Raw genomic sequence first — 45,867 nt, forward strand, 5'->3', positions numbered from 1 at the left:
CGCCGCCGAAGGCTTCGCCGCTGCCGCCGCCGCCGGAAGCACCGGTGGTCGACGTGCCGGAACCGCGCCCGAACGACGTGGTGACGCCGCCGACGCCGCCATCCCCGCCGGCCGCTGTCACCGACATCCAGGCCAGCGTGGACATCTCGTCCAAGAACATGAACCCGCCGCGTTATCCGCCGGCCGCTTTCCGCGCCGGTATCCAGGGCGAGGTCATCCTGATCATTGATGTCGACGCCAGCGGCAACGTCACCAATGTCTCCGTCGAGAAGTCCAGCCGTAACCGCGACCTCGACCGTGCCGCCATGGATGCTGCACGCAAGTGGAAGTTCAATGCTTCCGTCGTCAATGGACAGAAGGCGGCTGGTCGCGTCCGCGTCCCGGTCAACTTTGCGCTGAGCTGATCCCCGGCGGCCGCAGGGCCGCCACCAGGGAACCGTTCGACTTTAGCTACACCCTTTAACACCACACACAACAAAGGTAAGCGTCATGCTGCAGGAAATCTTCATCGCCGCTGCTGCCGGGGGCAACGCAAACAACGCGCTCTCGCAGATGGGCTTCGAGCATCTGATTCACGAAATGACCTCCAAGCCGGGTGACTTCGCGGTTTCCTGGGTCGTGCTGCTGACCCTGGTCGTGATGTCGGCGATGTCGTGGTACTGGACCGTCATCAACATCTTCCGCACCGCCCGCCTGAAGTCGGCTTCCGACCGCGTGCCGGGCATGTTCTGGGATGCCGCCAATGCCCAGGACGCCATCCGCGCCATGGAAGAGCAGCCGGCTTCCGAGCCTTTCTCGAAGATCGCACTGGACGCTGCCCAGGCCGCTGCCCACCACCAGCAGGCTGGTGCCGCCGAGACCCTGAGCCGTTCGGAGTTCGTCGACCGCGCCCTGCGTCAGGCCGTCACCCGCGAATCCAACAGGCTGCAGGGCGGCATGATCCTGCTGGCCACCGTCGGCGCGACCGCTCCGTTCGTGGGTCTGCTGGGTACCGTGTGGGGCATCTACGGCGCGCTGATCAAGATCGGTGCCACCGGTTCGGCCTCGATCGACGCCGTTGCCGGCCCGGTGGGTGAAGCGCTGATCATGACCGCCATCGGTCTGTTCGTCGCGATCCCGGCCGTGTTCGCCTTCAACTTCTTCAGCAAGATCAACAGCGCCACCGTCAGCAAGTTCGACACCTTCGCGCACGATCTGCACGACTTCTTCGCCACCGGCTCGCGCGTCCGCTGAGCCGTCGGCAGAGCAGTCCTCGCAACGATATAGACGGAGCCCGTTATGGCTTTCAGTAGTGGTAACAGCAGCGGCCCCATGGCCGACATCAACGTCACGCCCCTCGTGGACGTGATGCTGGTGCTGCTGATCATCTTCATCATCACGGCTCCCCTGATGTCCCACAAGGTCAAGGTAGAGCTGCCCGAGGCCAACCTGAACATCAATCCGGACGACGCTGAAAAACGTCCGAATCCGATCACGGTTGCTGTCAAGGAAGACGGTTCGCTCTACTGGAACGATGAGCTGGTGACGAAGGAGACCCTGGAGTCGCGTTTCGCCACTGCTGCCCAGCAGACGCCCCAGCCCCCGCTCAACCTGCGTGGTGACAAGACCACCAAGATGAGCGTGATCAATGAAGTGACCAAGATCGCGCAGGGCCAGGGCATGCTGGACGTCGGCTTCGTTGCCACCAAAGAAAAGGGGCAATAAGCGATGGCATTCAGTAGTGGTGGAAACAGGGGCCCCATGGCCGACATCAACGTCACGCCCCTCGTGGACGTGATGTTGGTGCTGCTGATCATCTTCATCGTGACCGCGCCGATCATGACGTATCCGATCGCCGTGGACCTGCCGCAGCGGGTCATCAATCCGCCGCCGCAGCTGCGCGAGCCGCCGCCGCCGATCGATCTGCGGGTGGATGCGAGCAATCAGGTTTACTGGAACAACAGCCCGGTGAACGTGAACGAGCTGCAGCAGAAGATGGAAGAAGAAGTACAGAAGGATCCGACCAACCAGCCGGAACTTCGCATCGATGCCAATCCGGATTCCGAGTACGAGGTCATGGCCAAGATCCTGGCCCAGGCCAAGAACGCACAGATGAAGAAGATCGGTTTCGTGCAGTAACGCAATACCCAAGTCATGACGCGACTGGAGAACGCCCCCGCTTGCCGGGGGCGTTCTTTTTCCGTAAGACCGCGGCGAAACGCGGCTGTCTCCGGACAGCAGAGCCATGGGGAAATCCGCATGTCGAAATCAGGCAGGATCGTGTTGGCGGTGGCTGTATCGGCAGGAGCGCTCGGCTCGCTGTGCATCGCTCTTCTGCTGATTGCGCCTGTCATGAGGTATCCGGTCGCAGTGGATCTGCCGCAGCGGGTCATCAATCCCTCGCTGCCGCTGCGCCAACCATCGCCGCCGATCGATCTGCGCGTGGATGCCGGCAACCAGATTTACTGGAACGAAAACCCGCTGGATCTGGACGAACTTAGGCGGAAGATGGAAGAGGAAGTAAGAAAGGATTCGGCAAACCCGCCGGCACTGCGGATCGATGCCGCCCCGGATTCCGGATACGAGGTGATGGCCAGAATCCTGGGCCAGGCCAAGGAAGCCGGAATAAAGAAGATCGATTCCATGCGGTAGCGGGGAATCCGGCCCATGGCTGGAAGATGCCCCATCAGCAGGAAACCCCCGCGGTTCCCTGCCGCTTTCATGCCCCAGCTCAGCCCGTATGGCCGATCACCGCCAGATAGGCTTTCACCGTGGCATCGAGTCCGCCATACAGCGCCTCGCCTATCAGTGCGTGGCCGATGGAGACTTCCAGCACCTGCGGCACTTCCTCCAGGAAGCGGCCCAGGTTGGCCTGCGACAGGTCGTGGCCGGCATTGACGCCCAGGCCCGCGGCCTGCGCTCGCCGTGCAGCATCCGCGAACAGCGCCAGGGCGGCGTCCGGGGAGCCGGCGGCGAAGGCCTCCGCATAGGGACCGGTATAGAGCTCGATGCGATCCGCGCCGAGCGTGGCGGCGGCGGTGATGTCGGGGTTGCCAGCGTCGACGAACAGACTGACCCGGCAGCCGAAGCCTTTCAACGCGGCGACCAGGGGACGCAGGCGCTCGCCATCGCGGGCGAAATCAAAGCCGTGGTCGGAGGTGAGCTGGCCATCGCCATCCGGCACCAGGGTGGCTTGCGCCGGCCGGGTCTGTTCGCACAACGGGAGCAAGCCTGGATAGCCGGCGCGCGGCGGTGCGAAGGGGTTGCCTTCGATGTTGAACTCGACGTCCCGTGCACGGGTGAGCGCGGAAAGCGCATGGACATCGTCGGCGCGGATATGCCGCTGGTCGGGGCGGGGATGCACGGTGATGCCGTGCGCGCCCGCATCCAGGCAGGCCGTTGCCGCGCGCAGCACGTCCGGGTCGTTGCCGCCACGGGAGTTGCGCAGTACGGCGATCTTGTTGACGTTGACGCTGAGGCGGGTCATGACGGCGGATGGTCTTCAGATGCGGAGGGGGACGGGGAAGCGGCCGGCCGCAGCTGGTCGCGAAGGGCCTGCAGCTCGGCCGGGTGCAGGGAGCGCGCAGGCTGGCTGGCCGCGCCGCCGAAGCGTGCCGCATGCAGCCCCTTGATCCACAGCAGGAAGAAGAGCAGCGCGGCCAGCAACGCCAGGAGCAGCAGGCCCGCATGCGTGGTGGTGATGGCAAGGGTGAAGGCGCCCAGCGCGAGCAGCAGGAACAGCCAGTACATGACGATCTCCCGTGGAGGCGAGCAGTGTAGCGGTCCGCCCGGGGACGCTTCCATGCGCCGGACGCTACAGCAGGGGAGAAGCGAGCCGGGCGAACGCTTCGGGCAGGCGCTGCCGCCACAACGGGCGATCGCGGTCGGGCCGCACCGGCGTGGCGCAGGCGAACTCCTGGGCCAGGATCGCTTCCAGTTCCGCGGTCAGTCCCCGGTCGTGGTAGAGCATCGACAGCTCGAAGTTCAGGCGGAAGCTGCGGTGGTCGAAGTTGGCGCTGCCGACGATGCAGGTATCGTCGTCGGCGATGAAGGCCTTGGTATGCAGCATGCGCGGGCCGTATTCGTAGATCTTGACCCCGGCCTGCAGCAGTTCGTCGTAGTAGGAGCGGCCGGCCAGGGTGACGAACAGCGAGTCGCTGCGACGCGGCACCAGCAGGCGCGTGTCCAGCCCACCCAGCGCGGCCGAGGTCAGCGCCATGCGCGCGGCTTCGCCGGGGACGAAATACGGCGTTACCAGCCAGACGCGACGGGCGGCTTCATGGATCGCCGCCACGTGCATGCGATGGATCGCCTCCCATGAGGAATCCGGGCCGGACACCAGTACCTGTGCCTGCACCCGGCCATCCTCCCGTGCCGGGCCATCGGAGGGAAAGAGGTCTTCCCGGTCGAAGTGGGCCATGCGCTGCCCGCTGGCGTAGATCCAGTCCTCCAGGAACACCAGCTGCAGGCTGCGCACGACGTGTCCGGTCAGGCGCGTGTGCAGGTCGCGGTAAGCGTCGGGATTGCGGCTGTCGTCCTCCTCGTCGGTGATGTTGATGCCGCCGGTGAAGGCGAGCGAGCCGTCGATGACCACCAGCTTGCGGTGCGTGCGCAGGTTCAGCCACGGGCGCTTGAACGGCTTGAGCAGCTGGCGCGGATGGAACCAGACCACCTCGGCGCCGGCGTCGAGCAGCGGCCGCAGGAAACTGCGCTTGACCCCCGAGGAACCGACCGCATCCAGCAGCAGGCGCACCTTCACCCCTGCCCTCGCCCGCTCGGCCAATGCGTCGCGCAGGGCCGTGCCGGCATGGTCGGGCTCGAAGATGTAGTACTCCAGGTTCACGTGGCGCGTTGCGCCGGCGACCGCCGCCAGGATCGCCGCATAGGTCGCCGCGCCGTCGACCAGCCAGTCCACGGCAGTGGCGGTGCTGGGCGGCAGGCCGGTGGTGGCCTGGCCGATGCGCGCCAGCTCGGTGCAGTGCGCATCGGCCGGGCAGACCGTGTTGTAGGCCTCCATGCCCTCGCGCGAACGCCCGCGCCGCAGGCGCTGGCGCACGATCTTCTGCGGGCCGAGCACATAGAACACGAACAGGCCGATGTAGGGCAGCGCCGCCAGCGACAGGATCCAGCTCAGCGTCGCCACCGGCTCGCGCTTCTGCAGCACGATGTAGCCGGCCAGCAGCACCAGGTACAGCACATAGGCGGTCGCCAGGATCTGCGCCGCGTGCGGGATGGAGGACACGCTGGTCCAGAGACTGTGGAGGGCTTCGCGCATGCGGCGATTCTAGCCATGGCCCGTGCATGGCGCGCGAGGCCGGCCATGGCGGTGCACCTGCATGAACGCCGCGTCGCTGCATCTGCGACGCGGCCGCGCTAGCGTAGGCCGATGCCGACTCCGATCAAGGGCCGCGGTGCCGCCAGCCACCTGCCCGGCCGCTTCGAGACCACCATCACCGATACCGTCGACGACGGCTGGCTGGCCGACGATGGCGAGGAATTCGCCACGCCGCGCCTGCGGACCGACGTGCGCGTCGAAGTCGCGCGCAGCATCATCAGCCGCAACACGTCTCCGGACGTGGGCTTCGACCAGTCGGTCAACCCGTACCGCGGCTGCGAGCACGGGTGTTCGTACTGTTTCGCGCGGCCCACCCACGCCTACCTGAACCTGTCGCCGGGGCTGGACTTCGAGACCAAGATCTTCGCCAAGACCAATGCCGCCGAACTGCTGCGCAGGGAGCTGGCCCGGCCCGGCTATGTGGTCAAACCCATTGCGCTGGGCATCAACACCGACGCCTACCAGCCGGTCGAACGCAGACTGGGCATCACCCGCCAGCTGATCGAGGTGATGCTGGAAACCCGCCATCCGTTCTCGCTGATCACCAAGAACGCGCTGGTCGAACGCGACATCGACCTGCTGGCGCCGCTGGCCGCGCAGCGCCTGGTCAGCGTGCATTTCTCGGTGACTTCGCTGGACCCGCACCTGTCGGCGAAGCTGGAACCGCGTGCCTCCGCGCCGCATGCGCGGCTGCGGGCGATGCGGCGCCTGCACGAGGCCGGGATTCCGGTCGGCGTGATGGTGGCGCCGGTGATCCCGTGGATCAACGATGCCGAACTGGAAGCAGTGCTGGAAGCCGCCCGCGATGCAGGCGCGCGCAGTGCCGGCTACGTGCTGCTGCGCCTGCCCTACGAGGTGGCGCCGCTGTTCCGCGAATGGCTGCAGGCGCACCATCCGCAGCGGGCCGAACACGTGATGAGCACCCTCAACCAGCTGCGCGGCGGCAAGGACTACGACAGCCAGTTCGGCAAGCGCATGCGCGGCGAAGGCGTCTATGCGCAGCTGCTGTCGCGCCGCTTCGCGCTGGCCAGCAAGCGCCTGGGTTTCAACGCCTCGCGCGAACAATGGCCGTGGCTGGACTGCAGCCGCTTCGTGCCGCCGGTACCGCCGAAGAAAGCCTCGCCGCAGGGCGAGCTGTTCTGATCCGCCACCGGTGTCCTGCGGTCGTCGCCGTCAGGGCCGGGGCCCGCACAACCGCGAGGAGTGCGAGGCCAGCCTCTGCCAGTGGCCATCGCGCAGCGCCCACACGCAGGTGAAGCGCAGGCGCCCTTCCCAGGACTGGCCGTTGCGGGTCGCGGCCTGCGCGCGGGTGCCGGTGATCACCGCGGTATCGCCATAGCGGCGTACCTGTACATCCGCGTTGTCGATGCGCGTGTTGCGGCGCGTGCGCGTGGCCAGTTCCTGTCCCTGCAGATAGCCGGCTCTGTGCTGCACCCGGCCATCGGAACGGGGGAGCTGCCAGTCCTCGGCCAACAGCGCGGCCAGCGCCGATGCATCGCCCTGCAGGCGCAGGCGGCTCCAGTCGGAGTCAGCCTGTTCGAGCGTCGGCGTCCGTGCCCAGGCCAAGGCAGAAGCCAGCAGCAGGGGTACGGCGATCGATGCGCGCATCGGCATGGCCTCAGGGAAAACGCCGACGGTGGCCCGAACCGGCGGGCCTGTGTAGTGCCGGACAACGCCCGGCAGGGGCTTTCCCGACGCTGCCACAGCGGGGCATTGCCCCGCTCTGCCCGCAGGCCGCGTGGACTCAGCCCCGCGCGTCGTGCTCGTGGTGGTAACGGGTGGCTTCGGCTACCTCGTTGCGCGAGCCGAGGAACACCGGCACGCGCTGGTGCAGCTGGTCGGGCTGGATGTCGAGGATGCGCTGGCGGCCGTTGGTAGCGGCGCCACCGGCCTGTTCGATCAGCATCGACATCGGGTTGGCCTCGTACATCAGCCGCAGCTTGCCGGCCTTGGACGGATCCTTCCTGTCCCACGGATAGATGAAGATGCCGCCGCGGGTGAGGATGCGATGCACATCGGCCACCATCGAGGCGATCCAGCGCATGTTGAAGTCCTTGCCGCGCACGCCCTCGCGGCCGGCCAGCAGGTCGGCCACGTAGCCCTGCATCGGCGCTTCCCAGTGGCGCTGGTTGGACATGTTGATGGCGAATTCCTTCGTGTCGGCCGGCACCTGCATGCCGCGCTGGGTCAGCACGAACTCGCCGGTCTCGCGGTCCAGGGTGAAGGCGTGGGTACCGTGGCCGACGCTGAGCACCAGCATCGTGCTCGGCCCATAGATGCAGTAGCCGGCCGCGACCTGCTGCACGCCCGGCTGCAGAAAGTGCTCGTCGCCGGGCTTGTCCACGCCGGCCGGTGCGCGCAGCACCGAGAAGATGGTGCCCACCGACACGTTCACGTCGATATTGGAGCTGCCGTCCAGCGGATCGAACAGCAGCAGGAAGTCGCCGTGCGGATATTCGGACGGCACCGGCTGGCTGTGGTCCATCTCCTCCGACGCGCAGGCGGCCAGGTGGCCGCCCCAGGCATTGGCCTCGAGCAGGATCTCGTTGGAGATCACGTCCAGTTTCTTCTGCGCCTCGCCCTGCACGTTGCCGGTGCCTGCGTCGCCGAGCACGCCGCCCAGCGCGCCCTTGCTCACCGCGATCGAGATGCTGGTGCAGGCGCGGGCCACGACCGCCACCAGCTGGCGCAGGTCGGCGTTGATGCGCCGGGCATGCTGTTCTTCGATCAGGAAGCGGGTCAACGACGTGCGGGACATGGACGATGGCTACCTTCAGCGGAAAGGAACGCTATTGTCGCGGGTTGTCCCTGCATTTACGAGTCGAGGGCCGGGGGAGGCCAGGTCCTGTCCCGCCTGTGGGTGGAACTGGACAGGGTTTGTCGGTACGGGAAGCCGGTAGATGCCATCGACGCCGGCTACAGGCGGCATACCATGGACGCCCCGGAGGGAGAGGACATGGACTGGGACCAGGCAACGCATGGCCTGCCGGCGGCACTGGGCATCGGCCTGCTGATCGGCGCGGTGCGGGAGCGCCAGCATGGAAACGCCGCATCGGCGCAGGCGGGCGTGCGTACACACGCATTGCTGGCATTGATGGGGGCCGTGGCCCTCGCGCTGGGACAGGCCGCATTCCTGGTGGCGCTGCTGGCGGCCGCCCTGCTGGCGTGGAGCAGCTACCGGGTGACCGCCCGCGACGATCCGGGCCTGACCGGCGAGGTCGCCCTGCTGGTCACGGTGCTGCTGGGTGGCCTGGCGCTTGAAGAGCAGGAACTGGCGGCGGCGCTCGGCGTGGTGGTGGCGATCCTGCTGTGGGCCAAGGCGCCGCTGGCGCGGTTGAGCCGCGAGGTGATCAGCGACCAGGAGATGCGCGATGCGCTGCTGTTGGCCGCCTGCGCGCTGGTGGTGCTGCCGCTGTTGCCGGAGACCGCGATCGATCCCTGGGGAGTGCTGGTGCCGGCCAGGCTGTGGCGGATCGTGGTGCTGGTGATGGGCGTGGGCATGCTCGGCCACATCGCGCTGCGGGCCGTAGGCGCCCGTCGGGGCCTGCCGGTGGCGGGTTTCTTCTCCGGTTTCGCCTCGTCCACGGCGGCAGTGGCCGGGTTCGGCCGTGGCAGCAGGGTCTCGGCCGCGCTGGTGGGGCCCTCGGCGTCGGCCGCCTTGCTGGCTAATCTGGCCTCCCTGCTGCTGTTCGCGGCGGTGATCGGCACCACCTCGCCCGCGTTGTTGCGTGCGAGCGCATGGCCGCTGCTGGCCGCGTCGCTGCTGTTGTTGGCGTTCTCGCTGCTGGGCCTGCGCCAGGTGAAGGAAGAAACGCTGCCGCCGACCTCCGCCGCCAACGCCTTCCGGCTGGGGCATGCGTTGATGATCGCGCTGGTGATCGCCGTTGTGCTGCTGGTGTCCGAAGGGTTGCGCCAGTTGTTCGGCCAGGCGGGGGCATTGGCCGGGGCCACCATCGCCGCGCTGGGCGAACTGCACGCGGCGGCGGCCAGCATCGCCAGTCTCGCCGCTTCCGGCGGCCTGGAACTGGCGACGGCGCGCTGGGGCGTGGTTACCCTGCTGGCATCCGCTTCGCTGGCCAAGTCGATACTGGCCTTCGCCAGCGGTGGCCCACGCTATGGAGCCGCCGTCAGTGCGGGGTTGGCGGCGATGGTGGTGGGCGCGGCGGCAACGACCTGGCTGGTACCGGGCTGAACCTGCCGGCGCCGGCCGTGCCCATGGATGAAAAAAAGCCCGGATTCGGCCGGGCTTTTTTTCGATCATGGCAAGGGCGCCGGATCAGCCGCGGCTGACTTCGTAGACGGCTTTGGCCACGTAGTCCAGGTTCTTCTGGCTGAGCGCGGCCACGCAGATGCGGCCGGTACCGACGGCGTAGATGCCGTACTCGTCGCGCAGCCGGTCCACCTGCGCCTTGCTCAGGCCAGAGTAGGAGAACATGCCGGCCTGCTGCTGGATGAAGCCGAATTCCGGCGCGCCCAAGGCGGCCAGCTTCTGCACCATGCCGGCGCGCAGGGCGTGGATGCGCTCGCGCATCTCGGTCAGCTCGGCGCCCCACATGCCGCGCAGCTCGGCGCTGCCCAGCACGCCGGCGACCAGCGCGGCGCCATGGGTGGACGGGCTGGAGTAGATGGTGCGGATGATGCGCTTGACCTGCGACTGCACGGCCTTGGTCGAGGTCGCGTCCGGGCCCACCACCGACAGCGCGCCGACGCGTTCGCCGTACAGCGAGAACGACTTGGAGTACGAGTTGGCGACGATGAAGCTGTCGATGCCGGCCTCGGCGATGATGCGCACGGCCTGGCCGTCCTGCTCGATGCCCTTGTCGAAGCCCTGGTAGGCCATGTCGATGAAGGGGAACAGCTGGCGGTCCTTCAGCAGCGCGGCGACCTGCTTCCACTGCTCCGTGCTCAGGTCAGCGCCGGTCGGGTTGTGGCAGCAGGCGTGCAGCAGCACCACGGTGCCCGGCTGCAGCTTCTGCAGGTCGGCGACCATGCCGGCGAAATCCAGGCCGTGGCTGGCGTTGTCGAAGTAGGTGTAGTCGACAATGTCGAAGCCGGCGGCGCCGAACACGGCGCGGTGGTTTTCCCAGCTCGGGTTGCTGATGGCGACGGTGGCGTGCGGCAGCAGCTTGTGCAGCAGGTCCGCGCCCACGCGCAGCGCGCCGCTGCCGCCGATGGTCTGCGAGGTGGCGACGCGGCCGGCGGCGATCAGCTCCGAACCCTCGCCGAACACCAGCTTCTGGGTGGCCTGGGTGTAGGCAGGCAGGCCGTCGATCGGCAGGTAGCCGCGCGGCTTGGCCTCGGCGGCGAGCTGCTGCTCGATCAGGTGCACGGCGCGCAGCAGCGGGATGCGGCCGTCTTCGTCGTAATAGATGCCGACGCCAAGGTTGACCTTGGTCGGGCGCGGGTCGGCGTTGTAAGCCTCGGTCAGACCCAGGATCGGGTCGCCAGGAACCTGTTCCACGTTTGCAAAGAAGGACACGGCGGTACTCGTCACGGTGGCGGGAGGAGAGAAGTTCGGGACGACCGCGCAGCGCGGTCAAACCGTCCCATCCTAACAGGGCCGGGCGCCATTGGCCGCAGGGTTTCAGGCGGAACCGTCGCGGCGCGACGCAGCGCTCGCCGGCGATCGGCGATGATGCCGGCATGAAGCGATGTAGACGGTTGTTTCCGGCGATCGGCCTGGCAGTGGCGCTGCCGGCGACGGTATCGGCCGGCACGGCGCCCGCCACGCTGGATGCCGTGCAGGTGCAGGCCGCGCGCGTGCATGCGGTCGACGATTTCGACCTGCCCGCGTCGATGACCAGCGTCGGCGTGGACGAGGACGGCGCTGGCCGTGGCGCATTGGTGTCCGAAGCCCTGGGCGGCGTTCCCGGCCTGCTGGCGCGCGAGCGGCAGAACCTGGCGCAGGACACGCAGCTGTCGATCCGCGGTTTCGGCGCGCGCTCCACCTTCGGCGTGCGCGGCGTACGGCTGCTGGTCGACGGCGTGCCGGCGACGATGCCCGACGGGCAGGGCCAGTTGTCGCATTTCAACCTGCTCGGCGCCGAACGCATCGACGTGCTGCGCGGGCCGTTTTCGGCGTTGTACGGCAACTCGTCCGGCGGCGTGGTGCAGCTGTGGAGCGCCGATGGCCAGGCGGGCGACCCGTGGCGGCTGCGCGCGACTTTCGGCAGCGACAACAGCCGCAGCCTGGGCCTGCAGCTCAGGGGCCAGGCCAAAGCCATGCATTACAACGTCGCCGCCAGCGATTACCGCACCGATGGCTGGCGCAAACACAGCGCGGCGCGGCGCGGATCGCTCAACGCGCGGCTCGGGTTCGAGCCTGCGCCGGGCCAGCGCCTGGACCTGCTGTTCAACGTGCTCGATGCCCCGCACGCGCAGGATCCGTTGGGCCTGACCGCCGAACAGGCGCGCACCGATCCGCGCCGGGCCACCGCCGCCGCCACCCAGTACGACACCCGCAAATCGGTGCGGCAGGCACAGGCCGGCGCGGTGTACACGCTGGATCGCGAGCGCCGGACCTGGCGGCTGATGGCCTATGCCGGACAGCGCACGGTCGAGCAGTTCCTGGCGATTCCGCCTGCGGCACAGGCCAATCCCCTGCACTCGGGCGGGGTGATCGACCTGGACGGCGGTTACGGCGGCGTGGATGCGCGCTGGGCCTGGCACGGCGCCCTGGCGGGCCGGCCGCTGGAACTGGTGGTCGGCGCCAACGCCGACGGCCAGCGGCAGCATCGCACCGGCTATGAGAACTTCGTCGGCGACGCGCTGGGCGTCAAAGGCCGGCTGCGCCGCGACCAGCGCGACCGGGTCGGCAACGTGGACCAGTTCGCGCAGGCCTGGTGGCAGCTCGGCCCACGCTGGTCGCTGCTGGCCGGGGCGCGCCACAGCCGGGTGCGCTTCCGTTCCGATGACCATTACATCGTCGCCGGCAATCCCGACGACAGCGGCCGCCGCGACTACGCGGCCACCACGCCGGTGGCCGGGCTGGTGTTCCGCGCCGGCGAGGATCTGCGCCTGTATGCCTCGGCCGGGCGTGGCTTCGAGACGCCTACCTTCAACGAGCTGGGCTATCGCGCCGACGGCGGCGCCGGGCTGGCGCTGGACCTGTCCCCGGCCACCAGCCGCAATGTCGAGCTCGGCGCCAAATGGCGCAACCAGGCCGGCGCGCGGCTGGAGCTGGCGTGGTTCCGCGCCGACACCGACGACGAACTGGCCGTGGCCGGCAACATCGGCGGCCGCAGCAGCTACCGCAACATCGGCGCCACCCGCCGCCAGGGCGTGGAGCTGGGCTGGCTGCAGCCCATCGGCGAGAGCCAGCAGCTGCAGCTGGCCTGGACCCGGCTGCAGGCCAGCGTGCGCGAGGGCTACTTCACCTGCACCGGCCTGCCTGCGCCCTGCATCGTGCCGCGCAATCCGGTGGCGGCCGGCAGCGCCCTGCCGGGCGTGCCGCGCCAGCAGCTGCATGCACGCTGGCGCTGGCAGCCGGGGCCGTGGCTGCTGGCGGTCGAAACCGTGGCCGCAAGCGCCACGCCCGCCACCGACCTGGGCGACGCCCGTGCGCCGGGCCACGCGCTGCTGAACCTTGAAGCCAGCCGGCGCTGGCCGACCGCGCATGGCCCGCTGCGCCTGTTCGCGCGCGTGGACAACCTGCTGGACCGGCGTTACATCGGCTCGGTCATCGTCAACGACGGCAACCAGCGCTATTACGAACCCGGCCCGGATCGGGGCTGGACGCTGGGCCTGCAATGGCAGTGGGCGCCGCGCTGAGGCCGCGATGGCACGACCGCCGCGCCCGCGGGAGGGGATGCGGGCGACGGCGGCCATGCGCGGACGGTCAGGCGTTCATGTCCAACACGACGCGCCCTTCGATCTGGCCGGCGCGCATGCGCGCGAACACGGCATTGATGTTGTCCAGCGTATCGGTGGCGACCGTCGCGGCGACCTTGCCGTCGGCGGCGAACTGCAGCGATTCCTGCAGGTCCAGGCGGGTTCCGACGATGGAGCCGCGCACGGTGATGCCGTTGAGCACCATGCCGAAGATGTCCAGCGGGAAATCGCCGGGCGGCAGGCCGTTGAGCGACACCGTGCCGCCGCGCCGGACCATGCCCAGCGCCTGCTCGAACGCCTTGGGCGACACCGCGGTGACCAGTGCGCCGTGGGCGCCGCCGATCTCCTTCTTCAGGAACGCCGCCGGGTCCGTGGTACGGGCATCGACGGTGACCGCCGCGCCCAGCCGTCGCGCCAGGGCGAGCTTGTCCTCGTCCACGTCCACCGCCGCGACGTTCAGGCCCATCGCCCGCGCGTACTGCACGGCCATGTGGCCCAGGCCGCCGATGCCGGAGATCGCCACCCAGTCGCCCGGCTTGGTGTCGGTGACTTTCAGGCCCTTGTAGACGGTGACGCCGGCGCACAGCACCGGGGCGATCTCGACGAAGCCCAGGTTCTTCGGCAGGTGCCCGACATAGTCGGCGTTGGCCAGTGCGTACTGGGCGAATCCGCCGTTGACCGAATAGCCGGTGTTGCGCTGACTTTCGCACAGCGTTTCCCAGCCGCCCAGGCAGTGCTCGCAATGGCCGCAGGCCGAATACAGCCAGGGGATGCCGACGCGGTCGCCTTCCTTCACATGGCGGACGCCTGCGCCCACCGCGACCACATGGCCCACGCCTTCATGGCCGGGAATGAAAGGGGGCTCGGGCTTGACCGGCCAGTCGCCCCCGGCGGCATGCAGGTCGGTGTGGCAGACGCCGCAGGCCTCGATCTTCACCAGGATGTCGCCGGCGCCCGGCCGCGGCACCGGCACCTCCTCGATGACCAGCGGCTGGCCGAACGCACGCACCACCGCGGCCTTCATCGTCCTGTCCATGCGCGATCTCCGTCAGGGAATGTCCCTACTCTGGCGACGTCCGGCGGACGCCGCATTGATCGTGATCACGCCCCGGGCAGGGAGCATGCGCCGGTACGCCGCCCGCCGGCTCAGCCTGCCAGCACCGCCGCTTCGCGCGCCAGCCGCTCGATGCCGGTCCAGTCGCGCGCCGCCAGCAGCTCACGCGTGGTCAGCCACGAACCGCCCACGCACAGCACGTTGGGCAGGTGCAGGAACTGGGCGGCGGTCTGCGCGCCGATGCCGCCGGTCGGGCAGAAGCGCACGTCGCCGAACGGGCCGTTCCATGCCGACAGCATCGCCGTGCCGCCGGCCTGCACCGCCGGGAAGAACTTGAACGTGTCCAGCCCCTGCTCCAGCCCGCGCATCAGCTCCGACGAAGTGGCCACGCCCGGCAGGAACGGCAGGTCGGTATCGCGCGCGGCGGCGTAGAGCCGGTCGGTGGCGCCCGGCGAGACCGCGAAGCGGCCGCCGATGGCCTTCACCTGCTCCATCTGCCCCGCGTCGAGCACGGTGCCGGCGCCGATCACCGCGTCGGGCACGGCCTCGACCATCGCCTTGATCGCCGCCATCGCGGTGGGCGTGCGCAGCGTCACTTCGATCACCGGCAGGCCACCGCGGAACAGCGCCTGCGCCACCTGCACCGCATCGTCGATGGCGTCGGGGGTGAACACCGGGACCACCGGCGCCAGTTTGAGGACAGCGCGCACGCGCGGATCAGCGCCGGACATCGAACCTTCCTTCGCCCACCAGGGCCATGACGTCGGCCACGCCGACCGGGTTGAAATCGCCGGGAATGGAGTGCTTCAGGCAGCCCGCGGCCAGGCCGAAGCGGATCGTGGCCTCCGCGTCGAAGCCTTCGATCAGGCCGTGCAGCACGCCGGCGGCGAAGGCGTCGCCGCCGCCGATGCGGTCGACGATATCGGTCAGTTCCTCGGTCGGCGCCACGGCGCGGGTGCCGTCGCGGCCGAGCAGCATCGCGCCGAGCGAATGGTGGCCGACGCTGTGTGCCGTGCGCTGGGTGCAGGCCAGGTACTGCAGGCGCGGGAAGGCGGCGAACGCCATCGCGGCGGCCGCGTCCACGCGTGCCTGCGCCTCGGCCTGCGGAAACCCGCCGCCCAGCACCACGCCGATGTCGCGGTGGTCGGCGAACACGATGTGCGCGCAGTCGAACAGGTCGCGCAGGATCGCCTTCGCGTCGCCGCCCCAGCGTTCCCACAGCTTCGGCCGGAAATTGCCGTCGAAGGACACCTTGATGCCCGCCGCGTTGGCCGCGCGCGCTGCCGCCAGCGTGGCCTGCGCCGCCTCGGCGCCGAGTGCCGGGCTCACCCCGGACAGGTGCAGCCACTGCGCGCCGTGCAGCAGCGCCGGCCAGTCGTAGCTGTCGGCGCGCGCGTTGGCGAAGGCCGAATCGGCGCGGTCGTAGACCACCTCGCTGGGCCGGTGGCCGGCGCCGGTGGTCAGGAAGTACAGGCCCATGCGGCCTTCGCCGCGGCGAACACGGCCGGTGTCCACGCCATGCCGGCGCAATTGCCCGGTCACCGCCGCGCCCAGCGGGTTGTCGGCGACCACGCCGACCATCGCCACGTCGTGGCCGAAGTGCGCCAGCGCCACGCCGACATTGGCCTCGGCACCGCCGCAATGCACCTCCAGGGCCGGGGTCTGCAGCAGCAGCTGGTGGCCGGGGGCGCCGAGCCGCAGCAGCAGCTCGCCGAAACAGACAACACGGGGGGAACTCATCGGGACTCCTGTCGCGGTCTACACGGGCGGGAATGATGGCACGATAGTTTGACCATCGGTGTCATCCATCCGGAATTGTCTCTTGTCCCTGTCGGCATCGGCGCCGTAATGTCCCAAAGACAAGGGGTTGCGGCGATTTCTCCGTCTGTTGCAGTGCAAGATGCTCCCTCCCTGCGCGCCTGCTACTTTCGGCTTTGACCAGCGGTGTCATAGGCCTTTGGCACTACAGGAATCACCGCTTCGCATGTAAACCTTTGGAGAGGGGGAAACACATGTATCCACACAGCAAGCAGAAAAAGACACCGGTTACCTTGCTCGCGCTGTCGATCGCGCTGGCCCTGCAGGCCGGCGCCGCGTCGGCGCAGGATGCCGGCGCTGCCGCCACCGAACTGGACACCGTGACCGTCACCGGTTACCGCGCCAGCGTCGAGAAGGCACTGGACATCAAGCGTGGCGAGGCCGGCATGGTCGACGCCATCGTCGCCGAGGACATCGGCAAGTTCCCGGACAGCAACCTGGCCGAATCGCTGCAGCGCATCCCCGGCGTGGTCATCACCCGCGACGGCGGCGAAGGCCGCCAGATCACCGTGCGTGGCCTGGGCCCGGATTTCACCCGCGTGCGCATCAACGGCATGGAAGCGCTGAGCACCGTCGGCAGCAGCGACGGCCAGGGCGGCACCAACCGCAGCCGCGGCTTCGACTTCAACGTATTCGCCTCGGACCTGTTCTCGCAGCTGATCGCGCGCAAGACCGCCTCGGCCGACGTGGAGGAAGGCTCGCTCGGCGCCACGGTCGACCTGCGCACCGCGCGGCCGTTCGATTACGACGGCTTCACCCTCGTGACCAACGTGCAGGCGGCCTACAACGACGCCTCGCAGGCGGCCATGCCGCGCTTCGCCGGCCTGATCGCCAACAGCTGGGCCGACGGCAAGATCGGCGCGCTGCTGTCGGTGGCGTATTCCGAGCGCGACACCGTGGAGGAAGGCACCGGCACGGTGCGCTGGGCCAATGCGTTGGCGAACACACCGATCAATACGGCCAATCCGAAGGGTGTCGGCTTTGCGGGTTGCAGCACCAAGAGCGCTCCATTCCCCGGGGTCTGCAGCGACCAGGTCTACACGCCGCGCTTCCCGCGCTACACGCTGATGGAGCACGACCAGAAGCGCCTGGGCGTGACCGGTTCGTTGCAGTTCAAGCCCAGCGACCGCACCACCTTCAGCCTGGACATGCTGTACTCGAAGATCGATGCCCAACGCGACGAGAAGTACATCGAGGCCAACGGCCTGAGCAAGACCGGCAACGACGGCAAGGCCCAGATCGTGGTCAGGGACGGGGTGATCGAGAATGGCGCCTTGGTCTACGCGAAGATGGACAACGTCGACATCCGCGCCGAGAACCGCCATGACGAGTGGAGCACGGATTTCTACCAGGTCGGCCTCGATGGCGAGCACAAGCTGACCGACAATTTCACCCTCAGCGGCAGGGTCGGCACCTCCAGGTCCAAGCATGACAATCCGGTCCAGGCGACCATCATGATGGACAAGCTGGACGTGCAGGGTTACAGCTACGACTACCGCGGCAGCATGACCAGGCCGGTGTTCGACTACGGCGTCAGCCCGACCGATCCGAGTGGCTGGACGCTGTCCACCATCCGCCTGCGCCAGAACTACGTGACCAACGAGTTCCACAACGGCGAGCTGGATTTCGCCTGGGTCGTCGGCCCCTCGTTCACCCTGAGCGGCGGCGTGCAGGGCAAGAACTACAGCTTCGATTCGATGGAGCGCCGGCGGACCGCGAACGAGGCCACCTCGCTGCCGAATTTCAGCACGGGCGGCAAGATCGTTCCGGTCGACATGACCGAACAGGCCAGCCTCGGCGGAATGGCCGGTTCGCCGGGCAAGTGGGTGGTGCCGAACTTCGACGCCATCGCCAACCTGTTCGGCGTCCTCAGCGGCGAGGGCATCTACGCGCTGAGCGATTACGCCGCCAGCATGCGCAGCGTCGAGGAACAGGACCGCAGCGGTTGGCTGATGGGCAAGTTCTCCACCGAGATCGGCTCGATCCCGGTGTACGGCAACTTCGGCGTGCGCCACGTCAGGACCAAGCAGACCTCCACCGGTGTTGCCACCGCCAGCGGCAAGCCGGTGGCCGCCACGGTGACCCGCGAATACAACGACACCCTGCCGTCGCTGAACGTGGTGGCCGAAGTCACCCCGGACTTCCTGCTGCGCTTCGCCGCGGCCAAGGTGATGTCGCGCCCGGGCCTGGGCAGCCTGACCCCGGGCGTGACGGTCAACGTCAGCGGCAGTGCGAAGACGGTCAGCGGCGGCAACCCGATGCTCGACCCGGTGCGCGCCAAGAGCTACGACCTGGGCCTGGAGTGGTACTTCGACGAAGGCGCCATGCTCGGCGCGACCCTGTTCTACAAGGACATCGGCAGCTACATCCAGAACACCCGCGAAACCCGGATCTATGCCGACAGCGGTCTGCCGGCCAGCCTGCTGGAAAATCTCAACGCCAGCCCCAGCGACGAATTCGTGTTCACCGTGCCGATCAACACCCCGGGCGGCAAGCTGCAGGGCGTGGAGCTGAACTATGTCCAGCCCTTCACCTTCCTGCCGGGCAAGTGGAGCAACTTCGGCACGCAGCTGAACTACACCTACGTGGACTCGGACATCCAGTACCTGTTGTCCTCCGGCGCCGCCGCGCAGAAGGCGCCGATGACCGGCCAGTCCAAGAATTCGTGGAACGCCACCCTGTTCTATGAAGGCAAGAGCTTCTCCGGTCGCGTGTCGGCCACCAACCGCAACGACTACCTGATCCAGGTGCCGGGCACCGAGACGGGCTTCAACAGCGAAGCCAACGGCGTCCACGGCCAGAGCGGCACCACCATCCTCGATGCGTCGATCCACTACCGCATCAGCGACAAGCTGGAAATCAGCCTGGAAGGCGCCAACCTGACCAACGAGGCGCAGGAATCGTGGGTGGCCAACCCGTCGGTGTCGCTGCCGCTGGAGTACAGCCAGACCGGCCGCACCTACACGCTGGGCCTGCGCTACAGGTTCTGATGCGATGAACCCCGCCCCGGCCCGGCGCCGGGGCGTTCCGGAGATGGTGCGACGCAGGATGTGATGGCGCACGTGCGTCGCTAACTTGGCCCACCGCATGCGGCACAGGCAACCGCACGCACGCTTCCAAGAGACGCACGATGTCACGACGTTCCGCCCGCTCCCTGCTCCGTCCCCTGCTGTTGGCTTCCGCGCTGTCCGCCGCTCTCCCGGCGGCGGCGCATTCTTCCCCGGCGCAACTGCTGTTCCGCGTCTCGGCCGACCAGGGTTTTGTCGCCGACCAGGCGCAGGGCGGCGCGGTTCCCAATTTCCAGGACAAGGTGAGCCTGGTCGACGACGGTGCCCATGGCCGCGCGATCCGCTGGGAAGACGACGGCGTGCTGTCGTGGAACGCACCGGGCAACATCCGCGCCGAGCGCGGCACCCTGTCCTTCTTCTGGCGTTCGCGTTACGCGGTAGGCGAAGCGCCATTCGTGATCTTCCGCGTCGGCTATGCCGACCACAGCAGCTGGGACATGACCTGGCTGCGCATCGACTGGAACGGCCACGGTTTCGATGCCTTCGTCACCGACGCCAACCTGGCGCGCACCCGTGTTTCCTTCCGGCTGGAAAACAACCCGTCGCCCGTGCAATGGCAGCACATCGCCTTCGCCTGGGACGAGGACCAGGGCGTGCGCCTGTTCCTCGACGGCCGCGAAGTGGCGCGCGCGGAGACCACCGGCGACTACGATGCCGCGCTCGACCAGCTCGGCCTGGCCGGGCGGGTAATGGCGCCCTACCAGGTGCAGAGCCGCTACAACTTCCTGCGCGGCAGCGATGTCGACGAGATCCGCGTCTACGACCGCATGCTCGACGCCGACGGCGTGGCAGCGCTGGCGCGCAATGCAGAACCGCGCGCGGATGAAGCCGCGACCGCCTCGCAGCGGGCATGGTGGCACCGCTACGGCTGGGAAGGCGCCCCGCCGCCCGCGCTGGCCGCGGCGACAACGACGATCCGCAAGATCGAGTTCGCCGACGCCAAGGACAAGAAGCAGTGGATGTGGAAGGGCACCGACGGCATTGCCGAGACCACCTGGCCCGGCGTCTACAACCGCTCGCGCCTGCCCGGCCGCAACGACTACTTCCAGCTGCCGGACTGGAACACCTATGTTGAAGGCGGGCAGCACCTCGATCTGACGGTGCCTGCCAATGAGCAGATCAACCGCATCGAGATCCGCGGCGCGGCCTTCGGCACGCTCGACGGCGATGCCGGCACCCTGTTCACCCGCCCCAAGGGCGTGGTCCGCAGCGTCGATGAATTCGCCACCCAGACCGGTGGCGCGCTGCGCTTCTCCAACGTCGAGCAGGAAACGCCGATCCAGGAAATCTGGGGCTACCACGTCAGCGACGCCGCCGAGCCGCAGGGCACGGTCAAGCAGCGCTACCTGGTCGACAGCAGCGTGCTGCCGGACTACACCAACGTCGCCGCGCTGCGCGACTACATCGATGGACGCTTCGCACCGGACGAACGCAGCGTGGTGATGGCGCTGCCCAAGGGCGCCGGCTCGCGCCGGCGCGCGGCCGGTTCGCTGCCTGCGCATCCGCAGCCCATCGTGCACGTGCTGGTGCCTTCCGGCGTCGGCGACGCGCCGGCGGCGCAGCCGCTGATCCGCAGCTGGGCCTACAGCTGGGAGAACATGCACGACGGACTGGACGGCGTGGCGCTCGATCTTCCCGCGCTCGACCTGCCGGCAACGCATGACGGATTGATCCCGCTGAACATCCGCATCAAGGATCCGATCTGGCCGGCGCGCGACATGATCGACGTGTCGGTCTCGGTGCGGCCCGGGCAGAAGCGCACGCTGTGGCTGGACCTGCGCGACCGCATCCTCACCGCCGACAGCCTGTGGATTTCCATCGCCTCGGCCGCACCCGGCTTCAATGCCGCTTCGCTGGATGGCGCCGAAGTGCGGCTGGTGTTCAAGGACCGCGCGGAGGCGCTCAAGGAGCACGTCGCCGACCGCTTCAACCAGGTGCGCGACAACTGGGGCTTCCTGGTCGAGGAGCACACGACCTCCAAGCGCCAACGCCTGTACGCGCGCGTCTACGCCGACCTGAGCGATCTGCTGCGGGTCGATCCGGAACACGAGCTGGGCCGGCTGTACTGGAACTACATCAGCTACAACAGCCAGGGCAAGCCGCCGTTCCAGCAGCCGCAACCGCCCAAGGGCGTTCCGCTGTGGGCGTTCCGGCAGGTGGAGGACCTCAAGCGCGTGCGCCGCTTCGTCGACTGGTGGATCGACAACCGCCAGGTCGAATACGGCGACTTCGGTGGCGGCATTTCCGACGATACCGACCTCACCCAGCAGTGGCCGGGACTGGCGCTGATGGGCGTGGAGCCCGAGCGCATCAATGCCTCGCTGACCGCGCTGTCCGATGCGGTGTACAGGAACGGCATGTTCGCCAACGGCCTGAGCACCATCGAGACCGACGAACTGCATTCCTACGAGGATGGCATCAACGCCAACAGCGCGATGCTCTACCTCAACTGGGGCGATCCGCTGACCGTCGAGCGCCTGATGGAGACGGTCAAGGCCTTCGACGAGCGCATCATTCTGCGCAACCCGCAGGGGCAGCTGCTGTTCTCCAGCAACTGGTTCGGCGGCAACAAGGTCTACCGCGAACCGAACTGGCAGTGGCAGAAGCCGTATTCGTTCCCGGTGCTGCATCCGGCATTCCTGATGGGCGAGTACAACGCCGATCCCACCGGTCGCAAGCTGGTCACCGGTCTGGCCGACAGCTATCTGGCCCACGCCTACACCGACGACAAGGGCCGCTGGGCGCTGCCCAACGAGATCAACTGGGCCACCGGCAAGACCCGCGGCGGCGAGCTGAACCAGGGCTCGGGCGGCGGCGACGTCATGCACACGTTCTGGGCGGCGTGGCGCTGGAGCGGCGACGACCGCTACCTGAAGGCGCTGGACTACCGCGTAGTGCGCGGTGGCCCGAACGCGCTGTCCAACCTGGGCGAGAACTTCATCGACCTGCTCGGCCGCCAGCAGGACTGGGGCCGGCAACTGGTCGCCGACGCCGACAAGGGCGACACCGGCTTCGCCGCCATCACCGCGTGGCAGCTGAGCGGCGACAAGAAATACCTTGAAGCGCTGCATGCCGAGGGCATCCAGGCCAAGGCACAGCGCGAGTACATGAACACCGAAGGCCACTGGTGGAGCGACCGCGTCGAGGCGCCCAGCGAGTTCCTGCAGCGCCTGCGCCTGGGCGGCATCGCGCTCAAGCGCAACCAGAGCTTCCCCGGGCACACGCTGAGCTGGCGGTTCGCCCAGCCCGGTGCCGCCGAGCAGGTGGCGCTGCTGGTGCATGCGCCCTCGCGCGAACGTTTCAAGGTCATCGCGTACAACCTCGGCGACCGACCGGTGGACGCGGCGATGACCGGCTGGAACATCGCCGCCGGCACCTGGCGCATCACCAGCGGCATCGACCGCGATGGCGACGACAGGATCGACGGCAAGGCGCAGGTGCGCGAGGTCGCGCTGCAGCGCAGCGCCTCGACCATGCTGCGTTTCGCGCCGAAGCAGGCACAGGTGTTCGAGTTCGAGTTGCTTGAAGCCGGCACCCCGGTGGAAACCCGCGCCGACCTCGGCATCGGCCGTGGCGACCTGCAGATCACGGAGGCAGGCGTGCGGCTGACCGTGCACAGCCTGGGCCATGCCGCCACCCGGCCGGGCCATGCGCTGATCGAGGATGCGCGCGGCCGCGAAGTGGCGCGCGTTGCGATTCCCGCGCTGGAAGCGCCGCTGGACCTGCGGCCGCGCACGGTGACGCTGGATCTGCCGCTGCCGCCCGGCTTCGACCGCCGCGGTGCCAGCGTGCGGGTGCTGCAGGAAGATGGCGCGGAAGAAGTGACGTTGTTGAACAACCGCCTGCTGTTGCACTGAACAGCCTGCCCTGCATTGCTGTCCCTGTAGCGCCGGGCATAGCCCGGCGGGGCCTGCGCGGTAATGCCCCAGCGGGGCGCCGCCCCGCTCTACGAGGCGGCCGGGGTTTTGTAGCGCCGGGCATCGCCCGGCGGGGCTTGGCCGGTAATGCCCCAGCGGGGTGTTGCCCCGCGCTACGACAGCGGGGCGTCGGTCTGCATGTCCCGGCTGCCGCGCAGGTACCAGCCGGGGCGCTCCGGATCGGGGACGAATACCGTGCAGTGCTCCATCGGGCGCCGGTAGACATGCACCGAGACCGCGATCTCCGTGTCGCTGGCGTTGCGCAGCACATGGAACTCGTCGGGCGGGATCAGGTTGCCGGCGCTGCCGCGTTCGCCGGTCAGGGTCGGCAGGGGCTGGAAGCGGCAGGCTTCGCCACGGGCCTCCAGCAGCCGGTAAGGGGTGATGCGCAGGGCACCGCGCCAGACGCCTTCCACGCACCACAGGCCATCATGGTCGTGCAGCGGCGTGCCCTGCCCCGGCCCCCAGGTCATGGCGATGATGCTGTAGCCATGGCGCGCGCTGCGGTACAGCTCGCGGCGTGCGTAGTGGTCGGTGATCGGCTCGTGCACGCAGTCCGGAAGCACGATCGCCGGATCGGCGATGGCCTGCGACAACGCCTGTTCGACCCGCGCCACCGCCGCGGCAATGTCGGGCGCGAGGACCGCCGCATCGATGGCCTCCACCAGCCGGTCGCGGCCGGTGAAGTCGGGGAAACGGGTTGCATCTGAAATCATGCCGCCAGTCTAGGGCAAACCAGTGAACATTCCGTTCGCCGTCCGGCATGATCCGATGGCATGTCCGGTTCATGAGGTACCGCGCTGCACGAATGGCACCTGCGCATAGAGCCGGCGCTCGCCGCCGCGCGGGTCGTCCTGCAGGCGGCTGTCGCGGTCGAACACCAGGGTCTGCCGGCGTTGCAGCGAATAGGGTTCCCAGTGCGGCAATCCGCCCTGGCCGGGATCGCCATGGCGGGCGAAGGCCAGCAGCGCGTCGCTCATCGCATCGGCCATGCGCGTGGCCGATGCGGAGCTGCCTGTGCGCGAGCCGGGCTGGTGCGTGTTGTGGAACACCAGCGGGATGTCCAGCGTGTGGAAGGCGCGCAGCCGTTCCGCCTCGCCGCCATGGTCGTACCAGTCCAATTGGTAGGCCCAGGTCGGCGCGCCCTGCCGCGCACGCGCTTCCAGTTCCTCGACCGCGCCGCGCCAGGAGCGGCCGGCCGTGGTTGAGGCGAAGAACACTTCCGACGGCGTGTAGTGCGGGTACATCCGCCGGTAGGCGGCGATCACCACCGACGGCAGCAGGTCCACGAACTGCTCTTTCTCCAGCTTCGCCGGCAGCTCGTCCCAGTCCAGCTCGAAGTTGCGCGCATCGTGGCCGAGGAAGGCGCGGGTCTCGTCGTGGGTATTGCCGATGACCATGGGAACCGCCGCCGACTGCACGGGGGCCTGCGGCCAGAACGGATGCACGGGCAGGTGGTGCGCATCCAGCACCGGGCCGAAATACAGGCCGGTGTCCTCGACCCATGAGGGGTCGCGCAGCTTCACCGCTTCCAGCAGCTTTTCCATCGGCAGCGTGCGCAGCGCCTGCGGGTCGTGCAGATGGAAATGCTCCAGCACCTTCCGCGCGCGCTGCGTGGCCGCGCGCGGGCCGGCCGCGGTGACCTGCTGGCCGCTCATCGTCCAGGCGCGATGGAACAGGCCGCGCGCCGCCGGCATCGCCATCAGCGTGGCGATCTTGGCGCCGCCGCCGGACTGGCCGAACACGGTGACGTTGCCGGCATCGCCGCCGAACTCGGCCGCATGCTGGCGTACCCATTGCAATGCCTGGACCAGGTCGAGCTGGCCGGCGTTGCCCGAATCGGCGAATGCGTCGCCGCCGAGGCCGGCCAGGTACAGGTAGCCGAACACGTTGAGGCGATGGTTGACGGTGACCACCACCACGTCGCCGCGTCGGCACAGGTTGCCGCCGTCGTACAGCGGATCGCTGCCCGAACCGTTGTTGTAGGCGCCGCCGTGGAGGTAGACCAGCACCGGGCGGCGGCCGCCGTCGCGCAGGGCCGGCGTCCATACGTTGAGATAAAGGCAGTCCTCGCTGCCTGGCCCTTCGCCACTGGTCTGTGGTGCGGCGGAGCCGTAAGCCAGCGCATCACGCACACCGTGCCAGGGCGCTTCCAGTGCCGCCTGCTGGAAGCGCCGCGGCGCGGTATCGGCGCCATAGGGGATGCCGCGGAAGACGTGGGTGCCCTGCTCGGTCTGGCCGGCGACGCGGCCGCCGCGCACGCGCGCGATCGGGCTGGCCTGCCCGCGCGCGGCCGCGGCCGGCAGGGCGGCGCCTAGCGAGACCAGCGCACCGGCGCGCAGGAAGCAACGACGGTGCGGGTCGTCGGGCGCGGCGGTCATGGTGCGGTCTCCGCCGACTGCGCGGTGATCCAGTCCAGCGCCAGCCGCGGCCAGGCGGCGGTAGTCAGGCCGGTGATGCCGCGCGTGCCGAAGCCGTGCCCGCCGTGCGGAAACACATGCAGTTCGGCCGGTACGCCGGCCTGGCGCAGCGCGGCGTAGAAAGCCAGGCTGTTGCCGACCGGCACCGCTTCGTCGTCGCCGGCATGCACCAGGAAGGTCGGTGGCGTGTCGGCGCGGACCTGGTGCTGCATCGAGTAGCGCCGCTGCAACGCCGGTTCCGGCTGCGGACCGAGCAGGCGTTCGTGCGAGCCGGGGTGCGCATCCGTGCCGGCCATGTCGATCACCGGGTACACCAGCAGCTGGAAATCCGGGCGGGCGCTGACGCGGTCGATGGCGTCCGTCGCCGGGTACACGGGCTGCTTGAAGCCATTGCCGAGCCGCGCGGCAAGGTGTCCGCCGGCGGAGAAGCCGATCACGCCGATGCGCCGTGGGTCCAGCTGCCATTCCCCGGCACGGGCGCGGATCAGCCGCAGGGCGCGCTGCGCGTCGGCCAGTGCGGCGTCGCGGTCCTCGCGGCCCTCGCCGGGCAAGCGGTAGCGCAGCACGAACAGGGTGATGCCGCCCTGCTCGACGAAGGCCGGCACCAGCGCCGAACCTTCCTTGTCCAGCACCACGCGCTGGTAGCCGCCGCCGGGCGTGACCAGCAGCGCGGTGCCGTTGGGCCGGGCCGGCCGGTAAACGACCAGATAGGGCTCGCTGACATGGGTGATGTAGCGGTCCGGCAGCGCCGGGTCGGCACTGCGCTCAATGACCCGGGGCGCCTGGGCGAGCGCTTTGTCCCCCGGTGCCAATCCAGTCGGCCACAGTGCGATCCGCTGCGCCGAGCCAGGTACCGGCTCACCGTCCGCGCTGGCTGCCGCGGTTCCGGGGGAAAACCCGGGAAGCAGAATAAAAACCATGAATAACAACGATCTGCGGATGATGTTCGGGGACATGGGGAGTCTCGCGATGCGGAGCCGGAGGGGCTGTGATGCGTTGCGTATTGCCATATGACACCGGTTTACCATATACAGCACCCATGGCACTGTCGATGAGCAGTGCAGCAACGCCACCAGGAGAGCCACTTGAGCAACGATCAAGGCCGACAGGACCCGTCCGCCGCGCTGGACGACATCGCCCGCCACTTTGTGGAGGCGCGTCGTGCGGGGCGTTCGCTCGCGGAGTTTCCCGGCGCGATCCCCGCCGATCTGGTGACCGCGTACCAGGTGCAGGACCTGGCCATCGGCCGCTGGGATGACGCGGTGGTCGGCTGGAAGGTCGGCTACATCGCCGCCGAGCGCCGCGACGAATCCGGGGACGAGCGCCTGCTGGGCCCAGTGTTCTCGCGCAAACTCTGGAATGCCACCGGTAGCATCGTGGAGATACCGGTGTTCTCCGGCGCCGGCGGTTTCGCCGCAGTCGAGGCCGAGTACGTGCTGCGGCTCGATGCCGACGCGCCCGCCGACAAGCTCGACTGGACGCCGGACGAAGCCGCCGCCCTGCCCGCGCGCCTGTTCACCGGCGTGGAGGTGGCCAGCAGCCCGCTGGCGACGATCAACGTGCTGGGGCCGCGGGTGGTGGTTTCGGACTTCGGCAACAACAATGGGCTGGTGCTGGGCACGGAGATCGTGGACTGGGCGCGGCTGGACGAAGCGCGGCTGCTGGCGCGCACCGAGATCGACGGCAACGTGGTCGGCATCGGCGGCGCCAGCAACCTGCCCGGCGGCCTGCGCGCGGCTTATGCATTCGCGCTGGCGCGCTCGGCGCGCCGCGGCCGGCCGTTGCGCCGTGGCGACCTGATCGCCACCGGCAACGCCACCGGCATCCACGACATTGCGGTCGGCCAGCAGGCCGTGATCCGCTTCGAGGGTTACGGCGAGATTTCCTGCAGGGCGGTGGCGGCCGGCTGACCGGCGCACACGGCGGACATGCGTGGAGGGGGTTCGATGATCAATCGCAGAGGTTTCCTTGCCACCAGCCTGGGCGCGCTTGCCGCGCCGGCGCTGGTGGCCTGTTCGGGCAGCGGCCGCCAGACCAGCGGCGATGGGCGCGTGCTCACCGCCACCGACGTCCACGTGGCCGACTACCCCACCGTCACCGCGGTCAAGTGGATCGGGCAGGAGCTCGAACGCGAGACCGGCGGCCGGCTGCGGCTGGCGCAGTACCACTCCGGCCAGCTCGGCCGCGAGTCGGAGGCGATCGACATGGCGCGGTTCGGCGCCATCGACATCACCCGGGTCTACTCCGGCGCGCTGAACAATGCCTTCCCGCTGACCCAGGCGCTGTGCCTGCCCTACGTGTTCGACTCGGTCGCGCACATGCGCCGCGCACTGGACGGCGGCATCGCCGATGCGGTGCTGGCCGGCTTCGAGAGCCGCGAGCTGGTCGGCCTGGCGATCTACGACTCGGGCGCGCGCTGCTTCTACAACACCAAGCACCCGATCGTGGAACCGGGCGACCTGCACGGCCTGAAGCTGCGCGTGGCCAGCTCGGACATCTTCCTGCAGCTGATGCGCCTGTTCGGCGCCAACCCGACGCCGATGTCGCTGGGCGACACGTTCTCCGGCATGGAGACGCACATGATCGACGGCGCCGAGAACAACATGCGCAGCTTCCACTCCAGCCGCCACTTCGAGGCCGCGCACTACTGGTCGGAAAGCCAGCATTCGTACGCGCCGGACGTGCTGCTGATGTCGCGGCGCAGCTTCGACGCGCTGGCGCCGGGCGACCGCCGCCTGCTGCTGGACCTGGCGCGGCAGTCGGTGCAGGTGATGCGCGGCGAATGGGATGCCTCCGAGGACAAGGCCCGCCAGGCGGTGCTCGCCCATGGCGTGAAAGCCAACGCGGTGGACATCGCCGCATTCCGCGATGCCGCCGCGCCGCTGCTGCGCGACTACCTGCGCCAGCCGGAGATCGCCGCCCTGCACCGCCGCATCCGCGATTTCGCCTGAGGGCCCGCATCGATGACCGAGTCCAATCCCCGCTCTACCCCGGCCGGCCTGCAGCGCGCGCTGGAAGCGCTGGCCACCGCCGTCATCCACGTCGCCGTCGTCGCCCTGCTCGGGCTGGTGGTGGTGCAGGGCTGGCAGGTGTTCGCCCGCTACGTCATCAACGATTCACCCAGCTGGACCGAACCGGTCACCCTGCTGCTGCTGAGCACGGCGATGAGCATGGGCGCGGCCGCCGGCGTGCATACCAACCGCCATTTCGGCTTCTTCCTGCTGGCTGACCATCTGCATCCGCTGGCCCGGCGCGCGGTCGATGCGGTGGTGCCGCTGGTGGTGGCCGCCATCGGCGCGGTCATCGCCTGGTGGGGCTGGGCGCTGTGGATCGACGGCCTGCACATCAAGGCCGCCGGCGCCAACCTGCCGCAGAGCGTGAACTACCTGCCGTTGAGCGTCGGCGGCGCGCTGATGGTGGTGTTCGCCCTGAACCGGCTGCTGCTGGCGCTGCAGCCGGCCGCCCTCGAAGGAGACCGCTGAACCATGGGCATCGCAATCCTGTTCGCCGTGTTCGGCGCGCTGCTGCTGATCGGCGTGCCGGTGGCCTATGCGCTGGCCGCCGCCGCGCTGGCCACCCTGCTCTATCTCGACCTGCCCAGCGTGGTGCTGGTGCAGCAGATCTCGGCCGGCACCGGCTCGGCGTCGCTGATCGCCATTCCGCTGTTCATCTTCGCCGGCGAGATCATGATGCGCGGCGGCATCTCCGAGCGCCTGATCGCGCTGGCCGCCTCGCTGGTCGGGCGCCTGCGCGGCGGCCTGGGCCAGGTCTCGATCCTGTCCTCGCTGTTCTTCGGCGGCGTCTCCGGTTCGGCCATCGCCGATGTCTCGGCGGTCGGCGGCACGATGATTCCGCAGATGGTCCAGCGCGGCTACGACCGCGACTTCGCGGTCAACGTCAGCATCACCGCGGCGCTGGTGGCGCTGCTGGTGCCGCCGTCGCACAACCTGATCCTGTTCTCGGCAGCGGCCGGCGGCGGCCTGTCCATCGCCGACCTGTTCGCCGCCGGCGTGGTGCCGGCGCTGCTGATGACCGTGGTGCTGATGGTCACCGGCTACGCCGTGGCGCGCCGCCGCGGCTATGGCGTGGAGCCCTTCCCGGGCCTGCGCGCGGTGCTGCTGCGGCTGATCGCCGCCCTGCCCGGCCTGGGCCTGGTGGCGCTGATCTTCGTCGGCATCCGCGCCGGCATCTTCACCGCGGTCGAGTCGGCCGCCATCGCCGTGGTCTACGCGCTGCTGGTCACCACCGTGCTGTACCGCCAGCTCGACTGGAAGGAATTCATGGCCACGGTGGTGCATGCCGCGCGCAGCACCGGCGTGATCCTGTTCGTGATCGCCACCGCGGCGGTGTTCGGCTGGCTGCTGGCCTACCTGCAGGTGCCGGCGGCGGCGGTGGCGTTCCTGCAGTCGTTCGCGCACGGCAAGTTCATGGTGCTGCTGATGATCGTGGTGATGCTGCTGCTGCTGGGCACCTTCATGGACCTGGCGCCGATGATCCTGATCTGCACGCCGATCTTCCTGCCGGTGGCCAAGGCCTATGGCATCGACCCGATCCACTTCGGCCTGGTGCTGGTGCTGACCGGCGGCCTGGGCCTGGTGACGCCGCCGGTGGGCTCGGTACTGTTCATCGGCACCGCCATCGGCAAGATCACCGTCGGCCAGAGCATGAAGACGATCTGGCCGTTCTGGCTGGCCGGGCTGGGCGTGCTGCTGGTGGTGGCGTTCTTCCCGCAGCTGTCGCTGTGGCTGCCGGCGCTGCTGCGCAGCTGAGCGCCATCGCGGCCGGGACCGGGCCGATGATTCCGGCCCGGGACGGCGTCTCGGGCTAACATCACGGTCTGGCGCGGGTTACCGGCCCTGCCGTCGGCGGACTCCGCCGCGCCACCCATTCGTCGCGCCCCGTCGGGCGCGGCCCCGCCCGAACCCGTTCCGCTGGATGGTTTGCAAGGACATGTCATTGCGCAAGAAGGCCGATTCCGACGCCACGACCCGGCCCCTGGGCCGGGCCGCGACCATCAACGACATCGCGCGCCTGTCCGGCGTCTCCAAGAAGACGGTGTCGCGGATCATCAACAACTCGCCGCTGGTGCGCAAAGACACCCGCGAGAAGGTCGAGGCGCTGATGCGCGAGGTGGGCTACGCGCCCGATCCGCTGGCGCGCGGACTGGCGTTCCGGCGTTCGTTCCTGATCGGCATGGTCTACGACAACCCCACCGCGCAGTACGTGGTGGACATGCAGTACGGCGCGCTCGACGCGCTGCGCGGCTCCAGCTTCGAGCTGGTGGTGCATCCCTGCGACACGCGCAGCCCCGGCTACATCGAAGGGGTGAAGCGCTTCGTGCAGCAGCAGAAGCTGCACGGCGTGATCCTGGTGCCGCGCGCCTCCGAAGACCAGGCGCTGGCCGACATGCTGGAGGAGATCGGCTGCCGCTATACCCGCATCGCCTCGCTGCCGCTGGACGACACCTCGCAGATGGTGATCACCCACGACCGCGACGGCGCCGCCGAAGCCGCCGACTACCTGCTCTCGCTTGGCCACCGCGACATCGCCCTGATCACCGGCCCGTCGGCCTACCGTTCGGCGCACGAACGCACCGCCGGCTTCATCGACGCGTTGGAGCGGCGCGGCATCGAACTGCCGCCGGCGCGCATCATCGAAGCCGGCTACACCTTCGAGTCCGGCGTGGCCGCGGCGGAGAAGCTGCTGCTCGGCAAGCAGCGCCCGACCGCCATCTTCACCGGCAACGACGAGATGGCCGCCGGCGTCTACAAGGTCGCCATGCGCGCCGGCATCAACATTCCGCGCGAGCTTTCGGTGGTGGGCTACGACGACAGCCCGCTGGCCTCGCGGCTGTGGCCGTCGCTGACCTCGGTACGGCGCAATACCCGTGACACCGGGCGTACTGCGGCGGCGATGCTGATCCAGCCCGAGGGCCAGGCCGCGTTGCAGATCGCCAGCGTGCGCCCGCACCTGATCGTGCGCGATTCCTGCCAGCCGCCCCTGGATTGACCCTCAACTCATTGTTCCGGAAAGGAAAGCCAGCATCCCGCGATGCGGAATGACACCGGTTTCCTAATTGGCTATGATGGCCCCGCACCGCATCCAGCGGGGTCCGTCCAGGACGGAACCGCGCCACCGCCGCGCCGTATCGCCCACCAGGCAAGGCGCGGCGCCGCAACCCACCCCCGTATCACCGCTCAGGGAGAGGAACACCATGACGTATCCATTCAGCCTCGAAGGCAAGGTCGCGCTGGTAACCGGTGCCAATACCGGTCTGGGCCAGGGCATCGCGCTGGCGCTGGCCGCCGCCGGCGCCGACATCGCCGGTGCCGGCATCGTCCCGGCCGAGGAGACCGCCGCCAAGGTGCGCGCGCTGGGCCGCCGCTTCCTCAACATCGAGGCCAACCTGATCAGCATCGAGCCGGTCGAGCGGGTAGTGCGCGAAACCGTCGAGGGCCTGGGCGGGCTGGACATCCTGGTCAACAACGCCGGCCTGATCCGCCGCGCCGACGCGGTGGAGTTCAGCGAGAAGGACTGGGACGACGTGATGAACGTCAACATCAAGTCCGCGTTCTTCATGTGCCAGGCCGCCGGCAAGCATTTCATCGCCCAGGGCCGCGGCAAGATCATCAACATCGCCTCGATGCTGTCCTTCCAGGGCGGCATCCGCGTGCCGTCCTACACCGCCTCCAAGAGCGGCATCGCCGGCATCACCCGGCTGCTGGCCAACGAGTGGGCGCAGCGGGGGGTGACCGTCAACGCCATCGCCCCCGGCTACATGGCCACCGACAACACCGCGCAGCTGCGCGCCGACGAGGACCGCAACAAGGCGATCCTGGATCGCATCCCGGCTGGGCGCTGGGGCAGGCCGGAAGACCTGGGCGGCACCGCCGTGTTCCTGGCGTCCAGCGCTTCGGACTACGTCAACGGCGCGGTCATCCCGGTCGACGGCGGCTGGCTGGCGCGCTGATCCGGCATTCCCCCGGCGCGCGGCGACGGGCGCGCGCCACGCATTCCCCTTATCGAACAGAGAGTCACGCAATGAAGATCGCCTTGATGCAGGAGTTCAGCCAGGCCGCCAAGAACCCGGTGGTGCTGGAACAGCTCAACACCGTCGCCGCCGCGCAGGGCCACGACGTGTTCAACGTCGGCATGGACGGTGACAACGACCACCGCCTGACCTACATCCACCTGGGCATCTGCGCCGCGCTGCTGCTCAACGCCAAGGCGGTGGACTTCGTCGTCGCCGGTTGCGGCACCGGGCAGGGCGCGATGATGTCGCTCAACGCATGGCCGGGCGTGTACTGCGGCTACTGCATCGAGCCGACCGATGCCTTCCTGTTTGCCCAGGTCAACAGCGGCAACGCGCTGTCGCTGCCGTTCGCCAAGGGCTACGGCTGGGGCGCGGAGATCAACATCCGCTACATCTTCGAGAAGGCCTTCGCCGGCGAGCGCGGCCAGGGCTACCCGGCCGAGCGCAAGGAGTCGCAGATGGCCAACGCCGGCATCCTGGCGCAGGTGAAGCAGGGCGCCTCGAAGGATTTCATCGCCGGCCTGAAGTCGATCGACCCGGAACTGGTGAAGCAGGCCGTCGGTGGCGCGCGCTTCCAGAAGGCGTTCTTCGACAACGCGCAGGACGCGGAGATCGTGGCCTACGTGAAGGGCGTGCTGGGCCAGTAAGGGCAGGGCACGGAACCCATGGACGAGGGCGCCTGCGGGCGCCTTCGTCGTTTCCGGGTGTCGTCGTCGTCGATGCCCCGGCGGCACCCGGCTGGTAGCATGTCCACCCCCGAAATCCAGGCGCCGTCACCCATGGCCGACTCCAAGAACCCGTCCGTCACCCAGGCCCAGGCCGAAGAGGCCGTGCGCACCCTGCTGCGCTGGGCCGGCGAAGATCCCGCCCGCGAGGGCCTGCTGGATACCCCGCGCCGGGTGGCCGAGGCCTATGGCGACTGGTTCAAGGGCTACAACGACGATCCGCGCGAGTACCTGGCGCGCACCTTCGAGGAAGTGGCCGGCTACGACGAGATGATCGTGCTGCGCGACATCGAGTACGAAAGCCACTGCGAGCACCACATGGCGCCGATCATCGGCCGCGTGCACGTGGGCTACGTGCCCAACGGCCGCGTGGTGGGCATCTCCAAGCTGGCGCGGGTGGTCGAGGCCTATGCGCGCCGCTTCCAGGTGCAGGAGAAGATGACCGCGCAGATCGCCGACGTCATCCAGGACGTGCTGCAGCCGCTGGGCGTGGGCGTGGTGGTGGAAGGCTCGCACGAGTGCATGACCACCCGCGGCATCCACAAGCGCGGCGTCAGCATGGTCACCTCGCGCATGCGTGGCAGCTTCCATGACGACGCCCGCACCCGCGCCGAGTTCCTGCGCTTCATCGAAGTCGGCCACGCGCGGCGCTGAGCCGCCCGCTCTGCAGGCCTCTTGCCCCCGCGGGAGGAGGCGCCTGCGAACCCCGGGCCCGTGGCGCCTCCACAATGCGCAAGGGCGTGGGGGGAGCGGAACGACGCCTGCGATGCTGGAACTCCGATTTCCCCGCCGCCCTCCCATGACATCCAGGAACCACGGAACAAGCCCATGCACTACGTCGAATTGGTCGCAATGCTGGTCATCGTGCAGTACCTGTTCTTCGGCGCCCTGGTCGGCCGTGCCCGCGGCCGCTATGGAGTGAAGGCGCCGGCGGTGGTTGGCCACGAAGGTTTCGAGCGCGCCTACCGGGTGCAGATGAACACCCTGGAGCTGATGGTCGCGCTGCTGCCGGCGCTGTTCGTGGCCGCGCGCTTCTGGCCGGCGGCCTGGGTGGCGGGCATCGGCGCGGTTTACCTGGTCGGCCGCTTCCTCTACTGGCGCGCCTATGTCAGCAACCCGGGCAGCCGGGCGCTGGGTTTCGCCCTGTCGATGCTGCCGGTCATGGCGCTGCTGCTGATGGCCCTGGCCGGCGCCGTGCTGCGCTGACAACCGCGGCCCCGCTGGGGGCGGTGAAGCTCCGCCGGGCGCTGCCCGGCGCTACAGGGAACCGACACGATCGACCGCCTTGTAGAGCGGGGCACCGCCCCGCTGGAGCCTTCCCGGTGAAGCTCCGCCGGGCGTTGCGTCCGGTGCCGCAGGAAAACAAAGGGAGCCTTGCGGCTCCCTTTGTCGTTGTTGCCGGCGGCGGGGCTCAGAAATCCAGGCTGAGCCTGGCGTAGCTGTAGCGGCCGGGCAGGTCGTACGTGCCCGGGTCGTAGCCGTTGAGCGTGCAGCTCAGGCAGATCGGCGGGTTCTTGTCGAACACGTTGTTGACGCCCACCGTGATCTTCATTCCCTTCATCCACGCATCGGTGCGCCAGCTGACCTGCGCATCGTGCAGGGTGGTGGCGCCCAGCCAGTGCAGGTCCGCTGCGCTGTCGGTGCAGATCGGGAAGCCGTTGGCGCCGGCGCAGCTTTCGCGCAGGCGGTCGACGTAGCGCAGCGACCAGCTCGCGTTCCAGTTGCGGTAGTCCCAGTTGGCGGTCAGGTTGGACGTCCATTCCGGGATCGAGCTGTCGTTGACCTCCACGCCGGGACGCTTGGGCTCGGCCTGGCCGGATTCGTTGACCAGCTCGTAGCGGGTGACCCAGGTCGCCTTCCAGTCCAGGCCCAGCTGGCCCCAGCCGGTTTCCGGCAGCAGCCAGTGCGCGGTGAAGTCCCAGCCGCTGGTGTTGATGGTGCCCAGGTTGGCGAGGATGTCCTCGAAGCGGACGATCTGGCCGCGGTCGTTGCGGGTGTAGCTGGCGCAGGCCACCGCGTCGCGGCTGTCGATGCAGCGGTTCATGATCGCCTGCGCGTCGGGGGCCTGGATCGCGCCGTCGATGGTGTGCCGGTAGAAGGTCACGCCCAGGTCCAGCTTGCTGGCCCAGCTGCCGCCTTCGGCCCAGCCCGGGCTCCACACCGCGCCGGCCATGAACGAACGGCTCTTCTCCGGCTGCAGGTCGCGGTTGCCGGAGGTGACCACCGAGATCTGCGGGTTGACCTGCTCGTATCCCGGCGGCACGCCGTCGGCCACGCACTTGGGCGTGGTGGAGGCGGCGTTGTTGCACGGGTCCACCAGGGTCGCGTCGAAACGGCTCAGCGTGCCGTACAGCTCGCCGATCGACGGCGCGCGGAAGCCCTGCGCCCAGGACATGCGCAGCAGCAGTTCATCGGCCGGCTGCCAGCGCAGCCCGATCTTGCCGGTGCCGGTGCCGCCGAAGGTGGAGTAGTCCGAATAGCGGCCGGCCACGCTCAGGTCCACGCTCTTGCCCCAGAACCCGCCGCGCGCCAGCGGCACGTCGAACTCGGCGTAGGCCTCCTTCACCGAATAGCTGCCGACGGTGATGCCGGACGGCACGCCGTTGTACTCGCCGGCCACGGTGATCGGGTCGGGGTAGTACTCGCCCTTGTAGCGGCGCCACTCCGCGCCGGCGGCGAAGGACAGCGGCCCGGCCCACAGGTCGGCCAGTTCGCCGGTGATGTTGGCCGAGGCCTGGCTCAGCGTGTTCTTGCTGCGGTCGCGCACCACCGGCGAGATCCACGCCAGCATGTCCGCGGTAATCGTGCCGGGGCCGCCGAAGATGTTCAGCGGCACGCAGCCGGCGATGGCCGCGCAGGCAGCCGGATCACCCAGCGCCTGGTTGATGTGCTTGATGTTGTAGCTGCCGGTATTGGTCTGGGTGGCCTTGCTCTGGCTGGACATGGCATTGATGTCCCAGCTCCACGGCCGGCTGTTGACCTCGAAGCTGCCTTCCAGCCCGCCTGCGGCATACCAGGTCTTCACATCCTGCTCGTAGCGGCGTGGTCCGCCTTCGACCGGGCGGCGGCCGATCAGGAACAGGTTGGCGTCCGGGCCGATGGTGGTCAGGTCGAAACCGAACGGGTTGTAGCGCTGGTTGGCCGGGATCACCAGTTTGGTCTCGGCCCAGTCGTTGTACACGCCGGCATCGGTGCCGAGGAAGATCGGTTCCGGCGCGGCTTCGTTGGCCGATTTGCGCTCACTGTACAGGCCGCGGAACCAGCCGCTGGCGCTGGGCGAGAAATCGAAACGCACCTGGCCGAACACCGACTTGCGCTCGTTCGGCGTCAGCAGCAGGTTGTACGGGGCGAAGTTGAAGCGGTTCGCGGTAGTGAAGGGGATGAAGTTGCCGGGAAAGCCGGTTCCGGCGTAGTTGGCGCCGTTGGGCAGGGTGATGTTGCAGGTGGCGGACCCGGGAATCGGATTGCCGCTGTCGTCCTTGGCCAACGGGCAAAGCCCGCCGTAGGTGTTGTTGCCATCGGCCGGGGCGAAGACCGAGCGCCCCCCCGGCGTGGCCGAACTGCCATTGGCCAGGCCGGTGCCCGGCACCGGCTCGCGTGCCCACTTGTACTCGGCCGAGGAGATTTCCTTCTGCTTGAAATACGAAGCGCCGACGACCCACTGCGCACGGTCGCCGCTCTTGCCGAAGCTGAAGTCCACGCCGGTGGTGCCGCCGCCCTTGAGGTTGTAGTCGCCGTACTGGACCTCGACGTGGCCGCCCTGGACGTTCTTCTTGGTGATGATGTTGACCACGCCGGCGATGGCGTCCGAGCCATAGATCGACGAGGCGCCGTCCTCCAGCACTTCGATGCGCTCGACCAGCGCCAGCGGAATGGTGTTCAGGTCCACCGACGAGCCCACGCCCGAGCCGGATGATTCGTTGACCCAGCGGATGCCGTCCACCAGCACCAGCACGCGCTTCGGGCCGAGGTGGCGCAGGTCCACCGTCGCCGCGCCGGCGCCGACGCCGCCGCCATCGGGCGGGAAGCCGAAGTTGCCGCTGGAGTTGAGCTTGGTGCTCAGCGAGGCGCCGCTGGCGGTGAGGTGCTGCACCACGTCGGCGACCGAGGTGTAGCCGGTGCGGTCGATGGCCTCGCGGGTGAGTACCTGCACCGGGACCTGGGTCTCCAGCTCGGCCCTCTTGATGCGGGTGCCGGTGACCTGGATCGTGTCCAGGGTGCGGGCGGCGGTGGATTCCTGTGCGGTGGCGACGGCGGGCAGCAGGCACAACAGGGAAAGCTGTATGGCTCTGGTCAGGCGGTGCGGATGCAACGATAACGACGTCATCGGGAAGCTCCTTGGATTGCCGGACTACCTCGCCCGCCACCATGACGGGCGTGCGCGATTTGTAAGCAATTCGTTAGGAGCCTACAAGTGAATGCGCGGATGGGCCGACGGACGGCATCCGTCGGCCGAATACCGCCGGCTGCGGCCGCTCAGCGCGCTGAAAACCCGCCGTCCACCAGGTGGTAGCTGCCGGTGATGAACGAAGCCTGGTCCGAAAGCAGGAAGCAGGTCAGCGCCGCCACTTCCTGGGCGGTACCCAGGCGCCCGGCCGGATGCAGGGCGACCAGGCCGTCGTAGGCCGTGCGGTCCATGCCGGCCAGCAGCGGCGTGTCGATGAATCCCGGACCGACCGCATTGATGCGCAGTCCGCGCGCGGAATATTCCAGCGCCGCGGTCTTGGTCATGCCCACCAGCGCGTGCTTGGCCGCCACGTACGCGCTGGATCCGGCCCAGCCGTTGCTGCCGAGGATCGAGGCCATGTTGACGATGGCGCCGCCGCCATTGGCCAGCATCGCCGCGATCTCGTACTTCATCGAATGGAAAACGCCGTGCAGGTTCACGCCGAGCACGCGGTGCCATTCCTCCAGCGGGTAGTCGGCAGTGGCCAGGCTGGCGCCGCCGATGCCGGCGTTGTTGACCGCCAGGTGCAGCCCGCCGTACTCGGCGACGGTGGCTTCCACCAGTTGCCGCACCGCGTCGGGGTCGCTGACATCGAGCTGGCGTGCGCGCGCTGGCGTGCCGATGCTGGACGCCACTTGTTCGGCGGCATTGCGGTCGAGGTCGGCAACGACGACCTGCGCGCCGCTGGCGGCCAGTTGCCGGGCGACGGCCTCGCCGATGCCCGAGGCGGCGCCGGTGACCAGGGCGACCTTGCCGGAAAAATCCAGTTGCATGATGGGTCTCCAGGGCGGCGGGGGAGGGCCGCCATGCAGACCATCATCCGCATCGGCCGTCGCGGCGGCGTTGCGTTCGATCAAACCGGCGCGCCGCGTTCAGCCGGCGAACGTATCCCATGCCATGCGCGCGATCAGCACCACCACCAGCACCAGGAACAGCTTGCGGATCAGCGGCGTGCCGCCGCGCAGGGCCAGCCGCGTGCCGGTCACCGAACCGGCCACGTTGGCCACGGCCATCGGCACCGCGAAGCCCAGCAGCACGTTGCCGCTGGGCACGAAGAACGCCAGCGCGGCCACGTTGGTGGCCAGGTTGACCACCTTGGAGGCGGCCGAGGCGCGCAGGAAATCCAGGCCGAAGAAGCGGATGAACAGGAAAATCAGGAAGCTGCCCGTGCCGGGGCCGAAGAAGCCGTCATAGAAGCCGATCACCGCGCCCATCGCCAGGGCGATGGCCAGTTCGCGGCGACCGACCTCGCGCGGGCGGTGCATGGCACCGAAATCCTTCTTCGCCAGCGTGTAGCCGAGCATCACCACCAGCAGGGTCAGCACCAGTGGCCGCACTGCGTCCTTGGACAGCAGGCTGACCGCGGTGGCGCCGAGGAAGGCGAACACGAACGCCGTCGCTGCCGCCAGCAGCACCGGCCGCCACGGGAAGCGCACCGAACGCGCATAGCGCCACGTCGCCGCACCGGTGCCGAACACCGAACTGAACTTGTTGGTGCCCAGCAGGGCGGCCGGCGTGTGCTGCGGCAGCACCGTGAACAGGCCCGGCAACTGGATCAGCCCGCCGCCGCCGACCGCCGCATCCACCAGCCCGGCGATGAAGGCGATGGCCAGCAGCCAGGGCAGTTCGGCAGGCAGGAGTTCCAGCATGGTCGGACCTGAACGGGGGGCGCGACAGCATACGCCTGTACCGGCTGGTGGCGATGGCGCCATGGATGGGAAAATGCGCGCATGCAGATAGCTCCGGATTCTCCCTGTCCCTGCGGCTCCGGCCACGTCCATGGCCGCTGCTGCGCGCGCTGGCATGCCGGCGAGGCCGCACCCGATGCCGAAGCGCTGATGCGCTCGCGCTACAGCGCCTACGTGACCGGCAACGCCGGCTACCTGCTGGCGACCTGGCATGCCGGTACGCGGCCGGAGACGCTGTCGCTGGACGACGCGCCCGGCCAGCGCACGCAGTGGCTGGGCCTGGAGGTGAAACGCCACCGCGTCACCGGTGCCGACACCGCCGAGGTGGAATTCGTCGCCCGCTACCGGATCGGCGACGGCAGCGCCGTGCGCATGGCCGAACACAGCCGCTTCGTGCGCGAGGACGGCCGCTGGTACTACCTGGACGCGCTTGCCTGAACACTGGGGCGGCGCCGATGACGCCGCGCTAACCGGGCATGGCTAAGCTCGGGGCATGCAGATTTCCAGTGCCGCATTGCTGAAGACGTCCAGCGCTGCGACAACGCCACCCACGCTGGCGGAGCGCTACCGCGCCGTACGCCGGGCCAGCATGGCCCTTGCCGCGCCGCTCACGGCCGAGGACGCGATGGTGCAGAGCATGCCCGAGGCCAGCCCGGCCAAGTGGCATCTGGCGCATACCACCTGGTTCTTCGAACAGTTCGTGCTCGGGAGGCAGCCGGGTTACCAGCCGCTGCAACCGCAATGGCGGGCGCTGTTCAACAGCTATTACCAGAGCATTGGCCCGGCGCATGCGCGCGCGCAGCGCGGCCTGCTGTCGCGGCCGGCGCTGTCGCAGGTGCTGGAGTACCGCGCGCAGGTCGACGACCGCGTCGGCCAGTGTCTGCGCGCCGGCACCCTCGATGGCGAGGCGCAACGCCACCTGGAGCTTGGTCTGCAGCATGAACAGCAGCACCAGGAGCTGTTGCTGACCGACATCAAGCACGCCTTGTGGAGCAGTCCGCTGCAGCCGGCCTATCGCGACGACCTGTCCGCGCCGCCCACGTCGCCGGCAAGCGACGCCGCGCTGTGGATCGAAAGTCCGGAGCGCATCGTCGAGATCGGCGCGCCGGCCTGGCCCGCGCATGCGCGCTTCGCCTACGACAACGAATCGCCCAGGCACCGCGTGCTGGTGCCGGCGCATGCGCTGGCCGACCGCCCGTTGAGCAACGCCGAATACCGGGCCTTCATCGACGATGGCGGCTACCGCGATCCGCTGCTGTGGATGAGCGACGGCTGGGCGCAGCTGCAGGCAGGCCAGTGGCGCCGTCCGCTGTACTGGGACGAGGCGCTGGAGCGCGAATACACCCTGGGCGGTTGGCGCGCACTGGATCCGGATGCGCCGGTCTGCCATTTGAGCTGGTTCGAGGCCGATGCCTGCGCGCGCTGGGCCGGCGCGCGCCTGCCCACCGAGTTCGAGTGGGAAGCGGCGGCTTCGGCAAGGCCGCCCGCCGGCAACTTCGCCGATGCAGGCCTGCTGCACCCCAAGGCTGCGCCGGTCGCCGGGCCGGGCGTGCCGCGGCAGCTGTTCGGCGACGTCTGGGAATGGACCAGCAGCGCGTACGGCGCCTACCCCGGCTTCCGCCCGTTGCCGGGCAGCGCCGGCGAATACAACGGCAAGTTCATGTGCGGCCAGTTCGTGCTGCGCGGCGGCAGCTGCGCCACGCCGGCCGGGCATGTGCGCGCCAGCTACCGCAATTTCTTCCCGCCCGCGGCGCGCTGGCAGTTCGGCGGCCTGCGCCTGGCCCGGGACATCTGAGATGGACGCGCCGGACCCGCTGCTGGAGAGGCTGGTCGACCACCGTCCCGGCCGCGCCGCCATCACCGCCGACGTGCTGGCCGGGCTGTCGGCGCGGCCGCGCGCACTGCCGTCCAAGTATTTCTATGACGCGCGCGGTTCGGCGCTGTTCGAGGAGATCACCCGGCAACCGGAGTACTACCTCACCCGCACCGAACTGGCACTGTTGCGGCAGGTGCTGCCGGAGATCGCCGCACGGGTGGGACCGCAGGCGCGGGTGGTCGAGTACGGCAGCGGCAGCGGCCGCAAGACCCGGCTGCTGCTGCAGGCGCTGGGCGATGTAGTGGCCTATACGCCGGTGGAGATATCGCGCACCGCACTGGTGGACAGCGTGCGGGCGCTGGCCATGCAGTTCCCCGCGATCGAAATGCTGCCGGTGTGCGCCGACTTCACCGCGTTGCCGCCGCTGCCGCCTTCGCGCCGCACGGCACGGCGTACGCTGTTGTTCTTTCCGGGCTCGACGCTGGGCAACTTCGCCGAAGCGGCGGCGGTGTCGATCCTGCGCGGAATGCGCCTGGCCATGGGCCCGGAGGGGCTGGCGCTGATCGGCATCGACCTGGACAAGGATCCGGCCACCATCGAAGCCGCCTACAACGATGTGGCGGGCGTCACCGCCGCCTTCACCCTCAACCTGCTGGCGCGCCTGAACCGCGAGATCGGCAGCGACTTCGATCTTTCGGGCTTCGTCCATCGTGCCCGCTACGTGGTCCCGTCGCGGCGCATCGAGACGTCCCTGGTCAGCCGCCATGCGCAGGTGGTGCGTGTGGCCGGGCAGGCGTTCGGGTTCGAGCGCGACGAAGCCATGCATGTGGAATACAGCCACAAGTACGGCGACGCACAGTTCGCCGCGATGGCCGCCGCGGCCGGCCTGCGGGTAGGCGCGGCCTGGGATGCGCCCGCGCGCATGTTCGGCCTGCGCCTGCTGCAGCCCGCCTGACCTCCCACGGCGCGCGCGCTGCCTCTTATCATCGGGCTTCGTTCCAGGGTGTGGCGCCGCAGGGAGCCGTTGCATGAAATCTATCCGGATGCTGCCGGCGTTGGGCCTGGCCTGCACGCTTGCCATGGCGTCGCCGGCGCGGGCCGCCATCGCCGATTTCGGCAGCTGCGGCACGGGCCTGCGCGACGCGGCCATCGCCCAGGGCATGGCTGCCGCACGCTTCGACGCCCTGTTCGCCAGCGTCGCTCCCGACATGAGCGTGCTGCCGCTGCTCGATGCCCAGCCCGAATTCACCACGCCGATCTGGGATTACCTCGCCGCGCTGGTGGATGCGCAGCGCGTGGCCGATGGCCGCGCCATGCTGGCCACGCATCGCGAACTGCTCGACCGCATCGCCGCCCAATACGGCATCGATCCGGCCACCGTGGTCGCGGTCTGGGGCGTGGAAAGCGACTATGGCCGCATCGCCGGCAAGCGGCCCCTGCTGCAGTCGCTGGCGACGCTGTCCTGCAATGGCCGTCGCCAGCCGTTCTTCCGTGGGGAACTGCTGGCCCTGCTCAAGCTCATCGACCGCGGCGATCTCGCCCCCGACGGTCTCACCGGCTCCTGGGCCGGCGCCTTCGGCCAGACCCAGTTCATGCCGTCCACCTATGCGCGCATCGCGATCGATGGCGACGGCGATGGCCGTCGCGACCTGGTCGCCAGCATCCCCGACGCGCTGGCCTCCACCGCCAACTACCTCAAGCAGTCGGGCTGGCGCAGCGGCCAGCCCTGGGGCGTGGAAGTGCGTATTCCCGTCGGCTTCGACGCCGCCCTGGCCGGCCGCGGCAAGCGCCGGCCGCTGGCGGCATGGCGCGCGCTGGGCGTGACCCTGGTGGATGGCGGCGCGCTGCAGGCTACGGCGATGGCCGATGACAGCGCCGCCGCCCTGCTGCTGCCGGCCGGCGCCAAGGGCCCGGCATTGCTGGCATTCCGCAACTACGACGCGATCTATTCCTACAACGCGGCCGAAAGCTACGCGCTGGCCATCGCCACCCTGGCCGACCGCCTGCGCGGCGGCTACGGCCTGGGCGCCGCCTGGCCCACCGACGATCCCGGCCTGGGCCGCGACGGACGCCGCGAGCTGCAGACGCTGCTGCTCGCGCGAGGCCACGACATCGGCGCCGCCGACGGCATGGTCGGCGATGCCACCCGTCGCGCGATCCGCATCGAGCAGCAGCGGCTGGGATGGCAGAACGCCGATGGCCGCGCCGGCACCCGCATCCTGCAGGCCTTGCGCGATGCCCGGCCGGCGGCGTCCACGGTTTTCCGGCTGCCTGCCGGTTATTCGCAGTTCGTCCAGTCACCCACCGTGCGGAGCGATGTTTCGATGAAGGATGTGCAGGGCCTGAGCACAGGCGATTTCAAGGGCTTCACCGCCTGGAAGGTGGAAACGCCGTTCTCCACTGCGGCCATCAGCGTGTTCGGCGGTCAGTTGCTGTCGTTCGTGCCCAAGGGCGGCCGCGACGTGATGTGGCTTTCGCCCACCGCCAGGCAGCCGCCCACGCCGATCCGCGGCGGCAGCCCGGTGTGCTGGCCGTATTTCGCCAGGCAGGGGCAGGGCAACGACGTGCCGTCGCACGGCTTCGTGCGCACCGTGCCATGGGAACTGCGCAATGCGCAGCGTCAGGCCGATGGCAGCATGGTGCTGACCCTGGCGCCGCCAGCGCTGGAAGGCCTGTCGCTGCGCCTGACCATGAAGCTGCGCATCGGCCGCACCCTGGAACAGGAACTGCTCACCGAGAACACCGGCAGCCAGCCGGTCGTTTTCACCCAGGCGCTGCACAACTACTTCAACGTCAGCGATGCGTTGCAGGTGGACGTGACCGGGCTGGATGGCCTGACCTACCTGGACAAGCTCGACGGCGGCAACGCCCATGTCCAGCAGGGCGACTGGAACCTGCGCGACCCCCGCGATCCGGGCCGCAGCGACCGCATCTATACGCAGGCGCGCGGCCACTACGTGCTGCGCGATCCGGGCTTCGGCCGCAGCATCGACATCGCCACCGGCGGCAGCCATACCGCCGTCGTCTGGAACGCGGGCGAGGCGGCCGCGGCGAAGATGGACGACATCGGCGCCGGCTGGCGCAACTATGTATGCGTCGAAGCCGGCAACGTCGGTCCGGACGTGATCGAACTGGCGCCGGGTGGCCGCCACACCCTGAAGCAGGTGTTCGAGGTCAAGCCGCTGTAATGCTCCAGCTCGAAGCCGTTTCTCCAAGGAGAAACGGCCTGGCCCGCACGTCACTCGTGTACCGGCCAGGGCCGGCAGCGCCGGGCGCCGTCAGTGCGCAGGGCGGCGCAACGCCAGCAGGGTCACCACGCCGGCCACCAGCCCCCAGAACGCCGAACCGATTCCGGCCAGCGACAGCCCCGAGGCCGTGACCAGGAACGTCACCAGCGCCGGCTCGCGCTCGCCTTCGTCCTTCAGCGCCACTGCCAGGCTGTTGCCGATCGTGCCGAACAGCGCGATGCCGGCCAGCGTGGCGACCAGCTCCTTCGGGAAGGCGGCGAATACCGCCGCCACGGTCGCGCCGAACAGCCCGATCACGATGTAGAACGCGCCCGCGCTCACTGCCGCGGGATAACGCCGTGCCGGCTCCTCATGCACATCGCGGCCCATGCAGATCGCCGCGGTGATCGCCGCCAGGTTCAACGCGTATGCGCCGAACGGCGCCAGCACCGTGTTGACCGCGCCTATCCACCCCACCACCGGCGATATCGGCGCGTCGTAGCCCGAAGCCTTCAGCACCGCCACGCCCGGCACGTTCTGCGAGGCCATGGTCACGATGAACAGCGGCAACGCGATGCCGAACACCGCCGCCCACGACAGCGTCGGCAGGGTGAACACCGGCCGCGCCAACTGCAGCCGCACCTGCTCCATGTGCATCAGTCCCTGGCTGCCGGCGACCGTCGCGCCCACCAGCAGGGTCGCGATCACCGCATAGCGCGGGAACAGGCGGCGCCCGGCCAGATAGGTGGCGAACATCGCCAGCACCAGCAACGGCTGCGTGCCTACCGATACGAATACGTCCAGTCCGAAGCGCAGCAGTACGCCGGCCAGCATGCCCGAGGCCAGCGACACTGGAATGCGCCGCATGGCCTTCTCGAACACACCGGAGAACCCGGCCAGCGCTCCCATGAGCGCCGCCAGCACGAAGGCGCCGATCGCATCGGACAATGGCAGCGCGGTCGCGCCGACCACCAGCATCGCCGCCCCGGGCGTGGACCATGCCGTGACCACCGGTACGCGGTAGCGCAGCGACAGGCCGATGCAGGTCACGCCCATGCCGATGCCCAGCGCCCACATCCATGACGCGATCTCGGCCTGTCCGGCGCCCACGGCCTGCGCCGCCTGGAACACGATCACCGCCGAACTGGCGAAACCCACCAGCACCGTGATGAAGCCGGCGACGATGGCCGGCAGGGAAAGGTCGCGGAAGAACGAGCGCGGTGCGGGATCGGCCATCGTGCAGTCGGAAGCGGGGGAAGAACCCGCATTGTGGCCCAGCGGCACGGTCGGTCGCCTGCCGCACTCGCGGCCTATACAGAGGATGCAGCGGCCTCGATGTGGCATCCGCGGGAACGGTCTACCGGCGCTGCCCCGCGTCGCGCCTTGCCGATTGTGGCGTGAGGGAGTTTTTGAGGGATTTGTTGAAAAAAGAGATTGCACATTTCACAAAGATGTCTAGAATTCGCTCCCTCGCTTCACGGCGCCAGTCACTTCGGTGGCAGGGAGCAGG

Annotated in this window: 39 protein-coding genes; 23 read left to right on the forward strand and 16 right to left on the reverse strand. The window is 69.0% G+C overall.

Going from position 1 to position 45,867, the window contains the following annotated elements:
* The 5 genes from ABB22_RS15730 to ABB22_RS15750 all read left to right on the forward strand — a co-directional run.
* A partial coding sequence (locus ABB22_RS15730) for an energy transducer TonB (RefSeq protein WP_152984220.1) occupies window positions 1-404 on the forward strand: 404 nt, incomplete at its 5' end.
* A gap of 85 nt (window positions 405-489) precedes the next feature.
* Entirely contained in the window at window positions 490-1,233 is a 744-nt protein-coding gene (gene exbB, locus ABB22_RS15735) for a TonB-system energizer ExbB (protein ID WP_055768675.1), read from the forward strand.
* A 45-nt stretch (window positions 1,234-1,278) separates the two neighbouring features.
* Window positions 1,279-1,704, forward strand: coding sequence for an ExbD/TolR family protein (locus tag ABB22_RS15740; RefSeq protein ID WP_055768673.1), 426 nt, complete (start codon window positions 1,279-1,281; stop codon window positions 1,702-1,704).
* Window positions 1,705-1,707: 3 nt separating this feature from the next.
* The gene (locus tag ABB22_RS15745) at window positions 1,708-2,118 is read left to right on the forward strand and encodes an ExbD/TolR family protein (RefSeq protein ID WP_055768671.1); all 411 of its coding nucleotides are present in this window, start codon (window positions 1,708-1,710) and stop codon (window positions 2,116-2,118) included.
* Between the two features lie 120 nt (window positions 2,119-2,238).
* The gene (locus ABB22_RS15750; RefSeq protein ID WP_055768669.1) at window positions 2,239-2,631 is read left to right on the forward strand and encodes an ExbD/TolR family protein; all 393 of its coding nucleotides are present in this window, start codon (window positions 2,239-2,241) and stop codon (window positions 2,629-2,631) included.
* Window positions 2,632-2,710: 79 nt separating this feature from the next.
* On the opposite strand, the gene ABB22_RS15755 is transcribed toward ABB22_RS15750, so the two are convergent.
* From ABB22_RS15755 to cls, 3 genes are all read right to left on the reverse strand, one after another.
* Window positions 2,711-3,466, reverse strand: a complete 756-nt coding sequence (locus tag ABB22_RS15755; RefSeq protein WP_055768667.1) for a pyridoxine 5'-phosphate synthase — start codon at window positions 3,464-3,466, stop codon at window positions 2,711-2,713.
* On the reverse strand, window positions 3,463-3,729 hold the full coding sequence (locus tag ABB22_RS15760) for a hypothetical protein (RefSeq protein WP_055768665.1): 267 nt from the start codon (window positions 3,727-3,729) through the stop codon (window positions 3,463-3,465). Before ABB22_RS15760 ends, ABB22_RS15755 begins: the two co-directional genes overlap by 4 nt.
* 64 nt (window positions 3,730-3,793) lie before the next feature.
* Entirely contained in the window at window positions 3,794-5,254 is a 1,461-nt protein-coding gene (cls, locus tag ABB22_RS15765) for a cardiolipin synthase (protein WP_055768660.1), read from the reverse strand.
* A gap of 111 nt (window positions 5,255-5,365) precedes the next feature.
* Between cls and ABB22_RS15770 the strand changes: the two genes are divergently transcribed.
* On the forward strand, window positions 5,366-6,457 hold the full coding sequence (locus ABB22_RS15770; protein ID WP_055768657.1) for a PA0069 family radical SAM protein: 1,092 nt from the start codon (window positions 5,366-5,368) through the stop codon (window positions 6,455-6,457).
* A 30-nt stretch (window positions 6,458-6,487) separates the two neighbouring features.
* Here ABB22_RS15770 and ABB22_RS15775 read toward each other — a convergent pair whose 3' ends face one another.
* Entirely contained in the window at window positions 6,488-6,922 is a 435-nt protein-coding gene (locus ABB22_RS15775; protein ID WP_055768654.1) for a nuclear transport factor 2 family protein, read from the reverse strand.
* A gap of 136 nt (window positions 6,923-7,058) precedes the next feature.
* Window positions 7,059-8,072, reverse strand: coding sequence for a class 1 fructose-bisphosphatase (locus ABB22_RS15780; protein WP_055768652.1), 1,014 nt, complete (start codon window positions 8,070-8,072; stop codon window positions 7,059-7,061).
* A gap of 198 nt (window positions 8,073-8,270) precedes the next feature.
* On the opposite strand from ABB22_RS15780, the gene ABB22_RS15785 reads away from it, so the two are divergent.
* A complete protein-coding gene (locus ABB22_RS15785) occupies window positions 8,271-9,506 on the forward strand; it encodes an MgtC/SapB family protein (RefSeq protein ID WP_057505349.1) in 1,236 nt (411 codons plus the stop codon).
* 84 nt (window positions 9,507-9,590) lie between these two features.
* Here ABB22_RS15785 and ABB22_RS15790 read toward each other — a convergent pair whose 3' ends face one another.
* The gene (locus tag ABB22_RS15790) at window positions 9,591-10,793 is read right to left on the reverse strand and encodes an amino acid aminotransferase (RefSeq protein WP_055768646.1); all 1,203 of its coding nucleotides are present in this window, start codon (window positions 10,791-10,793) and stop codon (window positions 9,591-9,593) included.
* A gap of 164 nt (window positions 10,794-10,957) precedes the next feature.
* On the opposite strand from ABB22_RS15790, the gene ABB22_RS15795 reads away from it, so the two are divergent.
* Window positions 10,958-13,084 carry a TonB-dependent receptor gene (locus tag ABB22_RS15795; protein WP_055768642.1) on the forward strand — a complete coding sequence of 709 codons (2,127 nt, stop codon included), beginning with the start codon at window positions 10,958-10,960 and terminating at the stop codon, window positions 13,082-13,084.
* 67 nt (window positions 13,085-13,151) lie between these two features.
* Here ABB22_RS15795 and adhP read toward each other — a convergent pair whose 3' ends face one another.
* From adhP to ABB22_RS15810, 3 genes are all read right to left on the reverse strand, one after another.
* Window positions 13,152-14,180 (reverse strand): alcohol dehydrogenase AdhP, encoded by a 1,029-nt coding sequence (gene adhP, locus ABB22_RS15800; RefSeq protein ID WP_055768640.1) that lies wholly within the window; start codon window positions 14,178-14,180, stop codon window positions 13,152-13,154.
* A 110-nt stretch (window positions 14,181-14,290) separates the two neighbouring features.
* On the reverse strand, window positions 14,291-14,929 hold the full coding sequence (gene eda / locus ABB22_RS15805; RefSeq protein ID WP_055768637.1) for a bifunctional 4-hydroxy-2-oxoglutarate aldolase/2-dehydro-3-deoxy-phosphogluconate aldolase: 639 nt from the start codon (window positions 14,927-14,929) through the stop codon (window positions 14,291-14,293).
* A complete protein-coding gene (locus ABB22_RS15810; RefSeq protein WP_055768634.1) occupies window positions 14,916-15,938 on the reverse strand; it encodes a sugar kinase in 1,023 nt (340 codons plus the stop codon). Before ABB22_RS15810 ends, eda begins: the two co-directional genes overlap by 14 nt.
* 272 nt (window positions 15,939-16,210) lie before the next feature.
* Here ABB22_RS15810 and ABB22_RS15815 point away from each other — a divergent pair, with 272 nt between their 5' ends.
* Together ABB22_RS15815 and ABB22_RS15820 are read left to right on the forward strand one after the other, a co-directional pair.
* A complete protein-coding gene (locus tag ABB22_RS15815) occupies window positions 16,211-19,006 on the forward strand; it encodes a TonB-dependent receptor (protein WP_055768631.1) in 2,796 nt (931 codons plus the stop codon).
* 140 nt (window positions 19,007-19,146) lie between these two features.
* The gene (locus ABB22_RS15820) at window positions 19,147-22,941 is read left to right on the forward strand and encodes a LamG-like jellyroll fold domain-containing protein (RefSeq protein ID WP_055768628.1); all 3,795 of its coding nucleotides are present in this window, start codon (window positions 19,147-19,149) and stop codon (window positions 22,939-22,941) included.
* 173 nt (window positions 22,942-23,114) lie between these two features.
* On the opposite strand, the gene ABB22_RS15825 is transcribed toward ABB22_RS15820, so the two are convergent.
* The 3 genes from ABB22_RS15825 to ABB22_RS15835 form a co-directional block, all read right to left on the reverse strand.
* Entirely contained in the window at window positions 23,115-23,717 is a 603-nt protein-coding gene (locus tag ABB22_RS15825; protein WP_055768625.1) for a cysteine dioxygenase family protein, read from the reverse strand.
* A gap of 69 nt (window positions 23,718-23,786) precedes the next feature.
* The gene (locus ABB22_RS15830; RefSeq protein ID WP_055768623.1) at window positions 23,787-25,382 is read right to left on the reverse strand and encodes a carboxylesterase/lipase family protein; all 1,596 of its coding nucleotides are present in this window, start codon (window positions 25,380-25,382) and stop codon (window positions 23,787-23,789) included.
* Window positions 25,379-26,341 carry an alpha/beta hydrolase gene (locus ABB22_RS15835; protein ID WP_055768620.1) on the reverse strand — a complete coding sequence of 321 codons (963 nt, stop codon included), beginning with the start codon at window positions 26,339-26,341 and terminating at the stop codon, window positions 25,379-25,381. The genes ABB22_RS15830 and ABB22_RS15835 overlap by 4 nt, the downstream gene beginning before the upstream one ends.
* A gap of 165 nt (window positions 26,342-26,506) precedes the next feature.
* Here ABB22_RS15835 and ABB22_RS15840 point away from each other — a divergent pair, with 165 nt between their 5' ends.
* From ABB22_RS15840 to ABB22_RS15880, 9 genes are all read left to right on the forward strand, one after another.
* Complete coding sequence (locus ABB22_RS15840) at window positions 26,507-27,331, forward strand: 2-keto-4-pentenoate hydratase (protein ID WP_055768617.1); 825 nt, start codon at window positions 26,507-26,509, stop codon at window positions 27,329-27,331.
* Between the two features lie 36 nt (window positions 27,332-27,367).
* Window positions 27,368-28,372 (forward strand): TRAP transporter substrate-binding protein, encoded by a 1,005-nt coding sequence (locus tag ABB22_RS15845; RefSeq protein WP_082443584.1) that lies wholly within the window; start codon window positions 27,368-27,370, stop codon window positions 28,370-28,372.
* Between the two features lie 12 nt (window positions 28,373-28,384).
* Entirely contained in the window at window positions 28,385-28,903 is a 519-nt protein-coding gene (locus tag ABB22_RS15850) for a TRAP transporter small permease (RefSeq protein WP_055768611.1), read from the forward strand.
* Window positions 28,904-28,906: 3 nt separating this feature from the next.
* Entirely contained in the window at window positions 28,907-30,190 is a 1,284-nt protein-coding gene (locus ABB22_RS15855) for a TRAP transporter large permease (protein ID WP_055768608.1), read from the forward strand.
* Window positions 30,191-30,371: 181 nt separating this feature from the next.
* Entirely contained in the window at window positions 30,372-31,430 is a 1,059-nt protein-coding gene (locus ABB22_RS15860; protein ID WP_055768605.1) for a LacI family DNA-binding transcriptional regulator, read from the forward strand.
* Window positions 31,431-31,635: 205 nt separating this feature from the next.
* Window positions 31,636-32,391, forward strand: coding sequence for a 2-dehydro-3-deoxy-D-gluconate 5-dehydrogenase KduD (kduD, locus tag ABB22_RS15865; RefSeq protein ID WP_055768602.1), 756 nt, complete (start codon window positions 31,636-31,638; stop codon window positions 32,389-32,391).
* Window positions 32,392-32,462: 71 nt separating this feature from the next.
* The gene (locus ABB22_RS15870) at window positions 32,463-33,101 is read left to right on the forward strand and encodes an RpiB/LacA/LacB family sugar-phosphate isomerase (RefSeq protein ID WP_055768598.1); all 639 of its coding nucleotides are present in this window, start codon (window positions 32,463-32,465) and stop codon (window positions 33,099-33,101) included.
* Window positions 33,102-33,233: 132 nt separating this feature from the next.
* Entirely contained in the window at window positions 33,234-33,833 is a 600-nt protein-coding gene (folE, locus tag ABB22_RS15875; RefSeq protein ID WP_055768594.1) for a GTP cyclohydrolase I FolE, read from the forward strand.
* A gap of 174 nt (window positions 33,834-34,007) precedes the next feature.
* Entirely contained in the window at window positions 34,008-34,385 is a 378-nt protein-coding gene (locus ABB22_RS15880; RefSeq protein ID WP_055768590.1) for an MAPEG family protein, read from the forward strand.
* A 205-nt stretch (window positions 34,386-34,590) separates the two neighbouring features.
* Here the strand turns inward: ABB22_RS15880 and ABB22_RS15885 are convergent, their stop codons facing one another.
* The 3 genes from ABB22_RS15885 to ABB22_RS15895 all read right to left on the reverse strand — a co-directional run bounded on the left by ABB22_RS15885 (window position 34,591) and on the right by ABB22_RS15895 (window position 39,275).
* The gene (locus ABB22_RS15885) at window positions 34,591-37,506 is read right to left on the reverse strand and encodes a TonB-dependent receptor (RefSeq protein ID WP_055768588.1); all 2,916 of its coding nucleotides are present in this window, start codon (window positions 37,504-37,506) and stop codon (window positions 34,591-34,593) included.
* 149 nt (window positions 37,507-37,655) lie between these two features.
* Window positions 37,656-38,402, reverse strand: a complete 747-nt coding sequence (locus tag ABB22_RS15890; protein WP_425477814.1) for an SDR family NAD(P)-dependent oxidoreductase — start codon at window positions 38,400-38,402, stop codon at window positions 37,656-37,658.
* Between the two features lie 96 nt (window positions 38,403-38,498).
* A complete protein-coding gene (locus ABB22_RS15895; protein WP_055768581.1) occupies window positions 38,499-39,275 on the reverse strand; it encodes a sulfite exporter TauE/SafE family protein in 777 nt (258 codons plus the stop codon).
* Window positions 39,276-39,356: 81 nt separating this feature from the next.
* On the opposite strand from ABB22_RS15895, the gene ABB22_RS15900 reads away from it, so the two are divergent.
* The 4 genes from ABB22_RS15900 to ABB22_RS15915 all read left to right on the forward strand — a co-directional run bounded on the left by ABB22_RS15900 (window position 39,357) and on the right by ABB22_RS15915 (window position 44,318).
* Entirely contained in the window at window positions 39,357-39,752 is a 396-nt protein-coding gene (locus tag ABB22_RS15900; protein WP_055768579.1) for a YchJ family protein, read from the forward strand.
* Window positions 39,753-39,831: 79 nt separating this feature from the next.
* Window positions 39,832-41,109 (forward strand): ergothioneine biosynthesis protein EgtB, encoded by a 1,278-nt coding sequence (gene egtB / locus ABB22_RS15905; protein ID WP_425477815.1) that lies wholly within the window; start codon window positions 39,832-39,834, stop codon window positions 41,107-41,109.
* A 1-nt stretch (window position 41,110) separates the two neighbouring features.
* Window positions 41,111-42,085: an L-histidine N(alpha)-methyltransferase gene (gene egtD, locus ABB22_RS15910; protein WP_055768571.1), complete on the forward strand. Its 975-nt coding sequence runs from the start codon at window positions 41,111-41,113 to the stop codon at window positions 42,083-42,085.
* A gap of 73 nt (window positions 42,086-42,158) precedes the next feature.
* Window positions 42,159-44,318, forward strand: coding sequence for a lytic murein transglycosylase (locus tag ABB22_RS15915; protein ID WP_055768568.1), 2,160 nt, complete (start codon window positions 42,159-42,161; stop codon window positions 44,316-44,318).
* A gap of 90 nt (window positions 44,319-44,408) precedes the next feature.
* Here the strand turns inward: ABB22_RS15915 and ABB22_RS15920 are convergent, their stop codons facing one another.
* Window positions 44,409-45,593 (reverse strand): benzoate/H(+) symporter BenE family transporter, encoded by a 1,185-nt coding sequence (locus tag ABB22_RS15920; RefSeq protein ID WP_055768567.1) that lies wholly within the window; start codon window positions 45,591-45,593, stop codon window positions 44,409-44,411.
* Window positions 45,594-45,867 lie beyond the last annotated feature (274 nt).

Origin of the sequence: Stenotrophomonas nitritireducens (assembly GCF_001431425.1) — a bacterium.
Classification (GTDB): Bacteria; Pseudomonadota; Gammaproteobacteria; order Xanthomonadales; family Xanthomonadaceae; genus Stenotrophomonas; species Stenotrophomonas nitritireducens.

Excerpts from the sequence above, each read along its gene's own strand:
- ABB22_RS15900 (WP_055768579.1), top strand. The coding sequence starts at position 39,357 with ATGCAGATAGCTCCGGATTCTCCCTGTCCCTGCGGCTCCGGCCACGTC.
- ABB22_RS15775 (WP_055768654.1), bottom strand. The coding sequence starts at position 6,922 with ATGCGCGCATCGATCGCCGTACCCCTGCTGCTGGCTTCTGCCTTGGCC.
- cls (WP_055768660.1), bottom strand. The coding sequence starts at position 5,254 with ATGCGCGAAGCCCTCCACAGTCTCTGGACCAGCGTGTCCTCCATCCCG.
- adhP (WP_055768640.1), bottom strand. The coding sequence starts at position 14,180 with ATGGACAGGACGATGAAGGCCGCGGTGGTGCGTGCGTTCGGCCAGCCG.
- kduD (WP_055768602.1), top strand. The coding sequence starts at position 31,636 with ATGACGTATCCATTCAGCCTCGAAGGCAAGGTCGCGCTGGTAACCGGT.
- eda (WP_055768637.1), bottom strand. The coding sequence starts at position 14,929 with ATGTCCGGCGCTGATCCGCGCGTGCGCGCTGTCCTCAAACTGGCGCCG.
- ABB22_RS15825 (WP_055768625.1), bottom strand. The coding sequence starts at position 23,717 with ATGATTTCAGATGCAACCCGTTTCCCCGACTTCACCGGCCGCGACCGG.
- ABB22_RS15855 (WP_055768608.1), top strand. The coding sequence starts at position 28,907 with ATGGGCATCGCAATCCTGTTCGCCGTGTTCGGCGCGCTGCTGCTGATC.
- egtD (WP_055768571.1), top strand. The coding sequence starts at position 41,111 with ATGGACGCGCCGGACCCGCTGCTGGAGAGGCTGGTCGACCACCGTCCC.
- ABB22_RS15835 (WP_055768620.1), bottom strand. The coding sequence starts at position 26,341 with ATGGTTTTTATTCTGCTTCCCGGGTTTTCCCCCGGAACCGCGGCAGCC.
- ABB22_RS15870 (WP_055768598.1), top strand. The coding sequence starts at position 32,463 with ATGAAGATCGCCTTGATGCAGGAGTTCAGCCAGGCCGCCAAGAACCCG.
- ABB22_RS15880 (WP_055768590.1), top strand. The coding sequence starts at position 34,008 with ATGCACTACGTCGAATTGGTCGCAATGCTGGTCATCGTGCAGTACCTG.
- ABB22_RS15770 (WP_055768657.1), top strand. The coding sequence starts at position 5,366 with ATGCCGACTCCGATCAAGGGCCGCGGTGCCGCCAGCCACCTGCCCGGC.
- exbB (WP_055768675.1), top strand. The coding sequence starts at position 490 with ATGCTGCAGGAAATCTTCATCGCCGCTGCTGCCGGGGGCAACGCAAAC.
- ABB22_RS15830 (WP_055768623.1), bottom strand. The coding sequence starts at position 25,382 with ATGACCGCCGCGCCCGACGACCCGCACCGTCGTTGCTTCCTGCGCGCC.
- ABB22_RS15785 (WP_057505349.1), top strand. The coding sequence starts at position 8,271 with ATGGACTGGGACCAGGCAACGCATGGCCTGCCGGCGGCACTGGGCATC.
- ABB22_RS15915 (WP_055768568.1), top strand. The coding sequence starts at position 42,159 with ATGAAATCTATCCGGATGCTGCCGGCGTTGGGCCTGGCCTGCACGCTT.
- ABB22_RS15860 (WP_055768605.1), top strand. The coding sequence starts at position 30,372 with ATGTCATTGCGCAAGAAGGCCGATTCCGACGCCACGACCCGGCCCCTG.
- ABB22_RS15895 (WP_055768581.1), bottom strand. The coding sequence starts at position 39,275 with ATGCTGGAACTCCTGCCTGCCGAACTGCCCTGGCTGCTGGCCATCGCC.
- ABB22_RS15750 (WP_055768669.1), top strand. The coding sequence starts at position 2,239 with ATGTCGAAATCAGGCAGGATCGTGTTGGCGGTGGCTGTATCGGCAGGA.
- ABB22_RS15795 (WP_055768642.1), top strand. The coding sequence starts at position 10,958 with ATGAAGCGATGTAGACGGTTGTTTCCGGCGATCGGCCTGGCAGTGGCG.
- ABB22_RS15755 (WP_055768667.1), bottom strand. The coding sequence starts at position 3,466 with ATGACCCGCCTCAGCGTCAACGTCAACAAGATCGCCGTACTGCGCAAC.
- ABB22_RS15885 (WP_055768588.1), bottom strand. The coding sequence starts at position 37,506 with ATGACGTCGTTATCGTTGCATCCGCACCGCCTGACCAGAGCCATACAG.
- ABB22_RS15745 (WP_055768671.1), top strand. The coding sequence starts at position 1,708 with ATGGCATTCAGTAGTGGTGGAAACAGGGGCCCCATGGCCGACATCAAC.
- ABB22_RS15820 (WP_055768628.1), top strand. The coding sequence starts at position 19,147 with ATGTCACGACGTTCCGCCCGCTCCCTGCTCCGTCCCCTGCTGTTGGCT.
- ABB22_RS15760 (WP_055768665.1), bottom strand. The coding sequence starts at position 3,729 with ATGTACTGGCTGTTCCTGCTGCTCGCGCTGGGCGCCTTCACCCTTGCC.
- ABB22_RS15850 (WP_055768611.1), top strand. The coding sequence starts at position 28,385 with ATGACCGAGTCCAATCCCCGCTCTACCCCGGCCGGCCTGCAGCGCGCG.
- ABB22_RS15815 (WP_055768631.1), top strand. The coding sequence starts at position 16,211 with ATGTATCCACACAGCAAGCAGAAAAAGACACCGGTTACCTTGCTCGCG.
- ABB22_RS15845 (WP_082443584.1), top strand. The coding sequence starts at position 27,368 with ATGATCAATCGCAGAGGTTTCCTTGCCACCAGCCTGGGCGCGCTTGCC.
- ABB22_RS15920 (WP_055768567.1), bottom strand. The coding sequence starts at position 45,593 with ATGGCCGATCCCGCACCGCGCTCGTTCTTCCGCGACCTTTCCCTGCCG.
- ABB22_RS15780 (WP_055768652.1), bottom strand. The coding sequence starts at position 8,072 with ATGTCCCGCACGTCGTTGACCCGCTTCCTGATCGAAGAACAGCATGCC.
- ABB22_RS15740 (WP_055768673.1), top strand. The coding sequence starts at position 1,279 with ATGGCTTTCAGTAGTGGTAACAGCAGCGGCCCCATGGCCGACATCAAC.
- ABB22_RS15810 (WP_055768634.1), bottom strand. The coding sequence starts at position 15,938 with ATGAGTTCCCCCCGTGTTGTCTGTTTCGGCGAGCTGCTGCTGCGGCTC.
- folE (WP_055768594.1), top strand. The coding sequence starts at position 33,234 with ATGGCCGACTCCAAGAACCCGTCCGTCACCCAGGCCCAGGCCGAAGAG.